Source organism: Actinomadura kijaniata (genome assembly GCF_014138665.1).
Classification (GTDB): Bacteria; Actinomycetota; Actinomycetes; order Streptosporangiales; family Streptosporangiaceae; genus Spirillospora; species Spirillospora kijaniata.
In genome coordinates, this window is the sequence record NZ_JACJIA010000006.1 from 115,121 (window position 1) to 171,782 (window position 56,662).

Here is a 56,662-nt window from a genome sequence, read left to right on the forward strand (position 1 = left end):
TCATGGTGCGGGACACCGCGCAGATGTACCTGACCGGGCCGGAGGTCGTCGAGGCGGTGAGCGGGGTCCGGGTCACCCACGCCGAGCTGGGCGGCGCCGACGTCCACGGCGAGCGCACCGGCGTGGCGTCGTTCGTCTACGACGACGAGGAGACCTGCCTGGAGGAGGTCCGCTACCTGGTCTCCCTGCTGCCGGGCAACAACCTGGAGCCCGCCCCCTCCGCCGGGCGGTGCGGGGCGGCCGACGACGAGCGGCCGGAGCTGGCCGAGATCGTCCCGGTCGAGCCCAACCGCCCCTACGACATGCGGGCGGTGATCGGCGAGCTGGTGGACGACGCGGAGTTCATGGAGGTCCACGAGCACTGGGCGCGCAACGTGATCTGCGCGCTGGCGCGGATCGACGGCGAGACCGTGGGCGTGGTGGCCAGCCAGCCGATGGTGCTGGCCGGGGTGCTGGACGCCGACGCGGCGCAGAAGGCGGCGCGGTTCGTGCGGTTCTGCGACGCGTTCGGCATCCCGCTGGTGACGCTGGTGGACGTCCCGGGTTTCCTGCCGGGCGTCGACCAGGAGCACGCCGGGGTCATCCGGCACGGCGCGAAGCTGCTGTACGCCTACTGCGAGGCGACCGTGCCGCGCGTCCAGGTCATCCTGCGCAAGGCCTACGGCGGCGCGTACATCGTCATGGACTCCCGGTCCATCGGGTGCGACCTGTCGCTGGCCTGGCCGACCAACGAGATCGCCGTCATGGGGGCCGAGGGGGCGGTGAACGTGCTGTTCCGCAAGCGGCTCCTGTCCGCCGCCGACCCGGACGGGCTGCGCGCGGAGCTGGTGGCCGAGTACTCCGAGCAGCTCATGCACCCCTACCACGCCGCCGAGCGGGGACTGGTCGACGACGTGATCGATCCGGTGCGGACCAGGGCCGCCGTCGCGCGGGCGCTGGAGATGCTGCGGAACAAGCGCAGGAGCCCGCCCCAGCGCAAGCACGGCAACACGCCGCTGTAGGGGGCGGGTCAGGCGCGGCCGGGGCGCGCGGGCGGTCCGTCCGCCGAGCCGACCGCGCCCGCGATCTCGTCCAGCCGGAGCCCGGAGGCCGCCACCGACGCGGTGGCGGCCTCCATCGCGTCCCCGGAGCCGACCATGAGCGCGACGAGCTGCGACTCGAAGCAGGTGTGGGCGTCGTAGGGGGCGATGAGGTATCCGCCCAGCTCCAGCGTGATCAGGCCGTGGATCGCGCTCCACAGCCGGTGGGCGACCAGTTCGGGGTCCTCGGCGCGGAACCGGCCGGACGCGACGCAGCGGGCGGCGGACTCGACGACGTTGGCCAGCGTGTAGCGGCCGTGGTGGCGGTCCTCCTCCGACAGCGAGAACCCGCCGAGCGTGGCGCTGCCGAACATGACCGAGTACAGATGCGGGTTGGCCAGGGCGTTGCGCCGGTAGGCCCGCCCCAGCAGCGCGGTGTCCGCGACCGGGTCGTCGGTCGCCCGCACGCGCGTGAGGTGGTCCTGCAGGCGCGCGAAGCCCTCGCGGACCACCTCGCGGACCAGGTCGCCCAGCGAGCCGAAATGGGTGTAGAGGACCATCGTCGAGCTGCCCGCCTCGGCGGCGACCCGGCGCGTGGTCAGGGCCTGCGGCCCCTCGGCCGCGAGCAGCCGGGCGGCGATGTCCACCAACGTGTCGCGGAGATCGGGGTCGAGGCTGCGCGGGCTCACATTGACATTGTTGCATAACACCGATATTTTTTTGGCAAAACACTGTTATTGAAGATCTCCCAGCTTGCGGAGGTGGCGATGCCCTCCACCGTCCCGGACTCCGGCCCACGGACGTCGCTCGCCGCCGCCCCGCCGCGACGGTCGCCCGCCGACGGCCCGTTCGACGTCGTCGGAGCACTCCCTGACGCGCTGGACGGCTGCTACGCGCAGGCGGTGTCCCATCCCAGCGTCCCGGGCTCCCACGGCGACATGCTCGCGGGCCCGCCGCTGCTGGCCGGGGTGCGGATCGCCGGTGGCGAGGCGCGGTGGTTGCGGGGAAGGTTCCCCGTGACGCGCTCCCGTCCCCTGGCGCCGGTCCCGGCGCTGGCCCCCGCGATCTGGCCGAGGCACCCGCGGGACGACGACCCCGACGCGCCCGCCCCCACCGCCTTCGCGCGCCCGGCGCGGGCGGCGGACGCGCCGGTCTGGCACACCGTCGCCACCTGCCCCGGACTCGACCACGCCGAGCACCTGGTCGTCGGCCCGGACGGCACGGTGCTGAGCGCCGAACCGTTCCCGCTCGACGGGTCGCCGCTGGTGCGCATGGTCGCGGCCACCCGCGACCACCTGATCATCTTCGACTCGGGCGCCGCGCACTCCCCGGCCGCCGCGCTCATCGGCGCGCGGGTGGGGGAGACGGCGCGTCCCGGCCGCGCGCCGCGGCTCGGCGTCCTCCGGCACGACCACGCGGGCCGCCACGCGCCACGGTGGATCGACGTCCACCGGCGCACGGTGGTCGAGGTCGTCAACGCCTACGACGACGGCCGCCACATCGTCGTGGACGTCGTGACGCGGGGGCCGTCCCGCGTGACGCGCTGGCGGCTGGACCCCGCGGACGGCCTCCTGGTGGGGGAGCACGCGGTCGGCGCCGCGACGGCCGCGGCGGTCGACCCACGGGTGAGCGGCCGACGGCACCGCCACCTGTTCGCCACGCGGAACGAGGGCGGCGCGACCGTCCGCCGCCACGACCTCGCCGGCGGCGGGGAGCGGGCCGCCGCGCTGGGACCGGGCTGGCGGGTCGGCGCTCCCGTCTTCGCCCCCGACCCGCGCCGCCCCGACGCGGAGGGGGCCGGGTGGATCGTGGCCGTCGCCCGGCATCCCGGCCAGGCCCGGTGGGAGCTGCGCGTGTTCGACGCGCTCGACCCCGCGCGGGACCCGGCGGCGGTGCGGCTGCCCGCCCCGCTGGACGCGGACCTGTCGCGGACCTGGATACCGGCCCGGGACTCCCTGGGCCGCGGCGAGGAGCGAGGCGGCGAGATGACCTTCGACTTCGAGACGTGGTCGCGCCTCGTCTGAACGCGCGGGCCGTCAGCGCGGCCTGGCCCGGAAGGCCCGGCGGTAGGCGCCCGGCGTGGTGCCCAGGGCGTTGCGGAAGCGCCTGCGGAGATTGGTGGCCGAGGAGAGCCCGACGCGGTGGGCGACGGCCTCCAGGGGAAGGTCGGAGGACTCCAGCAGCTCCTGGGCGGCGGCGATCCGCCGGGCGAGGAGCCACCGCCCCGGGCTGGTGCCGAGCTGGTCGGCGAACCGCCGGGCGAGGGTGCGCGTCGAGACGCCTGCCTGTGCGGCCATGCTCTCGACGGTCACCGCTTCACCGAGTCTCCCGGCGACCCATTCCAGCAGCGGCGCGAGCGAGCCGTCGATCTGCGCGGGATGCGGCGGCGCCGAGTACTGCAACTGCCCGCCCTCGCGGTGGGGCGGCATGACCATGGTCCGCGCGACATGGGCGGCGTACCGGGCGCCCTGGTCGCGGCGGACCAGGTGCATGCACAGGTCGAGACCGGCCCCCGCGCCGGCGCTGGTGGCCACGTCACCGTGGTCGACGTACAGCACGTCCAGGTCGACCCGGACGCGCGGGAAGCGCTCGGCGAACTCGTCCACCAGCGCCCAGTGGGTGGTCGCCCGCCGTCCCTCCAGCAGCCCGGCGTGCGCCAGCGCGAAGGCACCGGAGCAGATGCTGACCACCCGCGCTCCCCGGGAGTGCGCGCGGCGCAGCGCCCGGACGACCTCGGGCGAGGGCGGCTCCCCGGCGGGCAGCCAGCCCGGGACGACCACGGTGTCGGCCCCGTCGAGCGCGTCCAGCCCGTCGGTCACGAGCATGTCGTACCCGGCCAGCGTCGCGACCGGACCGGGGCGCTCGGCGCACACGCCGAAGGCGTACCGGGCCGGAAGCCCCGGCCTTTCGACCCCGAACACCTGGGCCGCGCAGGCCAACTCGAAACTCGACTGGGGCGGGCGGATGAGCGCCACCACCCGATGCATGGCAGGAAAGTACCGCATGTTGACTTTCCTGACACACGGGTGAGGCGACGGCCGGCCGCCAAGCTGGTCCCATGACGAGAGAGCGGAACACGCTTGTCTGTGAGTGGTCCACCGTCCGGGACGCCCCGGTCCGGGAACTGTTCCCCGGCATCCGCGCGCGGCCGCTGTGGAGCGGGGCGGGCGGCGCGAAGGCCTACGTGCTGGAGATGGACGCGAACACGTGCTGGGAGGGGGTGGACGTCCACGAACCGGGCCCCGAGGAGGTCTTCGTGGTCTCGGGCGTCTTCAACGACGGCGACCGCGACCACCCGGCCGGCTCGTTCATCCATGCCCCCGCGGGTTCCTCGCATGTCCCGCAGACGAGGACGGGCTGCACGCTGTTCCTCTTCTACCCCGAAGGCTAGGCGCCCGCTGCCCGCGTGACGTCGAGGAGAGAGGCCGGAACGTCCAGGGCCGTCAGTCCCGTCGGCCTGACGGCCCTGTCCGGCCGGTCCGGTCAGTTCGGCGACTCCATGGCGATGCCGGTCAGGGTGTCGACCGCCTCCTGCCGTGGCATGGCGGCGCCCCGGCGATAGGCCCCGGCGTAGCCGTCGCGGCCGAGCCGGTCCGCGAGGGTGGCCGCGAACGCGCCCAGCTCCAGGTCGCCGCGGTCGAAGGCGCCGCGGATGACCTCGCTCATGCCGAGCGCGGTGGCCGCCCCCTCCGCATCGCCCTCCAGCGACCGCAGCCGGGCCAGGAGCTGGGCGGCCAGCGGGAGGTCCATGTTCGCCTGCGCCGCCCGGACGGCGCCGGGCAGCATCCGGCGCGCCCGCGCGGCGTCACCGGCGGTGAGGAGGTTCGCGGTCCTGGCGGGCAGCAGCAGGCTCCGGCTCGTCTCGGCGGGCAGCTCCAGCACGCGGGCGACCCTCTCCAGCCGGTCGAGTTCCCGGTCGGCCCGGTCGATCTCGCCGCGGCGGCGGTACAGCTCCGCCGCGCAGGTGTGGACCTGGATCTCCAGCATGGGCTGACCGCGGTCCCAGGCCGCCCGTTCCGCGGTTCCGAGCTCCCGCCAGGCGCCCTTCGGATCGCCGGCGCGCATGCGCTCCGTGGCGAGCCCGAGCCGGGAGGAGATCTCCTCCTGCCAGGCGAGGCCGGTGCTGATCGAGATGCTGCGCCCGTAGTCGGCGACCGCCTCGTCGTGCCGGCCCTCGACGGCGTGGATCTGCGCCGTGCCGTTCAGCATCATCGCGGTCCAGTACCGGTCGCCCGCCTCCTCGAACGCCCGCAACGCCCGCGCCGCCGCGGTCGCGCCGCCCGCCCAGTCCCCGCGGACACGGCTGCGCAGCGCCTCGACCAGGTGGGTGTGGGCGACGGCCCAGCCGTCCGAGCCGTCCCGAACGCGGGCGATCTCCCGGTCCACCAGGTCGTCCAGCCCGGCCATGGAGGCCGCCGTGAGCGTCATGGTCAGCAGCATCGGGTAGCGCGGCAGCGCGCCGGTCCGCGCGCAGTCCTCGACCGCCGCCCGCAGCCGTTCGGCGTCCCCTCCACCGGCCAGCAGGTGGATCGTGGCGAACGCGGACCTGGCCGCCGGGGGCAGCGCGTCGCCGTACTCCAGCACCCTCGCCACGTAGGCGTCGGCCCGGCCGTCATAACGCAGCGTGTCCCAGTACCAGTACAGCGGGCCGAGGATGCGGGCCGCCGCGTCGGCGTCACCGTCGTCGATGGCGGCCTGGAGGGCGTGCACGAGGTTGTCGTACTCGAACCCGAACAGCCGCAGCGACTCCGCCTGCCGGTGCGAGCGCAGCAGCGGCTCGTGCCGCTCGGCCAGGTCGGCGTAGTGGCGCGTGAGCCTTCGCCGTACGGCGTCGCGTTCCTCGGCGGAGCGGAGTTCGCCGGCCGCGTAGGCCCGGATGGTCTCCAGCATGCGGTAGCCGTCACCGGACCGCTCCACGATGGACTTGTCGACCAGCGAATCCAGCAGGTAGGCGACGTCTCCCACCGAGTCGTCCGAGCACACCGCCTCGATCGGGCCGAGACCGGCCCTGGCCGGGAACACCGACATCCGGCGGGCGAGCGCGCGCTCCTCGGCGGTGAGGAGGTCCCAGCTCCAGTCGATGACCGCCCGCAGCGTCCGCTGCCGCGGCCGGGCCGTCCTGTTGCCGGTGCCGAGCAGCCGGAAGCGGTCGTCCAGCCGCCGGGAGAGCTCGCCGGCGTCCATCGTGCGCAGCCGCGCCGCGGCCAGCTCCAGCGCGAGCGGCAGGCCGTCCAGACGGCGCACGATGTCCACCACCGGGCCCACCGTCGACTCGTCCAGCGCGAAGCCGGGCCGTACGGCGGCCGCCCGGTCGAGGAACAGCCGCACCGCGGTCGCCTCCGCGGCGCGGACGGGGTCCGCGTGCGCCGGGGGAAGGGCGAGCGGGGCCAGCCGGCACAGCGCTTCGCCCATGACCTCCAGCGGTTCCCTGCTGGTGGCCAGGATGGTCAGGTTCGGCAGGCGTTCGAGGAGCCGCCGGGCGAACCCGGCCACCGCTTCGGAGATCTGCTCGCAGTTGTCCAGCAGGAGCACGCCCTCGTCACCGGCGAGCAGGGCGACCGACCGGTCGAGCGGCGTCCCCTGCGGCGGGGCCTCCGCCGCGGTGACCGTGCCCAGCACCGCTCCGGGCAGCCCGTCCGGCGCGTCCACCCCGGCCAGGGGGACGAGCCAGACGCGGCCGCGCCGGTGGGCCCGATGGCGGCTCGCCGCCTCCACGGCCAGGCGGGTCTTGCCCACCCCTCCGGGACCCACGACGGTGACCAGCCGCGAGCCCTCCAGCAGCCCGGCGAGCAGTCTCAGCTCCTCCCGCCGGCCGACGAAGCCGGTCAGCGGGGTCGGCAGCCGCCCCGGTGCCGCCCGGGAGCGCTCCGGCAGCCCGGGTTCGCCGCGCACCACCGTCAGGTGCGCCCTCCGCAGCTCCTCGGAGGGGTCGACGCCCAGCTCCTCGGCGAGCGTCCGGCGCACCCTCTCGAACAGGGCCAGCGCCTCGAACTGGCGGCCGGACGCGTGCAGCGCCCGCATGCCCAGCACGGCCAGCCGTTCGCGCAGCGGATGCGCCGCGGTCGCCGCCTGCAGGTCCGCCAGGATCTCGCCGTGGCCGCCCAGCAGCAGCTTCGCCTCGAACCAGTCCTCGGTGGCCGTGGCGCGCAGCTCCTCCAGGCGGGCGGCGACCGCGCCGGCGAACGGAGCGTCGAGCACGTCGGCCAGCGCGTCGCCCCGCCACAGCGCCAGCGCGTCGCCCAGCAGCGCCGCGGCCTGCGGTCCGGGACCGGCGGCCAGCTCGCCGCGGCCCCGCTCGGCCAGCCTCTCGAAGCGGTGGGCGTCCACGTCGTCGGCGCGTACGTGAAGACGGTACCCACCGGACGCCAGCTCGACCGCTGCGGCCTCGCCCAGCGCCCGCCGCAGCCGGTACACCAGCGCGTGCAGCGCCCTGCCGCTCTCCCGCGGTGGATGATCGCCCCACAGCCCGTCGACGAGCGACTCGACCGGCACCACCTCGCCGGCGGCCAGCGCCAGCCTGGCCAGCAGCGCACGAACCCTGGCCCCGCCGACGTCGATCGGCGCTCCGTCGTCCCCGCAGGCCCGGACCGGCCCCAGCACCTGAATCCGCATGCCCACAAGGCTAGGAGGACCCGCTCACAGGGACCGCGCGGCCTGTCGTAGCGCTGTGAGAGCGCTGTCATCGCCGATCGGCATCGTCGAGAACGTCAACGACGGCTCACCGGAAGGAACGACATGACGGGCAAGGGACACGAGGGGACGCAGCGGGCGCTGGAGCGGGCGGTGGCCGAGTTCGACATCCCCGGCGTCGTCGTCGAGGTCAAGGACGCGGACGGCACCTGGTTCGGCACCGCCGGGGTGGCCGACCTCGCGACCGGGGCCCGGCGCGGGCCGGGGGAGCTCCTGCCCATCGGCAGCGGCGGCAAGGCCTTCACCGCCGCCACGATCCTCACCCTGGAGGCCGAGGGCCGGCTGGGCATCGAGGACCCGGTGCACAAGTGGCTGCCCGGCGCCCTGGCCACCAACGGCTACGACGGCGACAAGATCACCATCAGGCATCTGCTCGGCAACACCGGCGGCCTGTTCGCCACGGGCCTCGCGCCGGAGCTGGTGTCCGGCTACGCCAGCCGGTCCCGGTTCGCCGAGCACCGCTTCGACGTCTGGACCCTCGATGACCTGCTGAGGCTGGCGGTGTCCCAGCCGCCGGTCGGCGAGCCCGGCGAGCGCTTCGTCTACGCCAACGGCGGCTACTACTTCGCCCGCGCGATCATCGAGAAGGTCACCGGCAACAGCCACGCCGACGAGGTCGAACGCGCCGTCATCCGTCCGCTCGGCCTGACCTCCACCTACGCGCGCCCCGACACGGAGACGGGATACCGCGGACCGCACCCGCGCGCGTACTCCACCCAGTTCTACAGGGACGGCGTCGACCCGGCGGACGTCACCTCGGACAACTGGGAGTCGATGATGGAGGACCCGGGCCTCGAACCCCTCGACGTCACCGAGTTCAACACCTCCTGGGAGACCGGCAACCTCATCTCGACCACCGGCGACATGATCCGGTTCATCGAGGCCATGGTCGGCGGCGGCCTGCTGCCGCCCGCGCAGCACCGCAAGATGTGGACCACGGTCCCCACCGAGGGCGCCAACTGGCTGCCGCACACCCGCTACGGCCTCGGCATGTTCGAGCTCGACAGGGCGGTGACGGGCGGGCGCGTCGTGCGCGGTGTGGGCGGCAGCTACTGGGGACACATGTTCTGCGCGCTGGGCGCCCCCGACGACGGGCGCACCGTCGCCTTCCACACCAACAAGGAGGCGACGGGCTGGGACCTCCTCTTCAAGATCGTTGAAATGGAGTTCGGCATCACGATCGACGCGTAGGCACGTAGACACGGGGGCCGGGGCGGCGGGGCACCACGCCCACCCGCCCCGCGGGTCGAAGGCCGGGGACGCCCGGGGGGAGCGGCCCCCTCGGGCGTCCTCCTGCGAAAGGCGGCTCTCAGCGGGGGCCCGGGAAACCGGAGGTGCCACCCGTGATCAGGACGGTCCTTCCCCGGAAGCGGCGCCCCGGCAGGTCGGGCCGGGGCGGCGAACGCCGGTGCCTGCCGACCAGTCCCACGGCCCCTGCGGCCGCTCCTCCGAAAGCCGCCAGCATCGCCCGCCGGTCCGGCGATCGCGGAGCACCGCCCGCGTCATCGATCTCCTGCCACATATCCATGCGGCCAGCGGCGCGGCGGCACGCGCACATGATCTTCCTCCTTCCGGCCGGTTCGCGACGTTCGCCCACCCGGGCCTACGATCGGTCGGCATGGCGTTGCAACTCGTTCAGGTGAACTTCAAAGCCCGGGATGACGCGGCCCTCGGCAGGTTCTGGGCGGACGCGCTCGGCTGGGGTGTCTCCAGCGAGGGGCCCGGTGTGACCAACGTCGAACCCGTGGGCTTCGACTGGCCGGACCCCACCGCCGTCTGCGTCGACGTCGTCACCGTCCCGGACCCCGAAACGGTGAGGTACCGCACGCACCTCGAACTCGCCACCACCTCGGAGGCCCACCAGGTGGAGCTGGTCGCGCGCCTGAAGGATCTCGGTGCGACGCCCGTCGACATGGGTCAGGGCGACGTTCCGTGGACGGTTCTGGCCGACCCGGAGGGCAACGTGTTCCGCGTGCTGGAGCCCCGGCCGATCTACCAGGACACCGGGCCGATCGCCGCGGTGGTGGTCGACTGCGCCGACCCGCGGGCCATGGTCCGGTTCTGGGGCGAGGCGATCGGCTGGACCGTGCACGAGGTGACCGACGATCACGCGCGGCTGCGCTCCGCCAAGGGCGTCGGGCCGTACCTGGAGTTCCGCCGCGCGTCCGGCGAGAACACCGTGTGGCACCGCGCCCATCTGGACGTGCTGCCGTACCCCGGTGACGACCAGGCGGCGGAGGTTGCCCGGCTGCGTGCCCTCGGCGCCACCGACGCCGACGTCGGCCAGGGCGACGTTTCGTGGAAGTGCCTCGCCGACCCGGAGGGCAACGAGTTCTGCGTCCTCGGACGGGGCTGACACGCGGGCGCTTCGTTCCGGCCGGAAAACCGGTTGAGGACTCCTTCCGGGTTCCCGTAGGTTGCCTGCGGCCCGTCGCCGTGAGGACAGAGGACAGAACCGCGTGACCCCGCCTGCTCTCCAGACCTGACACCTTCTTCCGCTCACCTGTAGCCGACCCACCCGTCGGCTCTGCCGGGCTGCCCTCGCGCGCCCGGTCATACAGCGTTTGAGGCCGCGCGTAATCGGCCTCGTGTCAGGTCTAGAGAGCTCATGTCTTCACAACCTCATACCGTGCTGCCCTGGACCGTCCGCCGGACCAGGCTGCCCCTGCTGTCGCTGCGGTGCGCGGACTGCGGCTCGGAGTCGGCCACCACCGGCGAGGGCAGGTTCCGCGTCAACGCCAACGGCAAGCTGCTGCACGTGTGGCTGCTGGTCCGCTGCACCTCCTGCGACAGGACGAGCAAGCTCGCCGTGCACGAGCGAGCGCCGGTCGGTTCCCTGGATCCGGCCGAACTCGACGGCTACCACGCCAACGATCCGGAACTGGTGGCGTCCAGGCTGCTGGATCCGCTGCTCGCCCGGCGCAACCGCTTCGCCCTGGACTGGGCGGGGGCCTGGCGGCTGGACGCCCCGGCGGCCCGGCTCGACGAGGCGTGGCCGGTCCGGGTGGAGGTCACCTTCGAGGATCCGGTGCCGGTGCGTCCGGAACGGCTCATCGCGCGGGGGCTCGGCCTCAGCAGGAACGAGGTGCGGCGCCGGATCAAGTGCGACGTTCCGCTGCGCCGTTCCACGAGCGCCGGGTTCACCTTCGTCGTGATGCCCGAGGACTAGCGGGGCGCGTTCCCGCGGGAATCAGCAAGCAACAACCCACGTCCGGGGGGCGGCTCCGGCACCATGGAGCCGCCCCCCGGGCAACCACGGCGTGCGAGGCGGGCCGCGGTGGACCCGCCCGCTGTGACTCACGCCACATCCCGTTCCTGTCAGCAATCGGGGAGCTGCTCCGCTCAATTCACCGGAAGCAAGCGAACCGACAGGAGCACCCATGAAGCACCGCATCCTCGTCCTCGGCGCCGGCTACGCCGGGGCCTTCACGGCCGGGAACCTGGCCCGCCGGCTGTCCCCGGCGGACACCGAGATCACCGTGGTCAACGCCGAGCCGGACTTCGTCCAGCGGCTGCGGCTGCACCAGTTCGCGGCGGGCCAGGAGATCGAGACCCCGAAGCTCGCCGACGTCTTCGCGGGCACGGGGATACGGCTGCGCCTGGCCCGTGTCACCGCCGTCGACCCCGAACGCCGGGTCGTCGCCGTGGCCGACGCCGACGGCGGCGGCGAGCTGGGCTACGACACGCTCGTCTACGCGCTCGGCAGCCACGTCGACGACCACGGCGTCCCCGGCGTGGCCGAGCACGCCTTCAACGTCGCCGGTCGTTCCTCGGCGCTGCGCCTGCGCGAGCGCCTGGACGGCCTGGACGAACGGAGCGAAGGCGGGAACGTGCTGGTCGTCGGCGACGGACTGACCGGCATCGAGAGCGCCACCGAGATCGCCGAATCCCGGCCCGGCCTGTCGGTGACGTTGGTCGCCCGCGGGGAGCTGGGCGCTCAGCTCTCCGCCGGAGCCCGCGGGTACCTGCGCCAGGCCTGCGACCGGCTGGGCATCACCGTCCTGGAGCACACCAGCGTCGAGGCCGTCGAGGCGGCGCGGGTGCTGTGCGCCGATGGCACCGCCCTGGTATCCGACGCGACCGTGTGGACGGCCGGGTTCGCGGTCAATCCCATCGCCGCCGCCGGCGGGCTGGAGGTCACCGAGAACGGCCGGATCGTCGTCGACCGCATCATGCGGTCGGTCTCGCACCCGGACGTCTACGCCGTCGGCGACAGCGCCTACGCCATCGGCGACAACGGCCGGCCGCTGCCGATGTCCTGCGCCTCGGCCGGCTACACCAGCAAGCAGGCGATCGACGCGATCATGGGACGCCTGACCGGCCACAAGATCCAGCACACCAAGCTGGTCTACCCGGGCAACCACATCAGCCTCGGGCGGCGGGACGGGATCTGGCAGGCGGTCGACGACGAAGGGCGGGCGAAGCCGAGGTACGTGGGCGGCAGGAAGGCCGCGCGGTTCAAGTCGAGCATCATCGCGATGTCGCTGTGGGCCACCTCGCACCCGACCTTCGGCCTGCCCAAGCACAGGCACCGCCTGGCGACGGCGCCGGATGTGTCCGCCGAGAAGGCGTTCGCGTAGCCGTCTAGGGTGATCCGCGTGGACAGCACCGCCGCCGACCGCTTCGACACCGGTCGGTTCGAGGCCAGCCGGAACCGGCTGGCCTCGCTGGCCTACCGTCTGATGGGCTCCGCCGCCGACGCCGAGGACGCCGTGCAGGAGGCGTTCCTGCACTGGCAGGCCGCCGACCGCCAGCGGATCAGGGTGCCGGAAGCGTGGCTGACCAAGGTCGTCACCAACCTGTGCCTCGACCGGCTCCGCTCGGCACAGGCCCGCCGCGAGCGCGCCTTCGGCGCCTGGCTGCCCGAACCGCTCCTGGACGGCGACCCGATGCTCGGCCCGGCCGACACGTTCGAGCAGCGCGAATCGGTCTCCCTGGCCGTGCTGACCCTCATGGAGCGCCTGTCACCCTTCGAGCGGGCCGTCTACGTCCTGCGCGAAGCGTTCTCCTACGGCCACACCGAGATCGCCGAGATCCTCGACATCACCGAGTCCGCGAGCCAGCAGCACCTGCACCGGGCCCGGCGCCGCATCGCCGCCGCGCGCCGCCGCGGCGGCGAGGTCGACCCCGCGTCCGCCCGCAGGGTCGTCGAGGAGTTCCTCACCGCCGCCTCCTCGGGCCGCACCGAACGGCTGGTGGCGCTGCTCACCGACGACGCGATCGCGATCTCCGACGGCGCCGGCCTGACCGAGAGGCTGCTGGAGTACGACACCCCGCAGCGCATCGCCGCCGTCGCACGGGCCGGCTTCAGACCCACGTCCGCGAAACGACGATTCATCGGAGGCACGCCCGCCGTCCACTACGCGCTCGTCAACGGCGCCCCCGCCATCCTCGTCGTGCTCGGCGACCGGGTCGTCGGCGCCGTGGCGTTCGACATCGCCAACGGCAAGGTCGCGGCCGTGCGCGGCATCGCCGCCCCCACCCGCCTCGTCCGCCTCTCCGAAGCCTGGCGGCAGCGCGAACCGGACATGCCGATCATCCCCGAGTGGTGATCGGCACCGCGCTGCCGGTCACCTGCGGCCGACAAGGCTTCCTATGCGACACATGCATTTGCCTAAATCTATTAGGAGAATGCAGAATACTTGTAGGCATAGGGGAGGGGGCATGGCCAGAGCAGGGTTGACTCCGGAGCGTCTGACCCGGGCGGGGGCGGAACCGGCCGACGAGGTCGGGTTCGACCAGGTGACCGTCTCGGTGCTCGCCCGGCGGTTCGACGTCAAGGTCGCGAGCCTGTACCCGCACCTGAGGAACTCCCAGGAACTCAGGACCAGGATCGCCCTGTTCGCGTTGGAGGAGCTCGCCGACCGGGTGACCGACGCCCTGGCCGGGCGCGCGGGCAGGGACGCCCTGGCCGCGTTCGCGGACGCCTACCGCGACTACGCCCGGGAGCACCCCGGCCGGACGCCGCCGCCCGCCTCCGGCTCGACCCCGAGACGGCGGCCGCCAGCGCCGGCGTCCGGCACGCGCAGATGGCGCGGGCGATCCTGCGCGGCTACGACCTCGCGGAACCGGACCAGACGCACGCGGTCCGGATGCTGGGCAGCGTCTTCCACGGCTACGTCAGCCTGGAGACGGCCGGCGGCTTCAGCCACACCGCCGTCGACCCGCAGGAATCCCGGGCCTGGATCCTGGACTCCCTCGACGCCCTGCTGCGGAACCGGGCCACCTCCTGACCGGCGGCCCGCCGCCCGCGTACAGACCGGAAGCATCGATCAACAGGCCGAGGCGATGAACACCGAGCACGACTGGATCACCACACCCGTCACCGCGGGCATCCTGCGCGGTCACATCGACCTGGAGGCGACCGCGCGCGGCCTGCTGCCGCACCGGCTGCCCGCTCGGGCGCGCCGGCAGATCCCCGACGGCCAACTGGCCATCGTCGAGGCGCAGCCCTCGGGCGTGCGGCTGGCCTTCCGCACCCGGGCCACCACGATCGAACTCGACACGCTGCCCACCAAACGGGTCTACCGGGGTTACCCGGCCCCGGCCGACGGCGTGTACGACCTGCTGGTCGACGGCCGTCTCGCCGCCCAGGCCACGGTGGACGGCGGTAACGTGCACACGATCACCGACATGGTCACCCAGTCCTTCGAACCGTCGGAGGGGCCCGTCGGCACCGCCCGCTTCGCCGGCCTGCCCGCGGGGGACAAGGACGTCGAGATCTGGCTTCCGCACAACGAGATCACCGAGCTGGTCGCCCTGCGCACCGACGCCCCCGTCGAACGGGCGCCGGACAGCGGGCGCCGGGTGTGGCTGCACCATGGCAGTTCCATCAGCCACGGCTCGAACGCCGCCCACCCGACCGCCACCTGGCCGGCCCGCGCCGCGGCCCGGGGCGGGGTGGAGCTGGTCAACCTGGGGTTCGGCGGCGGCGCGCTGCTGGACCCGTTCACCGCCCGCACGATGCGGGACGCCCCCGCGGACCTGATCAGCCTCAAGATCGGCATCAACGTCGTCAACACCGACGCGATGCGCCTGCGCGCCTTCACCCCCGCGGTCCACGGTTTCCTCGACACCGTCCGCGAGGGGCATCCGACCACGCCACTGCTGGTGGTGTCCCCGATCCTGTGCCCGGTGCAGGAGGACACCCCCGGCCCGCTCATGCCCGACCTCGCCGGCGGAACCCTGCGGTTCAAGGCCACGGGCGATCCGGCCGAACGCGCCGCCGGGCGCCTGACCCTCAACGTCATCCGCGACGAACTCACCCGGATCGTCAAGCAGTGGACGGCCGACGACCCGAACCTGCACTACCTCGACGGCCGCGACCTCTACGGCGAGGCGGACTACGCCGAGTTCCCCCTGCCCGACGAGGTCCACCCCGACCCCGCGGGCCACCGCCGCATCGCCGAGAACTTCGCGAGACTCGCGTTCGGCGACGACGGCCCCTTCGCCGCCGAGACGAGCTGACCACACCAGCGGTGGAACATGGACCGGCCCGTGCGGCGCCCCGCGCAGGCCGGTCTCCAAGGTTCGACCGTGGTGGCGTCAGGAGGGCTTGATCATCTGATAGAGCTTGCCGATCTTGGTGTCATCGGCGATCAAGGGGAGTGTGTCGAAGGTGAGGCTCCAGTCGGTCACCTTGCCGTGGCGGTACCCGAAGCGTTCGATCAGGCCGAAGGAGGTCGTGCGCTTCTGGCTGTGCACCTTTCCGTGCCACTCCTGGTAGGTGGCGGCGCGGGTGCGCACGGTCTCGCCCGGGGCGAGTTCGGCGTCGGGGGCGGTACTGAGCTTTCCGAAGAGGCGCTGGAGGTAGGCCAGCTTGGCGCCCCGGGTGTGCAGTTTGCGGTCGCCCAGTCCGGTGCCCGACAGCGGTGCCTCGCCCATGGAGTCCACCAGGGCGGCGGCGTCCCGCCGGTTCCAGGCGGCGTTGCGGCCGGGGGCGTTACCGGGGTGCGCGGTGCCCTTGGCGGCCGGGGCGGTGCCGCGGCTCTGGTCCGTCACCCCCTGGAAGAGGTCCTCCAGGCCGCCGTCGAGCGGCTTGAACCACGTGAACCGGTCGTAGTAACGCCGCCCCTGGACCACGTCGCCGTTCTCGTCCACCACGACCCGGTAGATCGCGGGGTACTCGACCTTGCTCCCGTTGAGCGTGGCCTGGTTGTCCGCGCCGTACATGACCACGTTCCGGGCCGTGCCGATGCGGACCGGGTGGAACCTGAGCGACGGGACGAGCTTGAGGGTCGAGCGGATCGAACCCTCGATCTTGGCCCGCCCCGGGATGGGGTCGGAGGCCGCCTCCCAGAGGGTGGCGTTCTCGTGCCACATCTCCGAGTAGACGCCGACCCGCTTCTCCAGGTCCGTGTCGTCGGGGAGGCCGGGGTCGGTGTGGGTCGGCATCCCGCCGAACCTGGTCTGCCGGTCGATGAACGTCTTGGCGGCGGTCGAGACCTTGCCCTCGATCACCGGCTGGCCGTCCGCGTGGGCCGGGCCGGGGACGACCACCGAGACGGTGATCGCCGCCGCGGACAGGGACGCTCCGATATGACGCATTCTCACTGCTGCTCCTTGCGAATGAAGGGGATGGGCGAAGGAAACCGCGGTGCGGACCGCACGCTCGCTCGCCGGGAGCGCGGCCCGTTCTGGGGCCGGACGGTCCGGGAGCCGGGGATTCGCGACTGATGAACTCCAAGACGTCGGCGTTCAGCCGTTCGGTGTGGCTGACGAAGAGGCCGTGGCCCGTCGCGGGGTACTCCTTGCGGACCGCCGGGGACGAGGACGACGGTGCGGCGTCCGCTCACCCGCACGGGAACGGGGAGGTCGGCGTCACCGTGCACCAGGGCGGGCACGGTGATCTTCCGTGGGACGGCGCGGTGATCGGCGTGGAAGGCGGAGTGCCGCATCCGCAACGTCGCCCCAGGGGCCAGCCCCTGCCCGTGGCCCTCGTACGTCAGGCGGGTCCCACCGGGGCCGGTGAAGAACCTATCGCCCCCTCAGGCGGGAAGCTTGTCCAGGAAGCCGTGCACGCGCCCGATACGGCCCTCGCGGGTGAAGACCGCCACGTCGAAGCCGACCACCAGCGGCTCCCCTCCCGCCGGTCCCAGCTCCCAGGTGAAGCGGGCGATGTCGTGGTGGGCGTCCACCGGACCGGCCAGGGTGAAGACCAGGTCGGGGAACTGGCGCTGAACCGCCGCGATGGCCGCGTCGATCGCCTCCAGGCCCCTGGCGACCCCCATCGGATCGGTGTAGACGCCGTCGTGTGTCCAGATCTCCGCCAGGGCGGCGCGGCGCGCCCCCGGGTCGGTCTGGTTCCAGGCGGCCAGGTAGTTCGCCACCAGCTCGTCGAATTTCTGCATGTCCCGAACGTAGAAGTGGCCTGGTGGCCGACGAATCCGTCACGGGTAGGTCATCGACTAGGTAGTTTCCTCATGTGCTTTATGGGCGGGAACGCGAGATTTCAGTCATCGACCACATCCTGGACACGGTCCGCTCGGGCTGCCGGAGCTCACGCTGGAGGGGCTGTCGTCGGCCGCCGCGGCGGCCATGCTCGAAGCCACGCCGCTGACCTCGGCCCAGCGCTACCGCGTCCTGGCCGAAGCACACGGCAACCCGCTGGCGCTGCTGGAACTGCCCACCGCATTGCGCGAGGGAGCGCGCCGGTCCGAGCCGCTGTCGCTGACCGCCCGCCTCCAATCGGCCTTCCTCGACCGGGTCGACCGCCTGCCCGAGGCGACCGGGACGCTGCTGCTGATCGCCGCCGCCTCCGACGGTCTGGACGAGGTCCTGGCCGCCGGCGCCCGGCTCGGCTCCGAGGTCTCCGACCTGGATCCCGCCGAGACCGCCGGGCTCGTGCGGGTGGAGAACCGGACCGTGGTCTTCCGCCATCCCCTGATCCGGGAGGCGGTCTACCAGCGGGCCGCGATCGGCCGCCGCCTGGTCGTCCATCGGGCGCTGGCCGAGACGCTGAACGACGACCGTCGGGTGTGGCACCTGGCCGCCGCCACCGTCGGACCGTCCGAGCAGGTGGCGATGCAGCTGGACCAGACGGCCCGGCGAGCCCGGGCGCACACCGTCGCCGCCACCGCCTACGAGCGCGCCGCCCAGCTCAGCGCCGACCCCGCCGCGCGCGTCGGCAGGCTCACCCTGGCCGCCGAAGCCGCGACCGAGGCCGCGGAGCTGGAACGGGCCGCCGCGCTGGCCCATGAGGCGGAACCACTGGCGTCGGACCCGCTGCTGCGGGCCCGGCTCGCCTACGTACGAGCCACCGCCGCCTTCTGGCGCGGTAAACACCGCGAGGCCCACTGGCTGCTCCTGCTCGCCGCCGACCTCGCCGACGGCGCCGACCCGGCCCTGGCCGCGCGCATGCTGTCCCAGGGCATCCAAATCGCCTGGTACGCGGGGGAGACGGAGCTGGCCGACATCGTGGCGCGGATGCGTGCCCTCCGCATCCCGCCCGGCGAGCCGATCAGCGCCTTCGCCCACCTGGCCGTCGTCACGCTCGGCGGGCTCCTCGACGGTGGAGGGACAGGGGCCTCCTCCGAGGAGGACGTCTTCGAGGCCATGACGGCCCTGCCCGGTAGCACCCGCGAAGCCGTGATGGCCTGCGGGCTGCCGCTCACCATAGGCGCCGACGAGGTGACCCTGGAGGCCGGCGGACGGCTCGCCGCCGACTACCGTTCGCAGGGTCGGATCGGCGCCGTTCCCACGGTGCTGTACTTCCTCGCCCAGGCCGAATTCCTGTATGACGGGCGGCACTACGACGCGCTGACCACGGCCGACGCCGCGCTGCGCATTGCCGAGGACACCGGCCAGCACCATTGGACCGGCGTTCTGAACGGCTTCCTGGCGATGCTGGCCGCCGTCGAAGGCGACGAGGAGCGCTGCCGCCGGCTGGACGCCGCCGCGCAGCGCGTCCCGGTCGCCCACATCCCGGGCGTCGCCTGGCTCGAACGGGCCCGGGCGATGCTGGACCTCGGACACGGCCGCGCGGACGCGGCGATGGCCACGCTCGACGCGCTGACCTCCGGCCCCGGCTGGTATCACGTCTCCGCGATGCGCTCGGTTCCCGACCTGGTCGAGGCGGCCGTGCGTTGCGGCCGACCCGCACGCGCCGAACCGGCCTTCGCGCGGTTCGACGCCTGGGCGCGCCGGTCGAACCGTCCTCACCAACTGGCCCTCGCCGAACGCTGCCGCGCCCTGCTCGGCGACGACACGCGGGCCGAGCACCACTACCTGGCCGCGCTGAAGCTCTCGCGTCAGCCGTTCGACCAAGCCCGCACCGCTCTGCTCTACGGCGAATGGCTGCGCCGCAACCGCCGCCGTACCGCCGCCGCCGGACACCTGCGGCACGCCGTGGACGCCTTCGCCCGGCTGGGGGCGCACCCCTGGGCCGGACGCGCCCGCGCCGAACTGCAGGCCTGCGGCGTCAGCCTCCCGGCCGCGCCCACCAGGGGCCTCGCGGAGGATCTCACCCCCCAGGAGCTGCGGATCGCCCGGCTGGCCGCCCAGGGCCTGTCCAACAAGGACATCGCCGCCCAGCTGTTCCTCAGCCCTCGCACCGTCGGCTACCACCTGTACAAGGCGTATCCCAAGCTCGGCATCGCCTCCCGCGCCGAACTCGCCGCTCTGGACCTGGCCGGGGTCGGGAATGCCCACGGGGACCCGGATTGAGCGGCCGGCCTTCGCGTCCGGTCCCGGTCGGATGGACGCCGGTGTGAGGTGCACCGAGACCGCCTGGCGCGGCGACCGCAGGGGCGACGTTCCGGCGGTTCCGACCTGAACCAGGCGGTTGCCGGATTCGAAAGAGCCTTTCCATGGCCAGGTCGGGGGACGGGCAAGCGAAGGCACCTGACCGATCCCCACGAGATCCGGACGCTGGTCCACCCCGTCCGACAGCGGATCATGCGGGTCTTGTGGTCGCGGCGCAGCGCCACCGCCATCGAGATCGCGGAGGTGGTGGGGGAGAGCACGGCCAACTGCTTCCGGCACCTGCGGCAGCTCGCCGAGCACGGGTTCGTGGAGGAGGAGTTCGACGGCCTGCGCGCCTGGAGCACACGGCGGCGCACCGATCCGCCGCGGTGACAGGACGCGGCAGCCTTCACCCGGGCACTGGCCTGGCTGACCGTCGAGGAACTCGCCGAGGTCACGGCCGGGTTCGTCGAGATCATGACCCGCTGCCGAGACCGCGAGCGCCCGCCCGGCTCCAGGGCGATCCGGATGCTCGCCTGGGCGGTGCCCACCGAGCCGCCGTCATGAGGGTGCTGCTGGCACCGGGACACCCGCCTTCTGCTTGCAGGCCTGGCCGCCAGCGTGGCGGACGTCCCCCCGAAGAGCAGCACCTCCCCACTGACATCCGGCCCCGATGGGCAGGCCTTTGGTCCCTTACGGGCCGCTGTCCTGTGGCCAATGCTGGAGTCGGGGAAGGAGGGCACCGTGTCGGCGTCGTGGATGACCGGGATCGGCGAATCCGTCCGCACCGCACGCGCATTGACCCGGAGCGCCGCGTGTCGAACAGCGAGCGCACCTCCCCGGAGACCTCTGGTGGCAGCGGCCCGCACCGCATCCGGCGTGGCGCCGCACCGGTGGTGCTCGTCCCTCTCAAGGAGAACGCATGAACGAGATCATCGTCGGGATCGACGGCTCCGAACCGGGCATGGCCGCCGTGGACTGGGCGGCCGACGAGGCCCGCCGCCGTGGCGCGTCGCTGCGGGTCCTCCACGCGGTCGCGCCCTGGGTGCTCCAGGACGAGCCGCACCCCAAGGTCGCCGAGATCCGCGAGTGGACGCTGTCGTGCGCGCGAGACGGTCGACCGCGGGCTGGGCCGGGCCCGGGAGCTGGCCCCCGGGCTGGAGACGATGGGCGGGGTGGTGGCCGGTCCGCTCGCGCGGGCGATCGTGGGGGCCGCCCAGGGGGCGCTGATGGCGGTGGTCGGCACCCACGGCGCGTCCGCGCTGGGTGGGCTGCTGGGCTCGGTGGCCTGGCAGGTCGCCGCGCACGCCCCGGCCCCGGTGGTCGCCGTCCGCGGTGAGGGGGCCGTGCGCTACGGGGAGATCGTGGTCGGAGTGGACGGCTCGGCCGGAGGCGCCGCCGCGCTGGACTTGGCGTTCGAGGAGGCCGCCCGCCGCAGGGTACGGCTGCGCGCCGTGCTGGCCTGGGCGATGCCGATGCCCGCCGGGCCCGGCTACATCCAGCCGCCGGTGTACGACCCGGAGATCGTCAGGCGGGATGAGGAGCGCGTCCTCGGGGAGGCTGTGGCGGGCCGCCGCGAACGGCATCCCGCTGTCGAGCTGGTGGCCGAGGTGGTGCACGCCCCCGCCGCCCGTGCCCTGGTCGGCGCGTCGGCCCGGGCGGATCTGGTCGTGGTGGGATCGCGCGGCCGGGGCGGGTTCGCCGGGTTGCTGCTCGGCTCGGTCGGACACGCGCTGCTGCACCGTTCGCACTGCCCGGTCGCGGTGATCCGCCCGCACTGACCTCGGGGCCGTGCCCCGGCGGACTCCGGCGGGCCACCGTCAGCCGAGCAGCGCCCGGTCGATGTCGGGGAGCCAACCGCCGGACGGGACGGCCGGATGCGGGAGCGCGCGCAACAGCCGCGCCAGGCGCGGGTCGCGGTCATGGCGCCGCCAGGCGACCGACCACAGCAGCAGCGGCGTGGGATCGACCAGCGGGATCCGGCGCATCCGCAGGTCGTGCGGAAGGTCCATCCCGGCCTCCCCGATCGCGACGGCATGGGTCTCGGCGCGCATCTGGTCCTCGTAGTGGCGCACGCCGATCGCCGGGTCGGTCCAGCGCAGCGGGACGCCGAACTCGGCGCACAGGCGGGTCAGGTACCCGCGCCACTCGTGCGCCCCGGCCGGATCGGGCATCGCGATGCCCCCGTCGCGCAGGTCGGCCAGGCGCAGTGCGTCGCGTTCGGCGAACCGGTGGCCCCCCAGCACGAAGGCGTGCAGTTGCTCGGCGTGCACCGGCCGGTGCGCGAGTTCGGCGGGCCAGCGGCGGCCGATGTCGTGGACGCGCCCGAACGCCGCGTCCAGCTCCCGGCCCTCCACGCCCGCCAGCGCCATGGGGAAGCCCTGCCGCATGCTCGGCTCGACGCTCAGGCCGGGCTCGGCCCGCACCGCCGCGCGCAGGATCCGCAGGGGAGAGAAGCGTTCGGCGTTGACGTCCACGCGCAGCGGCCCGAGCGGCTCGCGGACGGCGGCGACCGCCGTGTCGTAGGCGGCGAGCGCGTCCTTGGCGGGGCCGAGGAACCGGTGCCCGGCGTCGGTCAGCTCGACCCGGCGGGTGGTGCGCTCGAACAGGGCGACGCCCAGCGCGTCCTCCAGCCGCCGGATCCGTTTCGAGAACGCCTGCTGCGTCAGGAACAGCCGTGCGGCGGCCCGGCCGAAGTGCAGCTCCTCGGCGGCCACGACGAAGGCGCGCATCCCTGACAGGTCCGGTTCCACGCGCACAGGGTCGACTATCAACCGGGGGTTGTCAAAGCGGCCGAGGAAGTTGTTGGACACCCCTGTGACCTGCGGGTTTGCTGTGGTCATGACGTTCTCATCGCACCCCTCGCACGCCCGCGTCGCCGAAGCCCCCGTCCCCGCGCCGTTCGAGCCGGTCTTCCAGCGGCTGCTGCGCCAGCGGATCATCGTTCTCGGCCAGCAGGTCGACGACGAGATCGCCAACCGGATCTGCGCCGAGATCCTGCTGCTGTCGGCCGAGGACCGGAACCGCGACATCCACCTGTACATCAACTCGCCGGGCGGCTCGGTCACGGCGGGCATGGCGATCTACGACGTGATGCAGTTCGTGCCCAACGACATCGCCACCCTGTCGATGGGGTTCAGCGCCTCGATGGGCCAGTTCCTGCTGTGCGCGGGCACGCCCGGCAAGCGGTACGCGCTGCCGCACTCCAGCATCCTGATGCACCAGCCGTCCGGCGGCATCGGCGGCACCGCCTCCGACATCCGCATCCAGGCCGAGCACATGCGCTCCACCAAGCGGCTGATGTTCGAGCGGATCTCCTTCCACACCGGCCAGCCCGTCGAGCGCATCGAGGCCGACGCCGACCGGGACCGGTACTACACCGCCGAGGAGGCCCGCGAGTACGGATTCGTCGACCACGTGGTGCGCTCGGCCGAAGACATCCTGCCCCGCTGACCGCGCTGACCGCCGTCCGCGAACGCCGGGCCTGCCAAAGGTCCGGACGCGGCTCGCAGACTCACGCGGCCAGGGCCACATCCAGTGGCTCGTGGAACACGGGCCTCCTTCCCGAGGTGGATCCGTCGGCGCGTTCGGTTCCGGAACGGATGAGGGCGGCGAGGGCCCGCGTGTGGCCGCGACGGCATCGGTCGTCGCGGCCACACGCGGATCACCGGTGCGGTGAGTCGTCCTGCCCGGCGAACGGCCGGAGCTCAAGGCGTCCGAGCCGGGCCACCGGGTGGGAGCGCGCCGGGGCCTACCGAGGGGCGTAGCGGGCGAGGATGAGCTGGCCGGATCCCAGCGGACGGGTCTCCAGGAGGTGGAGCGCGACGGAAGGGCCGCCGTCGAGGACGCGAACGCCATCGCCGAGCAGGGCAGGGCCGATCATCAGGTGGAGCTCGTCGACCAGGCCCGCGCGGAGCAGGTCGTTCCACAGCGTCCGGCTGCCGAACACCACGATGTCGCGGCCCGGCCCGCGCTTGAGCTCGGCGACGCGGTCACGGGCCGCGGACCGCTTGACGATCTCGGTGTTGGTCCAGGGGGCCGTCTGGCCGGGCGTCAGGCTGTCGGAGACGACCACCTTGTCGATGGCGTCGTTGAGGCGTGAGATCTCCCGTTCGACGGGCGGTGCCCCGGGGGTGTCGGCGACGGGCGGCCAGTAGGCCTTGAACTCCTCGAACGAGGTCCGGCCGAGCAGCAGGGTGTCGGCGGCGCGGAGCCGCTCGGCGTTGTACTCGTCGAAGCCCGGCTGGAACGGGAGGGCCATGACGTCGCCGCCGGGCCCCGAGTGATACCCGTCCGGCGTGATGATGTTGGTGACGATGAGCCTGCGCATTGTTGTCTCCCTTCGGAAGCCTTCACCCGGGTAGAGACGGCGCGCCCGCCGGATTCATCGCTCCGGCGGAAACTCCTCCGGCAGACCGGAGCGGGCGAGGACGGCGGGGTCGATGAAACCGCTGATCTCGCTGACCAGCCCGGCGCGGACGCCCAGAGCGTTGATCGCGGAGAGCCGGAGGCGGCCGTCCCGCTCCTGGTAGCAGGCGAATCCCAGCTGCCCGTTGACCTGGATCGGCACCAGCCGCCACGCGGTGGCGAAGACCCGCTCGGCGAAGAAGCGGCGCACGGCCGCCACGCCGTCGAACCAGGCGGGAAGGGGCGGCATCGTGAAACGCGCGTCGTCGGCCAGCAGGGACACCAGGGCGTCCACGTCGGCCCGTTCCCAGGCGGAGACGAACGCCTCGACCAGCGCGCGGCGGCCGTCCTCGCCCAGGGCGTCGAGCTCGGCCCGCTGGGTGGTCGCGGGCATCCGCTCCCCGACGGCCTTCCGCGCCCGTTGCAGCGCCGAGTTCACCGACGCCGCCGTGGTGTCGAGGATCTCCGCCGCCTCCGCGGCCGAATAGCCGAGCACCTCGCGGAGGATCAGCACGGCGCGCTGCGTTCCGGGAAGGTGCTGGAGGGCGGCGAGGAAGGCGAGCTCGACCCCTTCGCGCCGCAGGTAGCGTTCGGCCGGATCCTGGTCCGGCCAGGGCTCCAGCCAGATCGGCTCGGTGACCGGCTCGCCGAGGTCGGAAGGATCGGCCAACGGCGGCCCGTGGTCGGTCGACAGGATGCGCGGCCCGCGCCCGGAGGCCGACCGGATGCAGACGTTGGTGCTGATCCGGTAGAGCCAGGTGCGCAGCGAACTGCGCCCTTCGAAGCCCCGCAGGCCCTTCCAGGCGTTCAGGAGTGTCTCCTGCAGGGCGTCCTCGGCGTCCTCCAGCGAGCCGAGCATGCGGTAGCAGTGCGCGAACAGCTCCCTGCGATGCGCCGCGACGAGGTCGTCGAAGGCCGCGGCGTCACCCTGCCCGGCGCGTGTCAGGAGGGCGTCGGCCTGCGCGGTCGGCTCGTGCGGCATGTCCACCTCACCGAGCGTAGATCAGCGAGCGGCCACGTCTGGCCGATCTCGCGACGCCGGGGCCACCTGCCGCGTTCCGGCGCGCTCACCACGTTCTCCGGAGGTGCCGTCCGGCGGTGACGCCAGGAACGCGCGGCAGGGCGCCCGGTCACCTGCCTCCCTGGTGGGGCTGATCGCGGCCAGGGCGGCGACCAGGTCGAGCAGGTTCCGTCGTCGACGACCTGTAGGGGGCGGTGCCTGGATCAGTCGGCCTGCTGCCACAGGTCGGGGCCGAAGACCTCGTAGTGGACGCGCTCCTCGCCGCCCCCTCCCCGAGCAGGCCGCGGCGGACGTCGCGCATGAACGAGATCGGCCCGCACAGATGGACCTGCGCCTTCGCGGGCAGGGGGGACCGGCAGCGCGCCGATGTCGGCACGGCCCGGAAGCACGTGCGCGTCGGACTCCTCGCCAGGGTTCTCGTACCAGGTGAACGCGCGCAGTTTCGGCAGCCGCCGGGCGGCGGCCGTCCGGGCGTGCAGCGCGTGGGTGCCGGGGGAGCGGTCGGCGTGCAGGAAGGGGACCTGGCGGTCGGGCTGGGCGGTGGCCAGGTGGTCCAGCATCGCGGCGGCGGGGGTGATGCCAATGCCGGCGGTGACCAGGACCAGCCGTCGGGGCTGCCGTCCTGGCCGCGCACCCGCCGCACCGTGATCTGGAGGCCGCGGCCGCCCACCGCGCGCGACAGCGTGTACTGGCGCGGCTGCCGGAGCCCGCCGGGCAGCTTCACCGCGACCGAGACGTGCTGGCCGGGCAGGAACGCCGGGACGCCGCCGGGTTCGAGGACGAACGCCACCACGTCATCGGCCTCGTCCCGCCGCCCGGTCACGCGCCAGGGCCGGTACAGCCCGGCCGGGTCGAGGTGGGCCCGCTGGTGGAGCCGGGCCTCCTCGGCGACCAGCAGCGTCGCGAACAGCCAGTACACCTTCGACCAGGCGGCGTGGATCTCGGGGGTGACCGCCTCGCCGAGCACGTCGGCGACCGCCTCCAGCAGGTGCCGTCCGACGATCGTGTACTGCTCGGGGCGGACGCTGAAGGAGGCGTGCTTGTGCGCGATCCGGGACAGCGTCCGCTGCTGGGAGACCGGGATGTCGAGCCCGCACAGTTGCGCGGCGAACGCGGCGACCGAGCCCGCCAGGGCCCGCCGTTGCTCCCCGTTGGCCTGGTTGCCCTGGTTGAACAGGTCCCGCAGCTCGGGATGGGCGGCGAACATCGAAGGGTAGAACCGGCCGGTGATCTCCGTGCCGTGAGCGGCGACGGCGGGCAGGGGCGCCCGGACGATCTCGGCGTGGTCGGGAGAGCACGGAGGTGGCCTCTTTCGTGGCGGTGCGTGGTCCTCGCGGTGATGAGGGTGTGGTCCAGGGGGCGGTGGTCTCAAGGACCTCGGAGGCCGGGGACCGTAGCCGATGCGGACGATCGCCTGGACGTGCCGTCGCCCGTCGCGGTCGGCGAGCGGGTCGGGATGGTCCAGGTCCCGCGCGTCCAGTGGCTGGGTGAGCAGGGTCGTGGCGATGCCCGGGTCGGTGGCGGTGAGCAACGTCCGTTGCAGGGCCTGCCCGGCGCGCAGCCATTCGTGCGGACCGTTGTCGACGGTGGTCAGCACGACCAGTTGGGGGTGCCGCTCGAACGTCACCGTCCCGGGGGCGGTCCCACCGGCGGAGAAGTCCCGCAACGGGAGCCCGCCGCGCCCCGGCGGGGGACCGAACGCGTACCGGGGGACGCCGTCCAGCCGCTGCCGGTGACCATCTCACAGCGCACGCGGATGTAATGGTCCCGGTCGCCGGGCGCCCACGGCCACAGCGGCGGCGCGCGCAGCCGCGCCAGATCGGGGGAGGCGGGCGGGACACGTTCGGTGCGCCCGACGACCACCACCGACCAGCCGGTCCGGAACGCGGGATCGAAGTCGTCGATCTCGAACGCCACGACCGCGCCGTGCGCGGCCGTGGCCAGCCGGGACGACTCTGTGGTGCGGATGATGACGTGGTCGTCGACCAAGGCGTAGTTGACCGACTGCACGGCGGGCAGCGCCCGGTCGGTGAACACGATCCGGCCGATGAGGCCGGAGGCCAGGAGCGCGCGGCATTCCGCGGCGTCCAGAACCTCCATTCCGCTCCGGTCCACACTCATGTGGCCCATGCCGGCCGAACACCGGACCGGCCGGTTAGGGACTAAAGTCCCGCACCCGACCTGATCCGGATCCCGGGCCGGTCGGCCTTGAGAAGGTGCGCGGGCGAGGCGCTGTCCGGCACCGTCGGTGACGGCCGGGCGCTCCTTCCGTGGTCGATCAGGACTGCTCCTGGCTGATGTTGACCATCCAGGTGATGCCGAACTGGTCCACGAGCGAGCCGGCCTCATCACCCCACAACTGCTTCTCCAAGGGCAACGTCACGATGCCGCCGACCGACAGCCTCTCGAAGTAGCCGCGGAGTTCGGCGCCGTCGCCGCCCAGGAAGACCGCAACGTTGTTGCCCGGGGCGTGGGGCATCTCTTCCCGGAGGTCCCACCCCATCAGCGTGTAGCCGTCCCGGGTGCGGAGCGTGGCATGCATGATCTTGTCGGCGGATGCGTCCGGCGAGCCGAACTCGGCGTACGTGCCCATCTCCAGCTGGCCGCCCAGGACGTCGTGGTAGAACTTCATCGCCTGCCGCGCGTTCCCGTTGAAAGCCAGGCACGGGTTGAGTTGAGACCCCATCTGATGCTCCTTGGTGTGAGTGAATTGCGAACGGCCAGGACCGCAGCAGCGGGCACCGACGGCTATCCGAACCTGGCCGTGCTGGACCGTCCGAGGTTCGGGTCCCGCGGGAACTGCTCGCGCGCCTCGACCCGGTATGAGTGACCGCTCAGGGCGTCTGAGGGATCACTCCGTTAAGCCTCCCAACAAATCACGACATCCTGTGTCGTGTATCCCGGCGGAATCTTCGTATGCGCGCCCGACCGGTCGGGGCGCTGGTCCTGTGCTGCCGCAGCCCGGTCGGCTGTCCGCAGCCAGAGCCCCGGTCTACGCCGCGCCGCCGACACCGCCGGATCGGCGCGCGCAATGCGCACCAGGATGACGCCACCCGCATCACCGCCGATCAGCAATGACGCTTGACACCTGATCGATCCGCGCCAGCCAACGCCGCTGACTAGCAACTATCTCGGCCCGTAGCCCGTTTCTGCCGTATTCCGGTGGCACCCCTACCTGGACCTGCTGGAAGACCCGACGATCCCCCGCAAGAAACAGCAACCCCCTGCCCTTCTCCGGCGCATCTGGCGAGCGCGGCAGGACGCACCAGATGCATCCACGCTCAGGATCTTGGATAGGTCAGCGGTTGTGACCAGCGAGAACACGCGCACTGAACCCGAGCGGCGCTTGGCCGATCGACTGCGCGAGTGGGCGGCGGTCGGCGCGGCCGAACGCGCGGGCCGCCGGTACGTCCCGCTGCCGGAACCGGTGCTGGACCTGGAGCAGTGGCATCGCCCTGCGCCGTTCCCGCGCGAGCTGTGGCGGAGGCGCGGCCGTCGCCCGCATGGCTGCTATGTCCACGCCGCCCGTCTGGCGGGCGGCGTGGACGGACTGCGCTACGTCGAAGGGTTCGCCGATCCCGGCCTGTCGGACGGCAACGCCTTCGAACACGTCTGGTGCGTCACAGCCGACGGCACAGTGGCGGACCCGACCTGGACCGACGACCCAGCCCAGGTCGCCTAGTTGACTGTTCGGCTGCTGCTCACGGGCCGTCGCAGCGTCAGCGCCGGGTACTTCTCAGGGTTCTCCTTCAACAGCAGGCCGGCGGCCGAGACGACGCCCAGCATCACACCCGAACCTCCTTCGCCACGGCGATACCCCTTCGCGACATGACATTGGAGACCAACGTGCGGGGCCTCCAGCATTCGACGGTGAACGGGCCGACGGAGAGGGGGAGCGAAGAGTCGGGCCACGTCTCGTGGTGGGGGAGTGCGGGACGGATCCGCGTCTGCGGCCCCTCACCTCCATGAAATCGTTAACACACTCGGACAGGTGGCGCGCAAGCGCTCGCCGGGACGAGACTCCCGAGCGCCTCTCAGCCGGGGACCGGGACCGCTGTTGGTTTTCTCTACCTTACTGCGTAAAGGCTGTGGACTATAAAATTTCTCAAAATGAATAAAAACAAAAAAACAACAGCGAAGGACAGAGCGAACTCCAGTCAGCGTCTCAGTCTCGGCGCAGACCTTTGGAATGATCGGCCTTGAGCTGGGCTGCGAGGGCGGCGGCCTGGGTGCGGCGGTTCATCCGGCCGGGTGGCGGCACGCTGCTGCTGTTGCCGCGCCGCCCGGCCGTGGTCGAGCACGGTCCGCTCGACGGGTTCCAGGTCGATCGCGCGCAGGAAATCGGCGACCTCGCCAGGCATGTTCAAGACGACTGGCAGCTCGGGGGCAGGGGCGTTGGGGCCGCTGGTGGCGGTGTGGGCGGGCGGCAGATCGGCGACAGCGGTGCGGCTGATGCCGTGCTGACGGGCCAGATCGCCGCGCCGCGCCTGGGACCGGGGCGGCCCCGCACGCGCCCTGTTCACCTGGTGGCCGACAAGGACTACAGCAGGGACTTACAGCCGGGCGATCCCCCAAAGCGCCGACCAGGCCCGCAACCGGACCCGCCCCGGCTCTGCGGGCGGACGCCCGCCGGTCTTCGACGCTGAGCGCTACAAGCGCCGCAACGTGATGGAGCGCTGCTTCAACCAGCTCAAACACCGGCGCGGCATCGCCACCCTCTACGACAAGACCATCCCCCCAGCGGCACCGAAACTCAAGCTGTACCGGACCGAGTAACGCCCACCCGCCCGGGACAAGACCAAGGTCGTGGACGACCCAGGCGACCAGCCGGAACCAGCCGCCGCACCCGCCGACAGCGGCAGCCGCGACCCACAGACCGACGACGCCCCAGCGCCCTGGGGCGGTACTACACCCACGACCGGACCCCACCTCCGCCCGAGCGCCTTCGGGGGAAGCCGTGCCGGACGGTGCTCCGCCGGACGGGCGCGCGCCGCTTCCCGTACCGATCATGCTGACCAAGGAACACAAACGGTTCGTCGAGTTCGCCGACGCCACGCGTAAATCCCGGTTCGTGGCTCTGCTACGGCGCCCCAGGGATAGGCAAGACCCGCTCGGCCCGCGACTACTCCAACTGGGACCAACTCGCCCCGCAGCTGATGGGCTCGCGGCCCTCCGATACCACCGACAGCGACAGTGACACCGCCGAGGTGCTGGCCTCCCGCGCCATCATGTACACCCCCGAGGTCCATACCACCCCGCAGAACATCGAAAGAGGATCGGCCATCTGCACGATCGGCTCGGCTGGACCGTCGCGCTGATGCTCCACCACGGCCGCACCGGCGTCGGTCTCATCCTCATCGGGATGCCTGGCATCGGGAAACGCCTGGCCCGCTACCCCCAGCTCTACAGCCGCGTCGGATTCGTTCACCACTACAAGCCGATGTCGGTCGAGGAACAGGCGTTCGTGCTGGCCAAGTACTGGCCGCACCTGAACCTGGACGACCCCGACGACTTCACCACCAAGGAAGCGGTGGAGGCCGCCCGCCAAGGCGTGGTCATCGGAATCATGTGAGGCGCCAGCGCCATCCTGACACCGGCAGAGCACCACCACCCTCCCGCCCGCCGTACGTCCAGACACCGGCCGCACGGCGGGCGTTCGACTTCTCCGAACACCCACGCGATCGGACCAACCGGACACGACAAATACCGTGTCCGGAAACACGACGCTCAGCGAGTCACGTCACCCCCTGGTCCGCCGGTTCCCCGTCCTGAAGTGATCCGTCGATGGTGGGAGGCGCTTCCCGCGCGGGGGAGCGCCTCTTTCGCATTGTCGTCACCGGCTGGCCGAGGCCGTGGGTTCGTCGGGGTCGGTCGGCAGGTCGCGTCCCCTGCGGATCGGCAACGGGACGTTTTCGGGCATAACAAAGACACCTTTCTGCGGGAAGCTAAAGGAATTACGCCTTTTCGAGCCGGCTGGTGAGCGGAAGCAGCGCCAGCGGGATCACGACGGCCGCCGTGAGCGCGGCCAGCAACGGCACGCGTTCGCCGGGCGTGAGGTGATGCAGCAGCTGGATGTGGATCGCTAGGTGCGGCGCGGCGAACACCAGGTACACGGCGAGCGCCGTACGCGCCATGCTCCGCCGTACGACGAAAAAGCTCACGCCCAGCACCACCGACGTGGCCAGGCTCATCGCGCCGTAGTCCATCATCAGATGCGAGTTGTACGGCATGCGCATCCCCACCCAGGGGATGTCGAAGAACGAGCGGGGGAACAACAGGGCCCAAACCCCCACGACGAACTGCGCCACGGAGAGGAAGGCCAGGCCCGCACGCAGCCAGGTGCGGGCACTCATGCGGCGAGGAACTGCTCGAAGGTGATCCGTCCGTCGGCGTGCTCAGGGGTCAGATGTCCTCCTTCGCGGTAGCCGCGGATGCCCGCCCCGGGCATCGGCACCGACACCACCGGCCGGCGGCTGGAGCGCGAGCGAGCGTAGGCGCGGGCCAGATCGGCGGCGGGGCGCACCTCGGGCCCGCCCATGTCCGGAGCCCGGCCGGCCGGCGGCGCACCGGCCAGCGCGGCCAGGCGGGCGGCCACCTCGCCGGCGTCGACGGGCTGGAAGCTGACCCCGCTGGGCATCACGATCATCGGCAGCCACCGCTGGCTCGCGCACATCCAGACGATGAGCTCGTGGAACTGGGTCGTGCGCTGGATCGTCCACGGCAGGCCGGAGCGTTCCACGAGCTGCTCACAGGCCGACTTCGCTCGATAGTAAGACATGTCCACCCGGCCGACGCCGACGATGGACACGTACAGCAGATGCGGGCTCCCGGCTCGCGCCGCCACCTGGATGAGGTTGCGCGTACCAGCGATGTCCGAACGGCCGTTCCCGGTCGCGCAGTGGACGATCACACCGGCGCCGTCGACCGCCTCCTCCAGGCCCTCACCGGTGAGCAGGTCACCGCGCCACGTCTGCTCATCCGATGGCGGCCTGCGGCTCAGCACGCGGACGGCATGTCCGTCCGACAAGAGCTGTGGCACGAGCGCGCGGCCGAGCCGGCCGGTACCGCCCGTCACCAGGATCAGGTTCGTCACGGGTGGGAATCCTCCGCGGAGAGCGCGATGCCGGTGTTCCGGCCTCGCGCGGCTGTCTGGTCACCGCCCACGCCGGGTCCGGCGTGGGCGGTCACCCGTTAAGAACCGGATAGGACTCTGGAATGTGACAACCGGAGCTTGTCGGGGTTGGCGATGATGCGAATCCCGCTGATCCGGCCCTCCGAGGTCTCCGGCACCAGTACGCCGACCAGCTCCTCGCCGGCCCGAGCCAGCAGCCCCGGTGCGCCGTTCACCTCCGCAGCCGACAGTCTCACCCCCTCACCGGCGATGCTCAACGAGCCCACCAGGTAGCGCGCCACCTGGGAGAGGCCGGAGATGGGCCGCCGGGCAGCGCCGACCCCGCCGCCACCGTCCACCCACACGGTCACATCCTCGGCCAGCACCTTCTCCAGCTCCGGCAGGTCCCCCTGCTGCGCGGCTGCCAGGAAGCTCTCCACCAGGTCGCGGCGGTGGGCCTGGTCCGTTCGGCGATCGGAGCGCCCACGCGCCTCGGTCAGGTGCCGGCGGGCTCGGGTGTACAGCTGCCGGGAGTTCGCCTCGGAGGAGTTGATGACCTCGGCCACCTCCCGATGGCTGTAGTCGAAGGCTTCGCGCAGGACGAACACCGCGCGTTCCACCGGGTTCAGTCTTTCCAGCAGCACCAGGAAGGCCAGCGAGACGAACTCGCGCTGCTCGGCGCTGTCCAGCGGGCCCAAGGCGCCGTCCGCGGTCAGCACCGGCTCCGGCAGCCAGGAGCCGACATAGCTCTCCCGGCGCGCACGCGCGGACGTCAACCGGTTCACGCACAGGTTGGTGGCGACCTTGGCCAGCCACGCCCATGGCGACTCGACGGCGCTCGCCTGATGCCAGCGCAGGAAGGTGTCCTGGACGACGTCCTCGGCCTCCTCCGCCGACCCCAGCATCCGATAGGCCAACCCGAACAGCTTCGAGCGGTGCCGCTCGAAGTCCTCAACCGCATCAACTGTCACGCCCACCAGAATCTCAGCCCCCTTACGGGCCCGGTCGCCTGGAGGCCATGACCGGTGCCACTTGACCGGTGCCACTCGCCCCTTGCCGCGGCGATCGGGGACGCGCGGAGCGAGTCATGCGGTCCATCGGGATGAAGCTCGTCCCAGACGCGAGACAGCGGGGCGAACACCTCGCCGGACCAGGGTCACCTCGACATGCTTATCCGCGATAGCGATGGGAGGGGGCGACCGTGGGCGGGCTTCACCGGCTGGAGCGCGGCGGATCACCTCCGCTGCCCGCCGCAGTGGCCGCCTACCGCTCCACCCTGCGCGCCCTGGTCGCAGAGCTCGACGCCCAAGAGACCGCCGACAGGCTCACCGCATCGTTCGCCCACCCGTGGAGTGGCCGAGCCGCCGCAACCTTCAACCGGCACCTGAACGCGCTCCACTCCGCGGTGGCCTTCTGGACGGACCAGGGCTGGCTGACCGCCGATCCGACCCGGCGGCTCGGACCCGCGCGCTGGCGGTCGCGCCATCAAGGCGCTGTTCGACCTGCAGGCGCCGCTCTACCGTGCCGATGGGACGGGCAGCAGGTGGGCCAGTGCGGTGCGATGCACGCCGACCTCACGTCCTCAAGTGCGGGGGGCCGACCGCGGTAACGGACACCTCCCACCCCGTCCCTCCCAGACGGCATGCCCGTACCGGTGACCGTGGCGATGGCGCCTGACCGTCAGCGGTCCGGCGGATGACAGGACCGCTGATCTCAAGGAGGCCGTCAGGGCCTCCACGAACCGGGTGACGGCCATAGGCTCCTGCCGTGACCGACATGGAAACCACTGACGAGACCCCGGCGGCGAGGGCCGCCCGCTTCCGCGCGGAGGCCGCCGCACGGGGGATCCCGGCCGCCGAGGTGGAGGCGTACATACGCACCGCGCGCCCGGCCGTCTACCTCGCACCGGACGGCCCCGGCCCGGTCGTGGCGCTGACCGGCGGGAACCCGCCCCTGCCGGAGGACGCCCCCGCGCCGTCGGCGGCGTTCGTGGCGGCCGTCGACTGCGCGGCCCTGCCGCCCGGAGCAACGGACCTACCGCTTCCCACCCAGGGCCGGCTGCTGTTCTTCGCCGACCCCGATCCGGGCAGCGGGGCGGTGGTCGCCGACGCCGTGCGGTACATGCCGGCCGGGACGCCGTTGGCAGAGCGGCCGGTCGACCCGGACGACGGTCCGGGCACCTACCGCCGGGCGCGGCTGGACTTCTGCTTCCACCAGTGGTCGTGGCCGTGGCGCGATGAGGACGACGACGAGGAGTCGCAGCGGGCGGCCGAGCTGGAGTCCGCCTGGTCGCAGGTGGTCGGCTGGCGCCCTCACTGGCGCTTGCAGCTTGGCGGCGAGCCGGTCCTGTTCAACTGGGACCCGGTCGAGGTGGCCCGGGACGAAGTGCCGCTGCCCGTCGCGGACGGTGACGAGTGGACGCTGCTGGCCACCTGGCGGGGTGGAGACGACTGCCAGGAACTGGAGGCGGGCCTGTTCCACTGGGTGATCCGCCGCGCCGACCTGGCCGCTCTCCGCTTCGACCGGGTGTACGTGTACGTCGACGCCTTCTGACGGCTGAGGCACCCGGCCCCTGCGAGGCCCTTCGCTCGGGTCGGGACGATCAGATGCAAGGTAGCGGGGCGTGACCGTCTGGTTGGCATGCTGGATGATCCCGACTGTCGCGCAGGCCTCGCCCCCAGCCGATCCGGTCGGCGCTGACCTGCGCGCTTTCTGGTTCTCCGACCTCGGATGTCGACCTTTTGGTGCCGGGGTGAGGTGTCGCTGAGGCTCCCTGCCGCGTGCCGTGGGGGCTGCTTGCCGGTGTGTTCTGAACGGCCAGGTAGTGGCGGGCCGGTTCGGTTTTGGCTTCGGGGGCGGGCGGTCGCGGGTGGGGTTCGGCCAGGGGGCAGCGTGACCGGCTGGGCGGTCGGCTTTCCTGTCGTGCGCGTGGGGATCAGCTGGAATCGGGGTTCGACAGGGTCGCGGCCCGGTCGAGGCGGTCGCGGACCTCGCGCAGCACCGGGATCAGCTCCGGCGGGTCCAGCACCTCGAAGTCGAACCCCTTCACCGCCACGTGCACCGCCAGTTCGCGCAGCGAGTTCGAGCCGGCGGTGAACAGGCAGGTGCGCGCGTCCACGGCCTCCAGCCGTCCGGCGCCGGGCGAGGTGCGGGGCGCCACCGTCTCCAGCGGGGCGTGGAAGAGGATGCGGGCCTGGTAGGTGTACGGCGCCGAGGTGATGGCGTGCGAGACATAGGCGGCGGTGTCCCGCTCGGGCGGCGTGCGCGGTGTGAAGCGTGCCCCCGGTGATCCGAGCGGTTCCTGGATCCGGTCGGCCCGGAAGGTGCGCCAGTCGGCCTTGGCCACGTCCCATGCCACCAGGTACCACCGTCGCGGGGTGTGCACCAGCTGGTGCGGCTCGACCTCGCGCGTGGTGAGGCCGTCGCGTCCCCGGTAGCGCAGCCGGATCCGGCGCCGGTCGCGGCACGCGGCGGCGACCGCGGCCAGCAGATCGGCGCTGACCTGCGGATCGGCCGCCCCGGGCAGTGCCACGGTCGCCGTGCGCAACGCCTCCACCCGGTGCCGCAGCCGGGCGGGCAGGAGCTGCTGGAGCTTGGCCAGCGCCCGTACCGCGCCCTCCTCCAGGCCGGCGACGCTGCCCGTCGCGGCGGTGCGCAGGCTGATCGCCACCGCCACGGCCTCCTCGTCGTCGAGCAGCAGCGGCGGCAGGGCGGCGCCCGCCCCGAGCCGGTACCCGCCGGCCACGCCCGGCGTGGCGTTCACCGGGTAGCCCAGCTCGCGCAGCCGTTCGACGTCGCGCCGCACGGTGCGCAGGCCGACCTGCAGCCGGTCGGCGAGTTCGGTGCCGGTCCAGTCCGTGCGCGCCTGCAGCAGCGACAGCAGGCGCAGCAGTCGCGCGGAAGTCTCCAACATGGGCACCATTGTCGCCGCAATCGGTGCCTGAAACTGTCACCAATTATCAATATCGTGACGGACATGACGAACGAGATCCAGCCCTACCGCGTCCAGATCCCGCAGGCCGACCTGGACGACCTGCACGAGCGGCTGCGCCGTACCCGCTGGGTCCCCGAGCCGCCCGGCACCGGGTGGGAGCGCGGTGTGCCGACCGGCTACCTGCGGGAGCTGGCCACCTACTGGGCCGACGGCTTCGACTGGCGCGCCCAGGAGGCGGCGCTCAACGCCTATCCGCAGTTCACCACCGTCGTGGACGGCGCGCAGGTGCACTTTTTGCATGTGCGTTCCGCCGAGCCCGGCGCCACTCCGCTCCTGCTGCTGCACGGCTGGCCCGGTTCGATCGTGGAGTTCCTCGACCTCATCGGCCCGCTCACCGATCCCGTGGCCCACGGCGGCGAGGCCGCCGACGCCTTCCACCTGGTGATCCCGTCGCTGCCGGGGTACGGCTTCTCCGGCCCGCTGCCCGGTCCCGGCTGGACCGACGGCCGCACCGCCGCGGCGCTGGCGGAACTGATGTCCAGGCTCGGCTACGACCGGTACGGCGTGCAGGGCGGCGACGTCAGCGGGTTCATCGCCCCGCTGGTGGGGAGCGCCGCACCGGACGGTGTCATCGGTGTGCACGTCAACGGCCTGCTCACGTTCCCGAACGGCGACCCGGCGGTCATGGGCTCGCTGAGCGAGGCCGAGCGGGAGCGGCTGGCCGGGATGAAGGAGTGGCAGGAGAAGCTGGGCGCCTACATGCAGCTCCAGGGCACGCGCCCGCAGACGATCGCGGCCGCGCTGCACGACTCTCCCGCCGGTCAGCTCGCCTGGATCGTGGAGAAGTTCAAGGACTGGACCGCCCCGGCCGCCAAGCTCCCCGAGGACGCGGTGGACCGGGACCGGATCCTCACCGACGTGAGCATCTACTGGTTCACCGGCACCGCGGGCTCGGCGGCGCACACCTACTACGAGCGGTTCAACGACTTCACCATGTGGGCGCCCAAGGAACGCGGAACGGTGCCGACCGCGGTCGCGGTGTTCCCCACCGACTTCTCGGTCCGCCCGCTGGCCGACCAGACGCACAACGTGGTGCGCTGGACGGAGTTCGAGCGGGGCGGCCACTTCGCGGCCCTGGAGGCCCCCGACCTGATGATCACCGACCTCCGGGCGTTCTTCCGGAGCCTGGGCTAACCCTCCAACCGGGCCGCACAGGGCACGGGACCGGCAGGCCGATGGCGCGCAGCCATCGGCCTGCCGGCCGGGCACGGTCGAGGGCGCGGTGGGCTCGGTCGCAGAAGCAGTAGTGGACGCCCCGGCCGTCGATGCCGGCGACGCGGGAAGCTCCCACGGGGGAAAGCGAACGCCTCATGGGGCAGGTGCCGGCACACCGATCCGCCTGGCTTGTCGCGAATATCGAGGGGGAGCGCGCCGCGGTGCTCAAGGCCGACGTGCGGCCCTGGCCCGGCGGGGAGGAGGCGTTCCTGCGGATCGTCCCCACCCGGATCACCGGGCGGCGCATCCGGCACCACGACGCCTGACCCCACCGGGCGACCACCCCTGACCGACCGGATGCGATCATGGAAGCGACGGCGAGGACGCCGACGAAGGGGGACCGGTGCGGATCATCTCCGAGTCACAACTGGCCGCGGTGCTGGCGCGGCTGCCCGGCAGCCCGCGGGTGGTGGCCGGCGGCAACTTCGCCACCCCCGGGCGGGCCCTGGAGATCCTGGACGAGGCGGTCGCCGAGTACCGGCTGTTCATGCTGAACGCCCAGGGGGACCTGCCCGACCGCGCCGGGGTCGTGCTGGAGACCCCCTTCGTGGGCGCGGGCATGCGCGGCCGCCGGGGACTGCGGTACCTGCCCTCGCGCCTGTCGCTGGTCCCGCTCCTGCTGAAAGGGGAGCTGCCACCGGACGTGGTGATCGTGCAGACGTCCCCACCGGCCGGCGGCACCGTGTCGCTGGGCATCGAGGTCAACATCCTGCCGGCGGCGATCGAGGCGGTGCGGGCGCGCGGCGGTCTGGTCATCGCCCAGTGCAACCGCCGCATGCCCTACACCCACGGGGACGCCGTCCTCGCCGAGCAGGAGGTCGACTACGCGATCGAGGTCGACGAGCCGCTCCCGTCGCCGACCCCCAGGCCGCCCGGCGAGGTCTCCCGCACCATCGCCGAACGGGTCGCCGCCCTGGTCCCGCAGAACGCCACGCTGCAACTGGGGATCGGAGCGGTCCCCGACGCGGTCCTGGAGTCGCTGCGCGACCGCCGCGGCCTGGCGGTGTGGTCGGAGATGTTCAGCGACGGCGTGCTCGCCCTGGAGAAGGCCGGAGCGCTGGACACCCAAGCGCCCATCACCGCCTCGTTCGCCTTCGGCGGCCAGGAACTGTACGACTGGGTCGACCGCAACGACCGGGTGCGGATGCTGCGCACCGAGAAGACCAACGACCCGGGCCTGATCGCGCGGCAGCCGCGCCTGGTGTCGGTGAACTCCGCGCTGGAGGTCGACCTGTTCGCCCAGGCCAACGCCAGCCGCGTGAACGGGGCGATCTACTCCGGCTTCGGCGGCCAGAGCGACTTCGTGGTCGGCGCGCTGCACTCGCCCGGCGGCCGGGCGATCATCGCACTGCCCTCCTGGCACCCCAAGGCCGGGGTGTCGACGGTGGTGCCGCGCCTGACCGGCCCGGCGACCTCCTTCCAGCACAGCTTCGTCGTCAGCGAGCAGGGCACCGCCACGATCTGGGGCCGCGACGCCGCCGAACAGGCCCGGCAGCTGATCGACCACGTCGCGCACCCCGACGCCCGCGACGGCCTGCGCGAGGCCGGCCGCGCCCTGGGGTTCGCGTCCCTTTGACCGGCCCCGCCGAAGTGTCGGAGCCGCGTGGGATACTCACCCTCCCCGGCGGGAGGTGGTGCCGTGAGCGGTCTGTCCCAGTGGGCGAGGGAACTCGACCCCCTCACCGTGACGGCGTTGTCGCTGGCGTTCAACTTCGCGTTGACCGGGGCGTGTGTCATGGCCGGTGGACGGCTGGCACGCCGATCCACGCTCCCCACCCTCTCCCCGCCGGTCACCCGGTTGGAGGTGGCGCTGGCGGTGATGACGACCGTGCTCAACGCCGGGGTGGCCGTGGCGGGATGGTGGCTGTGGCGTCACGGGATCCTGCGGCTGGAGGGGTTCACCGGCCTCGGAGTGCTGGTCGACCTGGTGGGGTTCACCCTGGTGATGGACGCGGCGATGTACGCCGGGCACGCCGCGGCCCACCACCGGACGGTCTACGCCCTGGTCCACCGGTTGCACCACCGTTTCGACGACCCGCGTCCGCTGACGCTGTTCGCGCTGCACCCGCTTGAGGTGCTGGGGTTCGGCGGCATGTGGCTGGCGGTGCTGTCGCTGTGGACGATCTCGGGCTGGGCGCTGGCCGGCTACGTCGTCCTGAACGCCGCGTTCGGGACGCTGGGGCACCTGGGCGTGGAGCCGCTGCCCGCCCGGCTGCGGGGCGGCCGGCTGTTCCGGTGGGTGGCCACCCCTTCCTTCCACGCCGGTCACCACGCCGACGGCCGCGTCAACCTGGGCTTCTACACCACCATCTGGGACCGGCTGTTCGGCACCATCGACCCCGCCTACGACAAGACCCGCCGCGCCCCCGCCCCTGCGGTGGTCACGGCCCGGCCGTGAAGGGGTCGCCGCCGTAGCCCCCCGGAAACACCGAACGGATAGGCCGCGCAGACATCCGAACCGGGATCTTCGGACTCCGGCGGGAGGTGGCGTTCGCTGATCCGGGCAGGAGCCTGCGGAGCGGCTGACGTCGTGGTGGCTGGGGTGCGCGCCGCCGACAGCCCTCGCGCGGCTGCCCGGTCAGAAACGGGCGCTGAGCCCCGCCCCGTCCCCGCCTCATCGGAACGCCGCCGCTTCTCACCTACGAGGCCAGTGCCCGATCCTTTCCCGGGACGCATCCCCCGCGAGAGCTACCGGGGCTGTCCATGTGCGGGTGATTCGCGGACGGCGCCGGATTCCTAGCGTAGTTGCAGGTCGCAGCCCGTGCGACCACTACAGGGGAGGCCACGATGAATACACCGTCCACCGAACGGCACGCCGAAAGCCCCGGCCCGGACACGGGCCCCGGCGGTCCCCACGCTCGCGGCGGTCGTCTCAACCGGATCGTCCGCTCTCCGCTCGGCTGGATGCTGACGGGCATGGTCGGCATCGGCCTGGTCTCGGGCCTGACCGCCACGGGTCCGGGTCCGGTTCCGGCGCTGGGCGCGGTGGCCGCGGTGGCCGTGTACTGGCTGGTCATGCGCCGTGTCGCGCGACGCGCGACGCCGGAGATCGCCCGGCGGGGAGCCGGCCGGGAGGCGCTGCTGGGCGGCGCGCTCGGCCTGGGCTTCGTTCTGGTGTCCGTCTTGCTGATCACGGCGTTCGGGGGCTACTCGTTCTCCTGGGCCGACGATGGCTTCATGGCGGTCGTCTGGTCCGCGGTCATGGTGCAGATCGGCGCCGCGGTCACCGAGGAGTTGGTGTTCCGCGGTCTCGCGCTGCAGGCCCTGGAGCAGCTGTGGGGCAGCCGGGCCGCCATCGTGATCACCGGGCTGTTCTTCGGCGTCGCCCATCTGGGCGCTCCGGACGCCAATGCGTGGAGCGCGCTGGCGATCGCTCTGGAGGCCGGCGTGATGCTCGGCGCCGCGTTCCTGTGGCGGCGTAGCATCTGGTTCGTCGTGGGTCTGCACTTCGCCTGGAACACCACCGAGCAGCTGCTCGGCATCCCGGTCTCCGGGCACGCCTCCGAGGGTCTGTTCACCGTCGACGTGCATGGCCCGGCCGTGCTGACCGGCGGTGGCTTCGGCCTGGAGGCGGCGCTGGTGTCCGTCGTCATCGGTGTGCTGCTCGCCGCCGCAATGTTCGTCCTCGCCCGCCGCGGCGGGCGTCTGCCGCCCCGTCGATCCGCACGACACACCCAGACCGGCTGACCGGAGGAAACGGTAGTGATGTCCCCTCAGGCGCCCTGGAGCCGTCCGCTGCTCCGGGCGCCGCTCGACTGGTGGGAGGGGCGGGACGCCTTCCTCAAGGACGGCGTCCTGGCCCTGGTGCTGGCCCTGTCGGCCTTCGTGCCCACCCTGTCCAACATCGGAGCCCAGATCGGGGATCTGCCCGAGCGGCCGGCGAGCGCGCTGAGCGTCGGGCTGATCCTGGCCCAGACCCTGCCGCTGGCGGCCCGCCGGCGGTGGCCCGCGGGCTGTCTGGCCGTCATCGCGGGCGCGTTCGCCGCGCACCAGGCGCTGGGCTTCGCCACGACGTTCGGGAGTCTGGGGCTGTATCTGGCCCTGTACTCGGCCGGGGCCCACCAGGTCCGCTTCCGCCGTGGTCTGGCGGGCGCGGTGAGTGCGGGCTATGTCGTGCTGGCCCTGGTCCTGGACCGCTTCGGCTCACCGCAGGGCATCGCGGACTATCTCGCGTTCTATCTGACTTTGGCCGCGTTCTGGCTGGTGGGGAGCACTGTGCGCACACGACGGGCGGAAGAGGCGGAGCGGCGGCGGCTGGCCGCCGAAGTGGCCACGGCCGCAGAACGGGCACGGATCGCCAGCGAGCTGCACGACGTGGTCACCCACCATGTGACGGCCATGGTGGTCCAGGCGGACGCGGCGCAGTTCCTGCTCACCTCCGCACCGGACAAGGTCGGCGAGGGGCTCTCGGCCGTCAGCGACACCGGCCGCCGGGCGCTGACAGAGCTGCGATACCTGCTCGGCGTGCTGGAGGCGACCGGCGAGTCAGCGTCCGCGGACCCGGCGCGCGCGGACCAGGCACCCGCTCTGGGACGGCTCGGGGACCTGGTCGAACAGGCCCGCAGGTCGGGGCAGCCGATCGAGTTCAGCGAACAGGGCGAGCGGCGAGCGCAGTCCGTGGCCGTGGAGCTGGCCGCGTACCGGGTGGTGCAGGAGGCGCTCACCAACGCGATGAAGTACGCCGCCGGGCAGGCGACACGGGTCCTGGTCCGGCACGGCGAGGAGCGCATCGAGATCAAGGTGACCACCGACGGGCCCACCGCCTCCCCGGCGGCCGCACCTGCCGTGCTGAAGCCGCACTCCGCGGGCGGGCGTGGACTGGCGGGGCTGCGCGCACGGGCGCGGATGGTCGATGGTGAACTGGAGGCCGGACCCCGGCCCGAAGGCGGGTTCGAGGTCCACGCCACGATTCCGTCCAAGCCCGCATCGGAGTGACCCCGTGAGCGACGCACCGCCACCGATCCGTGTACTCGTCTGCGACGACCAGGCACTGGTGCGCACCGGCTACGTCACCATCTTCTCCGCCCAGCCCGACATGGAGGTCGTCGGAGAGGCCGAGAACGGGCACGAGGCGATCCAGGCCGCAGAGCGCCTGCGTCCCGACGTGGTGGTGATGGACATCCGGATGCCCCTGCTCGGCGGCATCCAGGCGACCCGGCAACTGGCCGGTCCCGACGCCGAGGCACCACCCAAGGTGCTGGTCGTCACCACCTTCAACGTCGACGCCTACGTCTACGACGCGCTGCGTGCCGGGGCCAGCGGCTTCCTCCTCAAGGACGCGCCCCCGGCGGAGCTGGTCAACGGCATTCGGACGGTCGCCAGGGGCGAGGCCCTGCTGTCCCCCGCCGTCACCCGCCACCTCATCGGCCACTTCGCCGAACACCTGCGCCCGGCCGATACCGCCCGGCCGGCCAGGGAGGACGTGATACGGGTACTGACCCCGCGCGAGCTGGAGGTGCTCCGGCAGATCGCTGAGGGGCTGTCGAACGCGGAGATCGCCGCGAAGCTCTTCATCACCCCCGAGACGGTCAAGACCTACGTGTCGAGGATCCTGGCCAAACTCGGCCTGCGCGACCGCGTCCAGGCCGTCGTCCTCGCCTACCGGGTCGGGCTGGTGTCCTCCACCGGCTGAACCCACGCGCTCATCGGCCCGGACACCGAGGTGGGCACGACGCCCGCCGACGGGTCGGGCCCTTACCGAACCCGGATACGTTCTCAGGACCCGTTCTCACGCAAAAGAAGGGAGAAGCCCCTTCTGGGACTTGCGTTGTGTGAAGGTCCGGGCCCACGACAGACCCTCAGCAGCTTCCCAACCGACCGTTCGGCCGACGGCGGGGCCGATGCCGGTGACCACGCCCGCGACCTCCATGCCCGGCACCCGCACCGCGTCCGCCTCAATGGGACGCCAGGTGGCCCGGCAAGTCGCCGCCGTGATCGGTGACGGCGCTGCTGTGGGCGGCCGCGAGGATTCCATGGGCGGCGAACAGCTCTGGATCCTGACGGGTCTTGGCCTGCTTCACGCCCAGGACGGCGCTCGACGCCCCGGTGGGTGATACGTGCCGTGATCCCGCGACGGCGCAGACGGGGCGGTCCTCATCGCCGTGCAGCGACTCCAAGCCGTGACCGTCGTGGGCGCCGGCCGCTTGGCCCAGACCGGGCCTGGAACCCTTCGGTGAAGCGGCGATTGCCGGCGGACGGAAAAAGAACGGGGCCCGCCACTATGCGGGCCCTCTGCCTTCCCTCAGTCCTCGCCGCGCCAGGCGCGCAGCTCACGGCGCGCTTGGTGACGGCTGCGGCGGCGGTCCTGGCGCCGAAGGAGATACCCCTCCCGGCCCCCGCCGACGCCACCGCAGTCGAACACGTAGTAGGCGGTGGCGCGCCAGTGGCAGCCACTGGTGCGCTGGTTCAGGGACGCGCTGTCGGCGGTGATCTCGTCCGGCAGCGTGCACGGCCCGAACCGATGGTCATGCACGGGCACACAGGTCACCATCGGCGCGTCGGCCATCCGCACCCACCAGGGCCGCGTCTTGTCGGTCTTACTCATACGGTCACCTTTCGGCTCCGCGACGCCCCGGGCTGGGGCTGTCGTAAGACCGGGTGCACCGTGATCACCTCCGACCTCCGCGCATGACATAGGGGCATCGACAGCGACGGTAGCGCGAACCGCAGGGGCGTGCGAGTGACAAGACCGCCTCGTCGACCGATCACCGCGTTCGCCATCGTTGTCGTGCGCTCGCCGATGAGCCCGCCGGGCCTTTCCCGTTGGGGATCGCGCATCGTTCCTTCGACCGGTCCGATCCGCGCGACGCCACACGAGCCACGATTCCCTTGCAAGGCCAGGAATCCGACGCTCAGGCCGCCGCGACTGCTTCGATCTCCAGCAGCCAGGCCTCGTCGTAGATGCCGGTGATGATGATGGTCAGGGCGGGACTGTGGTCACCGAGGACTTCGTGGCGGATTCGGGCGTTGGCTTCCCGGTAGCGCCGGTCGGACAGGAAGACGGTGACCTTCACCAGATTGCGCACGGTCATGTCCGCGGCTTCCAGCACGGACAGTACGTTGCGCCAGGCCAGCCGGCACTGGCTGTCGAAGTCCTCCGGGACGTGACCGGTCTCGTCCTCCGGGACCTGGCCACTCACGAACACCAGCCTCGTGGCGTCGGTGACCACAGCGCCCTGACCGTAGGACCGTGGCCGAGGATCCAGCGTGGTGATCTGCACAGCAGGCACGATAGGTGATCCGGTCCTACGGGGTGAACGGGTTTCCAAGCTGCCGCTGCTACGAAACGGAACGCCCGATGCTCAACGGCGATTCACGAAACGAGCAGGACCGGCGACCCGGTGAACCTTTCCGGTCACAGCACTGCCGGAGCAGCTCGACAAGGACATCCGGCAGGCGATCGACGCCGCCGTCTGCGCGCCCTCGGTGCACAACACCCAGCCGTGGCGGTTCTCGGTACGCGGGTCCCGCATCAGCCTGCGCGCCGACGCCGACCGGCGACTGGAGGCCGCCGACCCCACCGGCCGCGAGATGATGATCAGCTGCGGAGCGGCGCTGCACACGCTGTGCCTGGCGCTACGGGCCCTGGAGCACCGGCCCGAGGCCGTGGTGCTACCCGACCCCGACAAGCCGCACCTGGTCGCCGACATCCACCTGGGCAGGCCGACGACCCTCGGCGACGACGGCGCCGCGCGGCGCCTGTTCACGCAGGTCCAGAAGCGGCGCACCCATCGCGGCGGGTTCCGCGACGAGCCGGTCGGCGCGCCGGTGGAGGTCCGCCGCGCGGCGGCGTGCTCCATGAATGATCACCTACGCGCGCCGCCCCGGAGAGAATGGGGAAAGGTCCTGTCGTCACAATCGTTGAGTGTCCGCGCCGGTGCCACGGCGGTCCGAGTCGCGGCGAAAGGAGCGCACCGGTCGCCTGCCCGGCCTTTCCCGCCACCCCACCGGCCGACGACACCGCTCCCGCTCACCCAGGTAAGGAACCACGTCTTGACCACTCCGCACGCCTTTCCCCTGGAACCCACCCCCATCCACGTGCCCGACGAGGTCCTCGATGACCTGCGCGCCCGTCTCGCGTTGACCCGTCCGCCGCTGGACGAGGGGAACGGGGACTGGTCCTACGGCGTTCCGGACAGCTACCTCCGTGAACTGGTCTCCTACTGGCGGGACGGCTACGACTGGCGCAAGGCCGAGACCGCCATCAACGCCTACGAGCACTACCAGGTGAGCGTCGCCGGCGTCCCGGTGCACTTCATGCGCAAGCCCGGCCGCGGCCCCCGCCCGATCCCGCTGATCCTCACCCACGGCTGGCCGTGGACGTTCTGGCACTGGTCCAAGGTGATCGACCCGCTCGCCGACCCGGCCGCGTTCGGCGGGGACCCCGCCGACGCGTTCGACGTCATCGTGCCGTCCCTGCCCGGCTTCGGGTTCCCCGGCCCGCTCACCGGCTTCCCGGACGTCAACTTCTGGAAGGTCGCCGACCTCTGGCACACCCTGATGACCGAGACCCTGGGGTACGAGAAGTACGCCGCCGGGGGCTGCGACATCGGCGGAATCGTCTCCAGCCAGCTCGGCCACAAGTACGCCGACGAGCTGTACGGCATCCACATCGGCTCCGGGCTGCCGCTCGACTTCTTCAACGGCCCCCGCGCCTGGGACTTCGCCCACAACCGGCCCCTCACCGACGACCAGCCCGCCGACGTCCGCGCCCGCATCATCGAACTGGACCACCGCTGGGCGTCCCACCTCGCCGTGCACATGCTCGACGGCGCCACCCTGGCCCACGGGCTGAGCGACTCGCCCGCCGGACTGCTCGCCTGGCTGCTCAAGCGCTGGAACACCTGGAGCGACAACGGCGGCGACCTCGAGTCCGTCTTCACCAAGGACGACCTGCTCACCCATACCACGATCTACTGGGTGAACAACTCCATCGCCACGTCGATGCGTTACTACGCCAACGCCAACCGCTACCCCTGGACCCCCGCCCACGACCGCACCCCGGTCGTGCAGACTCCGGTCGGCCTCACCTTCGTCACCTACGAGAACCCGCCCGGCATCCACACCGCCGACGAGCGCGTCCAGGCGTTCAAGACCGGCCCGCAGGCCGACTGGTTCAACCACGTCAACGTCAACGCCCATGACCACGGTGGCCACTTCATCCCCTGGGAGAACCCCGACGCCTGGGTGAACGACCTGCGCCGCACCTTCCACGGCCGCAGACCCTGAACGATCCGCAACCGGCCGCGGCGCCACCCCACCAAGGGCGGCGCGAACCACCTGCACCCGACGACCCGGCCCGGCCCCCGATGGCTACGGCGAGCCGCACAGGGAGGACGGCGTCGCAGCTCATGGGCGTTCCACACCGTCCGGCTACCCGCCGCGTCCCGGCCCGGACGCGGCGGGGCGGGACGCGGCGCTGGTCCGCCTCATCGATGGTCGGGTTCAGGAAACCCGTACAGGTCATGGGGCCAGTTCCGAGCCGACTCCGGGTTCACCGTGTCGGGGGCCAAGGCGAGCGCCGTCGTGATGCGGCCGATCATGGTGTAGACCCCGGTGACGATCAGCAGCTCCACGATCTGGCGCGGCGAGAGGTGCCGGCGTAACCGCGCCAAGGTCGAGTCCGACGGCCTGCCGCGGTGCAGCACCTCCGCGGTGAAGACCGGCGTCGCTGTCGGAGTCGCAGGCCGCCGCGACGGCCCCGGCCAGCGAGGTCAGGCCGGGGGAGGAGGGGGCGCGCGGCGGGTGGAACCGCTCGCGTCCGACGGGTCCGGGCGGACAGAGCGACGCGGCCAGCTCCGCGTGGTGGGCGACGCGGTCGGCCGCGTGCTCGAAGTCGGCCCGGGAGACCTTGCCGTCGTGGTCGGTGTCGAGGAGACGGAACAGGTTATCGAGCTTTCTGGTACGCAGGTCGGGCACTGGTTCGTCCTTCGGTGGGGGCGGGAAGGCGGGTGATGGAGGCGGGGGTCAGGCCGGTGACCCGCGCCGCCACGGTGCCGTCGGCGGACACCGACATCAGGACGTCCCCGTCCTCGACCAGGAGGGGTCCCGCGGGGGCCGGGTCGAAGAGCTCGACCCGGGTCGCGGCCCAGCGGCGGGTTCTGTGCCGTGAGCGACCGCTACCGTGCCCGCAGCGCCACGTCCAGGTGGGCCGGCACCGGAGTCGTGGTCACGTCGCTGGAAAAGGATTGGACGGGGTGATGCTCGCGCTTGTAGCTTGCGGGCGTCCGTGACACCGCCCAAGGAGGTGAGACCCATGAACGCTGTATCGATGTGGGTGCTCCCCCTTCCGGTCACGGTCGGGCGATCGACGTAGGTGTCGCCGGGAGCGCCTCACCCACAAGGCACTCCCGAAAGGCAACACCCATGCACCCTCCTCAACCCACCGCCGAGCCGTCGTCGAACGACACGGTCGAGCGCGACCTCACCACGGGCGACGCGCCCGCGGTTCTCGGGTCACCGGCCTCCGGCGCCGATCGCGCGCCCCGCACGTTCGATGTGGTCATCGCCGGGTGCGGGCCGACCGGCGCGATGCTGGCCGCCGAACTCCGGCTGCACGACGTGCGGGTACTCGTTCTGGAAAAGGAAACCGGGCCCAAGTCGTTCGTCCGCATCGTCGGCCTGCACATGCGCAGTCTCGAACTGCTGGCCATGCGCGGGCTGCTGGACCGCGTTCTCGAACACGGGAGACGGCGCCCGGCCGCCGGGTTCTTCGCCGCCATCAACAAACCCGCGCCCCAGGGCCTGGACTCCGCGCACGCCTATCTGCTGGGCATCCCGCAGCCGATCATCGAGCGCCTGCTCGAAGAACACGCGGTCGAACTGGGCGCGCAGGTCCGCCGCGGACGCGCGGTGGCCGGTCTCGAACAGGACGACGAGGGGGTGACCGTCGAGCTGGCCGACGGGGAACGGCTGCGTGCGCGCTACCTCGTCGGCTGTGACGGCTCGCGCAGCACGGTGCGCAAGCTGCTCGGCGTCGGCTTCCCCGGCGAGCCCTCGCGGAACGACACGCTGATGGGCGAGATGGAGGTGGGCGTGCCGCAGGAGGAGATCGCCGCCAAGCTGGCCGAAGTCGGCGGGACCCACCAGCGACTCTCGCTCAGGCCCTTCGGCAGAGGAAGCTACAGCGTCATCGTCCCCGCCGCGGGAGTCAGCGACCGTACGGAACCGCCCACCCTCGAGGATTTCCAACGACAGCTGCGCGCCATCGCCAACACCGATTTCGGTGTGCACTCCCCGCGCTGGCTGTCCCGCTTCGGAGATGCCACCCGGCTGGCCGAACGCTACCGGGTCGGGCGGGTGCTACTGGCCGGGGACGCGGCGCACATCCATCCTCCCATCGGCGGGCAGGGCCTCAACCTGGGCGTCCAGGACGCGTTCAACCTCGGATGGAAACTGGCCGCGCAGATCCGCGGCTGGGCGCCGCGAACACTGCTGGACACCTACCACGCCGAACGCCACCCGGTCGCCGAGGACGTGCTGGACAACACCCGCGCCCAGATGGAACTGCTGTCCACCGAACCGGGCCCGCGGGCCGTGCGCAGGCTGCTCACCGAACTGATGGACTTCAACGAGGTGAACCGCCATCTGATCGAGAAGATCACCGCGATCGGCATCCGCTACGACTTCGGCGAAGGACCCGACCTGCTCGGCCGCCGCATGCGCGACATCGACGTGAAACAGGGCCGCCTCTACGACCTGCTGCGCCACGGCCGCGGCCTGCTGCTGGACCGCACCGAACGCCTGACCGTCGGCGGCTGGTCAGACCGGGTCGACCACCTCGCGGACCCCACCGCGGCACTGGATGTTCCGTGCGTCCTGCTACGCCCCGACGGCCACATCGCCTGGATCGGCGACGATCAGCAGGACCTGGACGACCACCTCTCCCGCTGGTTCGGCGAGCCCGCCCACTGATCTCGCCCGACATGACCCGTGAGGTTCCGAACGGCCAGTAGCGACTGACCGTCGGAAGGCCGGAGGCGACATCACCGTGGTGCTCCGGCGCCAGCGTCGACCTCCGAGCGACGACCGAAAGACGGCGGATCGGCGCGGGTGGCCGTGTGCTCATCGAACAACCGTGAGACGAACACACGGCCGCCCGCGCCCCAGCTCACCGACCGGACATCCAGCAGCGTCCGCCCGTTGCGGACATTCACCACCGAGAGCTCCGCCAGCGCCGGTCCCCACCACAACGCGAGCGTGTCGCAGAGCAGCGCCAGTATCGACGGCCTGGGGGTGGAGGCGCTGTCGTTCCTGCGGATCGCGATCGCGACCGTGGCGCTGCTGCTGGCGGCGCCGCTGGCGAAGGTCCGCCTGCCCCGGCACCGTGATCTCCCCATGATCGCCTTGTGCGGGGCCACCGGCGTCACCGCCTACCAGATCCTGCTCAACTGGGGCGAGGGAGAGGTGGCGGCCGGGGACGGCGAGCCTGCTGAACGCGGAGAAGCCTGGGCGGCGGCCAGGCCTCTCGGGTGGGGGACGGCGCCACTGGGCTGGCGGGCCCCTCGGTGCTCCTGCTCGTCCGTACCACCAGATCGAAGCGAGGAGTCCGCAGGTGTGAAGGTTTGCGAACACACCTGCGCCATTGATGACACGTCCGTTGACGGCACCCGAACCAGCACGCCCTCGCGACCGCCCGCCCTGACCGCGCCAGCGCCGCGATCGGGGCCGACATGGTCTTCTACCCGCTCGGTTCCGCGCTGGGAGCGGCCGCGACGACGGCGCTGTTCGACGCCACCGTGCTCGGGGCCGCTCTCGCGCTGGTCACCTGGGCGTTCTTCTCAGCGGGCGGCGGGCGCCGGAGCCGATGCGGGGGTGCCGGGGAGGGGCTCGGTGGCCGGGTCGGTCAGGTGGGGGAGGCGGCGGTCGAGCCAGCGGGGGAGCCACCAGTTGGCTTTGCCCAGCAGGGCCATGGTCGCGGGCACGAGGAGCATCCGGACGACCGTGGCGTCGAGCAGGATCGCCGTGGACAGGCCCAGGCCGAGCATCTTCACCAGCGGTGACGGGTGGGCGACGAAGCCGAGGAAGACCACCGTCATGATCAGGGCGGCGGAGGTGATCACCCGGCCGGTGCCCGCCAAGCCGCGCGCGACCGACTCGGTGCTGTCGCCGGTGGCGTCGTAGCTCTCGCGGATGCGGGAGAGCAGGAACACCTCGTAGTCCATGGACAGGCCGAACAGGACCGCGAAGAAGATCGTGGGCAGCGGTGAGGCGATCACGTACGTTCCGTCCAGGCCGAACAGGTCCGCGCACCACCCCCACTGGAACACCGCGACCACGACGCCGTAGGCGGCGCCGATCGACAGCAGGTTCATGACGGCGGCCTTCAGCGGCACGACGACAGCGCGGAACAGCACCATCAGCAGCAGGAACGACACGGCCAGGACCGCGGCGATGAAGATCGGGAGGGTCTTGTCGAGCTGCCGGGTGAGGTCGTCGGTCATGGCCGTCATGCCGGAGACGGCGACGTTGGCGGGGGCCAGGTCGCGAACGCGTTCCAGCGTCCGGGAGGTCTCGGCGTCCGCGGGGGCGCTGGTGGGGATCGCGGGCACGACGACCGCGTCCCCCTGGGGCGAGGTCCGCGGCGAGCCCACCGCGGCGATGCCGGGGTCGGCGGCGAGACGTTCGGTGAGGTCGGGGATGGTCTGGGCGGTCACACCCGGGCGGCGCAGGTCGGCGACGAGCAGCAGCGGGGCGTTGTGGCCGGGGCCGAAGCCCTCCGCCAGCAGGTCGTACGCGCGGCGGTGGGTCGTGCTCGTCCTGTCGTCACCGGCGTCGGGGAAGCCGGTCTGCATCCACAGCGCCGGGGCGGCGAGCGTGAGCAGCAGCGCCGATGCACCGAGCAGATACGGCCAGGGGCGGCCCGAGACATGATGCGCCAGACGCCACCATGCCCCGTCCTCGGTGCGCTTGGCGGGGGAGCGGCGGCGGCGGACGACGCGTCCGGCGTCGATGCGGTCGCCCAGCAGGGACAGCAGTGCGGGCAGCAGGGTGAGGGCGGTGGCCACGGCGAAGAGCACGACCAGCGCGGCGCCGAGCCCGATCGAGGCCAGCAGGCCCAAGCCGGTCAGCAGCAGCGCCGACATCGCGACGACGACGGCGCCTCCGGCGAACAGGACCGCCGAGCCCGCCGACGCCATGGCGTTCGACAGTGCGGTGCGGTTGTCCTGGTCGGCCGTTCGGTTCTGGCGGTAGCGGGCCACGATGAACAGGGCGTAGTCGATGCCGACGCCCAGACCGATCAGCATTCCGATGCTCGTCGCGGCGCTCGTGACGTCCATGGCGTGGGCCAGCAGCGCGATGCCGGACAGCCCGGTGGCCACCGTGACCATCGCGATCGCGATCGGCACCAGGGCGGCGACGACCGTTCCGAAGACGACGAGCAACACGACCAGGGCGGCCAGCAGACCGGCCACCTCGGTGCCCGAGGTCTCGGTCTCGGCGTTGACGAACGCGGCGTCGCCGCCGACCTCCGCGACGGCGCCGGCGGCCCGTACCGGCTCCAGCGCGCCGGTGATCGCCTTCACCGGCTCGGGGCCGAGCCCGGCCGAGGGCCGGTCGAAGGTGACCTCGGCGTAGCCGATGCGCCCATCGCGCGACACCGTGCCGGTGGCGAACGGGTCGGCCACGGCGGCCACGTCCTCGGCGTCGGCGATCCGGGCGAGGGCCGCCTGGATGGCGGGTCGGTAGCGGTCGAGCCGTTCACCCTCCGGAGCGGCGAAGACCGCCTTGGCGCTGCCACCGGCCGCCTGCGGGAAGCGCTCCTCCAGAAGCTCCATCGCCTGTTCGCTCTGGCTGCCCGGAGCGACGAAGTCGTCGGCGAACCTGCCGCCCGCGGTGCCCGCCAGCCCGATGAACAGGACGGCCAGAAGGGTCCAGAGCCCGATCGTTAGCCATGGTCGGCGGGCGCTGGCGTCGCCGATGCGACGGATGACGCGATGCATGACGGTGCTCCTTCGGGGGGGATGCGGCGGCGAGTGCGCCGGGGTGAGCTGTCGCACCAACCGTCCTCGCCGGGGCCGCCGCGGTCGCCCGTCCACCGGCGGAACCGATCCCCGTCGCGCAGCGGAGGCCCGCTCCGCCTCGCGGCGGATGACCGGTGTGTCCGTTCCCGCGTACGGTGGCCCCGCGCCCGCCGACAAGCCGCGGAGGGCACCGCATCTCGCACCGTGGAGCGCTGGTGAACCGCACAACGCCGCCTTCCCGCCCGCCCGCCGGGGCCGCGGCGGGCCGCCCCGGAAGGCTCCGGGGGCCCTTCGCCCGCTGGCCGCGCGCCATGGACGCCGCCCTCGCCGGGCTGGTCCTCCTCGTGCTGGTGCTCGTGCACGACATGCCCGGAGACGCCCTGGCCTTCCGTCCCCTTCGCGACCTCAACCTCGCCGCCCTGCCGGTCTTCGCCGCGACCGGTACGGCGTTGTACTGGCGACGCCGGGCACCCGTGGCCGTGCTGGGCGTCACCTTGATCGCCTGGGCCCTGTTGCTGCCGACCACGCGCAACCTCATCGGCGTCCCGGTGCTCATCGCCCTGTACAGCGCCGGGCGGTACTCGCCGGACTCATGGCGGGGGCCCTCGGGCGTCATGGCGGCCGTCGCCCTGGTCACCGTTGACCTGCGCACGGAATCCGCGCCGTGGAGTGAGGTCGTCTTCGGGGTCATCGTCATGGTCGGCCTGTGGTACGTGGGGCGCGGTCTGCGGCTGCGCGATCGCCACGCCGCCCGGCTCGTCGCCGAACAGGCCGCCGAGGCCGTCCGCATCGTGGCCGAGGAGCGGACGCGCATCGCCCGCGAGCTGCACGACGTGGTGGCCCATCGGGTGAGCGTCATGACCGTTCAGGCGGGCGCGGCCAAGGCGATGGCCGCGCACGCCGCCGACGGCCCGATCCCGGAGCAGGCACTGCGGGCGATGGGGGCGGTCGAGGAGGAGGGACGGCAGGCGCTGGCCGAGCTGCGCCACCTGCTCGGCGTCCTGCGTCCTGAGAACGATGACGGCGGCCCCGAGCCCCAGCCCGGTCTGGCCGACGTTCCCCGCCTCGCCGACCAGATCCGCGCGACGGGCGTCGCGGTGACCCTGTCGCTCGCCACGCTCCCGACCGGACTGCCCGCTCGCGTGGACCTGTTCGCCTACCGCATCGTTCAGGAGGCGCTCACCAACGTGCTCAAGCACGCCGGGCCCGGCGCCCACGCCGACGTCCGGCTCGAGGCCGCCGGAGGCGAGATCGTCATCGAGGTGCGCGACGACGGCGGCGGCACCGCCGCCCTGCCGGGAGACGCCCAGGACGGGACGCGCGGCCACGGCATCGTGGGGATGCGGGAGCGGGCGCTACTGTTGGGCGGCACACTCGACGCCGGGCCTCGCCCGGACGGCGGGTTCGACGTCACCGCCCACCTGCCCACCGGAGGCGAGCCCGCGTGAGCATCCGTGTCGTGATCGTCGACGACCAGGCCCTGGTCCGCGGCGGCTTCGCCATGATCCTGCAGATCCATGACGACATCGAGGTCGTCGCCGAGGCCGGGACCGGCACCGAGGCGATCGAGGCGGCGCGCCGGCACCGGCCCGACGTGATCCTCATGGACATCCGGATGCCGGACATGGACGGCCTGGAGGCCACCGAGCGGATCCTGGCCGCATCCGACTGGAACGTCAGGGTGCTCATCCTGACCACGTTCGACCCGGACGAGTACGTCTACCGGGCGATGCACGCCGGTGCCAGCGGCTTCGTCCTCAAGGACATCCCACCCGACCAGCTCGCCACCGCCGTGCGCACCGTCGCCGACGGCGGCGCTCTGCTGGCCCCCTCGATCACCCGCCGGCTGATCGGCCGGTTCGCCCGGCGGCTGAGCGTCAACACCGCCGTGGCCGAACGCCTGGAACGCCTCACCGACCGCGAGCGCGAAGTGATGGCCGCCGTGGCCCGCGGATCGAGCAACTCCGAGATCGCCAAAGAGCTCTTCATCGGACCCGCGACCGTCAAGACGCACGTCTCCGGCATCCTCACCAAGCTGGGCCTACGCGACCGCGCCCAGATCGTCATCTTCGCCTACGAGAGCGGCCTGGTCGAGGCAGGCGACCGCAACATCGGCCACTGACCGGCGGTGGCGGGCCTCCACCGGCCTTCGAGCCGCTGGGCGGTCGGGGGCGGGCTCGTACAGCGTCCGGTCGCTCCAGCCGTCCTCGATCAGCAGCGCGCCCAGATCCTCACGCGGCCCGGTCAGCTCGGCGGCCGTGGCCAGGGCTTGGCGGTGCCCGTCCTACGGCCCGCCGACCAGCTCCACAAGCTCGCGCTCTTGGCCGTCATTCTCACCCGCATCGTCGCTCACGGCGTCCATCCTCCCGGTGAGGTGTCGCGTGGTGGGAATGTCAGGCCGGGGCCGGACGGATCACGTTGCCGCCAGGGTCGCCGGGACGGTCAGCCGTGGTCGAGCCAGTGCATGGCTTGTTCGATGTCGGGGCGCACATACAGGACCTGGTCCAGGCCGGTGATCTGCATCGCCCGGGTGGCGCGGCCGGTGGCCCCGCACAGCACCAGGGGCACCCCCTGGCGGGTCAGGGCGAGATGCCAGCGCACCAACACCCTCAGGCCGCCGGCGTCCAGGAACTCCACCGCCGCCAGGTCCACCAGCACCGCCGCGCGCGCCAGCTCGGCCGCCTGCCCCAGCTGCTCCTCCAGCACCGGACCGGTGGTCATCTCCAACGATCCGGCCGCGGTCACCACCGCAACACCGTCCCGGGCGGCGACCTGGACCCGCAACCGGGACACCACAGCGGTTCCAGCGGCGGGTTCGACAGCGGTTCCAGCGGCGGGTCCGGCGGGCAGGTGGGAAATGGTGTTGGGCATGGGCTCAAGCCCTTCGCGCTCAGGCGCCCGCGCACCACCATCGGTTACCGCATGGCCCACGCCAGGCACGTGGATGTGCTCGCCGTTCGCGGCGATCGATCACTGCGCAGGGCCAGGCGTTCAACCAGGGGCGGGAAAAGCCGCCGGGCTTCTCGGGACACCGCGCGACCACACGGCCACGCGACCACAGCACCCCCCACGCTACCCGCCCCCAAGCCAACGCGGGCCAGGGCAGCCGCCCAACGCGCGGCCCTATCCAGCAAACGCACCCTTCGATGACCGCGCCCCGGCGAAAACAGGAGGACGCCGGAGAGGAACGCCGTCGACGCTGGCACCAGTGAGGTCCTGGTCGCACACGGCCACCGTTGCCCTCGGAGGAGCGGCCGAACGCGGGTGTCGGCGACGAGTCCCCCTGCACCCCGCAGCGGGATGACCCGCCTTGTAGAGGGGGAGCAGGGCCCGTGACCGGCCTGCGGGGCAGGAGCACCGGTCACGGGCCCTGCCCGCCGCCCCCGTCCTTGCTGCGTTCCGCCGCCAGAACGCCGACCCCGGTCGCGGCGCCACCGTCGCGGCCATCGCCGCCCTCTACCGCGCCGAGTTCGGCCGTCCGCCCGCCGACACCCTGCGCACCTGCGACGCACCGGTCCACGGCACGCAGCCTCCATCCTCTTCCGGCCCACAGCGCCGCTGCTTGACATCCAATCCTCCTGGGATGTCCCTGACAGAACAGCCCCGAGCCCGGGGGCCACACATGGGTTTGTGAGTCTTCCGGCCGGACTGGGCTGGTCAGAGGTGCGCGCGGGCCAGGGCGGACCAGTGGGGGGCGTTCCAGCGGTCGGCGATGGCGGCGGCCTGGGCGAAGTGGGCGGCCGCCTCGTCGTCGCGGCCGAGCAGCAGTGCCAGCTCGCCGAGCGTGTGGGCGACCGGGCGCACGGCCAGCGCCAGGTTGGTGGCACCGGCCGGAGGACCGTCGCGATGGGGGAGCAGGGCCGCGTAGCACTCCTCGGCGGCACCGGTGTCGTCCAGCGCGATGACGGCCATGGCGCGCAGGGTGGTCAGGAAGGTGAAGAAGAAGTCGGGCCGGATCGGGACCGGTGACATGCGGGCCCGCCGCGCCTCGTCGTCGCGGCCGGCGGCGTGGAGGGCGAGGGCGAGCAGGTCCGCGACCGTCGGGCCGAACGTCTCGTGGAGGGCGCGCACCTCGTCCAGGTGGTCGCCGAGCGTGCCGTCGTTCAGCCAGATCGCGGCCAGCGCGAAGCGGAGAAAGCCCGTGGCGTGGCCGGATCCGGCGCGTCCCATGCGTTCGGTGGCCTCGGTGTAGAGGCGTTCGGCCTCGGCGAACCGGCCCTCGATGAGCACCAGGGTCGCCAGCGCGATCTCCGCGACGCCGACCGCCTCGGGCATCCGGTAGGTGCGCGCGAGGCCGAGGGCCTCCTCGACCGCCCCGCGCAGGGTCGCCGGATCGTTGGCCACGGCGGCGCCGGTGGCCTGGCTGAGCAGCCCGGTCACGCGGTAGACGGGCAGGTCGTGCTCGATGCCGATCTTCAGCAGTTCGCGCCAGGCCTCGTCCTGCCCGGGCCTGTCGCCGGAGGCGCGCGCCAGCGCCTGGAGCGCCGCGGCCCGGAGGCGGGGGTCGGCGGTGAGGTCGAGTGCCTCCCGCGCCGCCTCCATCACCGTCGGATCATCCTC

The 56,662-nt window shown here is 72.3% G+C and carries 53 protein-coding genes and 2 pseudogenes (2 of these 55 cut by a window edge); 32 read left to right on the forward strand and 23 right to left on the reverse strand.

Annotated elements, in window-relative coordinates:
- Nucleotides 1-1,001, forward strand: partial view of an acyl-CoA carboxylase subunit beta gene (locus HNR61_RS23200; protein WP_312898046.1) — the 3' portion only. It extends 664 nt beyond the left edge of the window; only the last 1,001 of its 1,665 coding nucleotides appear in the window; its start codon lies beyond the left edge, outside the window; it ends in the stop codon at nt 999-1,001.
- An 8-nt stretch (nt 1,002-1,009) separates the two neighbouring features.
- Here the strand turns inward: HNR61_RS23200 and HNR61_RS23205 are convergent, their stop codons facing one another.
- Complete coding sequence (locus HNR61_RS23205; RefSeq protein ID WP_182845312.1) at nt 1,010-1,708, reverse strand: TetR/AcrR family transcriptional regulator; 699 nt, start codon at nt 1,706-1,708, stop codon at nt 1,010-1,012.
- Between the two features lie 78 nt (nt 1,709-1,786).
- On the opposite strand from HNR61_RS23205, the gene HNR61_RS23210 reads away from it, so the two are divergent.
- Nucleotides 1,787-3,043: a carotenoid oxygenase family protein gene (locus HNR61_RS23210; protein WP_182845313.1), complete on the forward strand. Its 1,257-nt coding sequence runs from the start codon at nt 1,787-1,789 to the stop codon at nt 3,041-3,043.
- A gap of 12 nt (nt 3,044-3,055) precedes the next feature.
- Here the strand turns inward: HNR61_RS23210 and HNR61_RS23215 are convergent, their stop codons facing one another.
- Complete coding sequence (locus tag HNR61_RS23215) at nt 3,056-4,006, reverse strand: helix-turn-helix domain-containing protein (RefSeq protein WP_182845314.1); 951 nt, start codon at nt 4,004-4,006, stop codon at nt 3,056-3,058.
- A 71-nt stretch (nt 4,007-4,077) separates the two neighbouring features.
- Here HNR61_RS23215 and HNR61_RS23220 point away from each other — a divergent pair, with 71 nt between their 5' ends.
- Nucleotides 4,078-4,410 carry a cupin domain-containing protein gene (locus tag HNR61_RS23220; RefSeq protein WP_182845315.1) on the forward strand — a complete coding sequence of 111 codons (333 nt, stop codon included), beginning with the start codon at nt 4,078-4,080 and terminating at the stop codon, nt 4,408-4,410.
- A gap of 92 nt (nt 4,411-4,502) precedes the next feature.
- On the opposite strand, the gene HNR61_RS23225 is transcribed toward HNR61_RS23220, so the two are convergent.
- Entirely contained in the window at nt 4,503-7,631 is a 3,129-nt protein-coding gene (locus HNR61_RS23225) for an AfsR/SARP family transcriptional regulator (RefSeq protein WP_182845316.1), read from the reverse strand.
- A gap of 123 nt (nt 7,632-7,754) precedes the next feature.
- Here HNR61_RS23225 and HNR61_RS23230 point away from each other — a divergent pair, with 123 nt between their 5' ends.
- The 7 genes and pseudogenes from HNR61_RS23230 to HNR61_RS23260 all read left to right on the forward strand — a co-directional run bounded on the left by HNR61_RS23230 (nt 7,755) and on the right by HNR61_RS23260 (nt 15,176).
- The gene (locus tag HNR61_RS23230) at nt 7,755-8,900 is read left to right on the forward strand and encodes a serine hydrolase domain-containing protein (RefSeq protein WP_182845317.1); all 1,146 of its coding nucleotides are present in this window, start codon (nt 7,755-7,757) and stop codon (nt 8,898-8,900) included.
- 427 nt (nt 8,901-9,327) lie between these two features.
- Nucleotides 9,328-10,065, forward strand: coding sequence for a VOC family protein (locus tag HNR61_RS23235; protein WP_182845318.1), 738 nt, complete (start codon nt 9,328-9,330; stop codon nt 10,063-10,065).
- Between the two features lie 273 nt (nt 10,066-10,338).
- A complete protein-coding gene (locus tag HNR61_RS23240) occupies nt 10,339-10,878 on the forward strand; it encodes a DUF1062 domain-containing protein (protein ID WP_312898047.1) in 540 nt (179 codons plus the stop codon).
- A 211-nt stretch (nt 10,879-11,089) separates the two neighbouring features.
- Nucleotides 11,090-12,289 carry an NAD(P)/FAD-dependent oxidoreductase gene (locus HNR61_RS23245; protein WP_182845320.1) on the forward strand — a complete coding sequence of 400 codons (1,200 nt, stop codon included), beginning with the start codon at nt 11,090-11,092 and terminating at the stop codon, nt 12,287-12,289.
- A gap of 18 nt (nt 12,290-12,307) precedes the next feature.
- Complete coding sequence (locus tag HNR61_RS23250) at nt 12,308-13,261, forward strand: sigma-70 family RNA polymerase sigma factor (RefSeq protein ID WP_182845321.1); 954 nt, start codon at nt 12,308-12,310, stop codon at nt 13,259-13,261.
- A 112-nt stretch (nt 13,262-13,373) separates the two neighbouring features.
- Nucleotides 13,374-13,942, forward strand: a pseudogene (locus HNR61_RS23255) (TetR/AcrR family transcriptional regulator).
- Nucleotides 13,943-13,997: 55 nt separating this feature from the next.
- Entirely contained in the window at nt 13,998-15,176 is a 1,179-nt protein-coding gene (locus tag HNR61_RS23260; RefSeq protein WP_182845322.1) for a GDSL-type esterase/lipase family protein, read from the forward strand.
- Between the two features lie 78 nt (nt 15,177-15,254).
- On the opposite strand, the gene HNR61_RS23265 is transcribed toward HNR61_RS23260, so the two are convergent.
- Together HNR61_RS23265 and HNR61_RS23270 are read right to left on the reverse strand one after the other, a co-directional pair.
- Nucleotides 15,255-16,262: a hypothetical protein gene (locus HNR61_RS23265; RefSeq protein ID WP_182845323.1), complete on the reverse strand. Its 1,008-nt coding sequence runs from the start codon at nt 16,260-16,262 to the stop codon at nt 15,255-15,257.
- A 434-nt stretch (nt 16,263-16,696) separates the two neighbouring features.
- Nucleotides 16,697-17,059: a nuclear transport factor 2 family protein gene (locus tag HNR61_RS23270; RefSeq protein WP_182845324.1), complete on the reverse strand. Its 363-nt coding sequence runs from the start codon at nt 17,057-17,059 to the stop codon at nt 16,697-16,699.
- Nucleotides 17,060-17,246: 187 nt separating this feature from the next.
- Here HNR61_RS23270 and HNR61_RS23275 point away from each other — a divergent pair, with 187 nt between their 5' ends.
- The 4 genes and pseudogenes from HNR61_RS23275 to HNR61_RS49360 all read left to right on the forward strand — a co-directional run bounded on the left by HNR61_RS23275 (nt 17,247) and on the right by HNR61_RS49360 (nt 21,172).
- Nucleotides 17,247-19,373 carry a helix-turn-helix domain-containing protein gene (locus HNR61_RS23275; protein WP_182845325.1) on the forward strand — a complete coding sequence of 709 codons (2,127 nt, stop codon included), beginning with the start codon at nt 17,247-17,249 and terminating at the stop codon, nt 19,371-19,373.
- 48 nt (nt 19,374-19,421) lie between these two features.
- Nucleotides 19,422-19,784: a winged helix-turn-helix domain-containing protein gene (locus tag HNR61_RS50055; RefSeq protein ID WP_312898048.1), complete on the forward strand. Its 363-nt coding sequence runs from the start codon at nt 19,422-19,424 to the stop codon at nt 19,782-19,784.
- Nucleotides 19,785-20,355: 571 nt separating this feature from the next.
- Nucleotides 20,356-20,442 (forward strand): annotated as a pseudogene (locus tag HNR61_RS49355) (universal stress protein); the annotation flags it as partial.
- Nucleotides 20,443-20,569: 127 nt separating this feature from the next.
- Nucleotides 20,570-21,172: a universal stress protein gene (locus HNR61_RS49360; protein ID WP_312898049.1), complete on the forward strand. Its 603-nt coding sequence runs from the start codon at nt 20,570-20,572 to the stop codon at nt 21,170-21,172.
- Nucleotides 21,173-21,211: 39 nt separating this feature from the next.
- Here the strand turns inward: HNR61_RS49360 and HNR61_RS23290 are convergent, their stop codons facing one another.
- The gene (locus HNR61_RS23290) at nt 21,212-22,234 is read right to left on the reverse strand and encodes a LysR family transcriptional regulator (protein ID WP_220509700.1); all 1,023 of its coding nucleotides are present in this window, start codon (nt 22,232-22,234) and stop codon (nt 21,212-21,214) included.
- Between HNR61_RS23290 and HNR61_RS23295 the strand changes: the two genes are divergently transcribed.
- Nucleotides 22,233-22,844, forward strand: coding sequence for an ATP-dependent Clp protease proteolytic subunit (locus HNR61_RS23295; RefSeq protein ID WP_182845327.1), 612 nt, complete (start codon nt 22,233-22,235; stop codon nt 22,842-22,844). The two genes, HNR61_RS23290 and HNR61_RS23295, sit on opposite strands and share 2 nt — an antisense overlap.
- 298 nt (nt 22,845-23,142) lie before the next feature.
- Here the strand turns inward: HNR61_RS23295 and HNR61_RS23300 are convergent, their stop codons facing one another.
- From HNR61_RS23300 to HNR61_RS23320, 5 genes are all read right to left on the reverse strand, one after another.
- Nucleotides 23,143-23,721, reverse strand: a complete 579-nt coding sequence (locus tag HNR61_RS23300) for a dihydrofolate reductase family protein (protein ID WP_182845328.1) — start codon at nt 23,719-23,721, stop codon at nt 23,143-23,145.
- Nucleotides 23,722-23,775: 54 nt separating this feature from the next.
- Nucleotides 23,776-24,780 carry a sigma-70 family RNA polymerase sigma factor gene (locus tag HNR61_RS23305; protein WP_182845620.1) on the reverse strand — a complete coding sequence of 335 codons (1,005 nt, stop codon included), beginning with the start codon at nt 24,778-24,780 and terminating at the stop codon, nt 23,776-23,778.
- Between the two features lie 148 nt (nt 24,781-24,928).
- Nucleotides 24,929-26,446: a globin domain-containing protein gene (locus HNR61_RS23310; protein WP_312898050.1), complete on the reverse strand. Its 1,518-nt coding sequence runs from the start codon at nt 26,444-26,446 to the stop codon at nt 24,929-24,931.
- Nucleotides 26,443-26,919: a pyridoxamine 5'-phosphate oxidase family protein gene (locus HNR61_RS23315; RefSeq protein ID WP_312898051.1), complete on the reverse strand. Its 477-nt coding sequence runs from the start codon at nt 26,917-26,919 to the stop codon at nt 26,443-26,445. The genes HNR61_RS23310 and HNR61_RS23315 overlap by 4 nt, the downstream gene beginning before the upstream one ends.
- 178 nt (nt 26,920-27,097) lie before the next feature.
- Nucleotides 27,098-27,505, reverse strand: coding sequence for a VOC family protein (locus HNR61_RS23320; RefSeq protein WP_182845330.1), 408 nt, complete (start codon nt 27,503-27,505; stop codon nt 27,098-27,100).
- A 15-nt stretch (nt 27,506-27,520) separates the two neighbouring features.
- Here HNR61_RS23320 and HNR61_RS49365 point away from each other — a divergent pair, with 15 nt between their 5' ends.
- The 4 genes from HNR61_RS49365 (at nt 27,521) to HNR61_RS23335 (ending at nt 30,391) form a co-directional block, all read left to right on the forward strand.
- Nucleotides 27,521-27,649 (forward strand): hypothetical protein, encoded by a 129-nt coding sequence (locus HNR61_RS49365; RefSeq protein ID WP_281400556.1) that lies wholly within the window; start codon nt 27,521-27,523, stop codon nt 27,647-27,649.
- A gap of 516 nt (nt 27,650-28,165) precedes the next feature.
- A complete protein-coding gene (locus HNR61_RS23325; protein WP_182845331.1) occupies nt 28,166-28,501 on the forward strand; it encodes a hypothetical protein in 336 nt (111 codons plus the stop codon).
- 547 nt (nt 28,502-29,048) lie between these two features.
- Nucleotides 29,049-29,465 carry a hypothetical protein gene (locus HNR61_RS46900; protein ID WP_220509701.1) on the forward strand — a complete coding sequence of 139 codons (417 nt, stop codon included), beginning with the start codon at nt 29,049-29,051 and terminating at the stop codon, nt 29,463-29,465.
- A 716-nt stretch (nt 29,466-30,181) separates the two neighbouring features.
- Complete coding sequence (locus HNR61_RS23335; RefSeq protein ID WP_182845332.1) at nt 30,182-30,391, forward strand: hypothetical protein; 210 nt, start codon at nt 30,182-30,184, stop codon at nt 30,389-30,391.
- 382 nt (nt 30,392-30,773) lie between these two features.
- Here HNR61_RS23335 and HNR61_RS23340 read toward each other — a convergent pair whose 3' ends face one another.
- From HNR61_RS23340 to HNR61_RS23350, 3 genes are all read right to left on the reverse strand, one after another.
- Entirely contained in the window at nt 30,774-31,172 is a 399-nt protein-coding gene (locus HNR61_RS23340) for a hypothetical protein (protein WP_182845333.1), read from the reverse strand.
- Nucleotides 31,169-31,912, reverse strand: a complete 744-nt coding sequence (locus tag HNR61_RS23345; RefSeq protein WP_182845334.1) for an SDR family oxidoreductase — start codon at nt 31,910-31,912, stop codon at nt 31,169-31,171. Before HNR61_RS23345 ends, HNR61_RS23340 begins: the two co-directional genes overlap by 4 nt.
- 98 nt (nt 31,913-32,010) lie before the next feature.
- Nucleotides 32,011-32,901, reverse strand: coding sequence for an RNA polymerase sigma-70 factor (locus HNR61_RS23350; RefSeq protein WP_182845335.1), 891 nt, complete (start codon nt 32,899-32,901; stop codon nt 32,011-32,013).
- A gap of 805 nt (nt 32,902-33,706) precedes the next feature.
- Here HNR61_RS23350 and HNR61_RS23355 point away from each other — a divergent pair.
- Complete coding sequence (locus HNR61_RS23355; RefSeq protein ID WP_182845622.1) at nt 33,707-34,483, forward strand: DUF1963 domain-containing protein; 777 nt, start codon at nt 33,707-33,709, stop codon at nt 34,481-34,483.
- A gap of 382 nt (nt 34,484-34,865) precedes the next feature.
- Here the strand turns inward: HNR61_RS23355 and HNR61_RS23360 are convergent, their stop codons facing one another.
- A complete protein-coding gene (locus HNR61_RS23360; protein WP_182845336.1) occupies nt 34,866-35,843 on the reverse strand; it encodes a helix-turn-helix transcriptional regulator in 978 nt (325 codons plus the stop codon).
- Nucleotides 35,844-35,906: 63 nt separating this feature from the next.
- Here HNR61_RS23360 and HNR61_RS23365 point away from each other — a divergent pair, with 63 nt between their 5' ends.
- The 7 genes from HNR61_RS23365 (at nt 35,907) to HNR61_RS23395 (ending at nt 42,771) form a co-directional block, all read left to right on the forward strand.
- The gene (locus tag HNR61_RS23365) at nt 35,907-37,058 is read left to right on the forward strand and encodes an epoxide hydrolase family protein (protein ID WP_182845337.1); all 1,152 of its coding nucleotides are present in this window, start codon (nt 35,907-35,909) and stop codon (nt 37,056-37,058) included.
- 185 nt (nt 37,059-37,243) lie between these two features.
- Nucleotides 37,244-37,405 (forward strand): hypothetical protein, encoded by a 162-nt coding sequence (locus HNR61_RS23370; protein ID WP_182845338.1) that lies wholly within the window; start codon nt 37,244-37,246, stop codon nt 37,403-37,405.
- Nucleotides 37,406-37,482: 77 nt separating this feature from the next.
- Nucleotides 37,483-38,715: an acetyl-CoA hydrolase/transferase family protein gene (locus HNR61_RS23375; RefSeq protein WP_182845339.1), complete on the forward strand. Its 1,233-nt coding sequence runs from the start codon at nt 37,483-37,485 to the stop codon at nt 38,713-38,715.
- A gap of 63 nt (nt 38,716-38,778) precedes the next feature.
- Nucleotides 38,779-39,537, forward strand: a complete 759-nt coding sequence (locus HNR61_RS23380) for a sterol desaturase family protein (RefSeq protein WP_182845340.1) — start codon at nt 38,779-38,781, stop codon at nt 39,535-39,537.
- A 506-nt stretch (nt 39,538-40,043) separates the two neighbouring features.
- Complete coding sequence (locus HNR61_RS23385; RefSeq protein ID WP_220509703.1) at nt 40,044-40,826, forward strand: CPBP family intramembrane glutamic endopeptidase; 783 nt, start codon at nt 40,044-40,046, stop codon at nt 40,824-40,826.
- Between the two features lie 18 nt (nt 40,827-40,844).
- Nucleotides 40,845-42,074, forward strand: coding sequence for a sensor histidine kinase (locus tag HNR61_RS23390; RefSeq protein ID WP_182845341.1), 1,230 nt, complete (start codon nt 40,845-40,847; stop codon nt 42,072-42,074).
- Nucleotides 42,075-42,078: 4 nt separating this feature from the next.
- Nucleotides 42,079-42,771 (forward strand): response regulator, encoded by a 693-nt coding sequence (locus HNR61_RS23395; RefSeq protein WP_182845342.1) that lies wholly within the window; start codon nt 42,079-42,081, stop codon nt 42,769-42,771.
- Between the two features lie 262 nt (nt 42,772-43,033).
- Here HNR61_RS23395 and HNR61_RS23400 read toward each other — a convergent pair whose 3' ends face one another.
- The 3 genes from HNR61_RS23400 to HNR61_RS23410 all read right to left on the reverse strand — a co-directional run bounded on the left by HNR61_RS23400 (nt 43,034) and on the right by HNR61_RS23410 (nt 44,359).
- Nucleotides 43,034-43,255 (reverse strand): hypothetical protein, encoded by a 222-nt coding sequence (locus HNR61_RS23400; protein WP_182845343.1) that lies wholly within the window; start codon nt 43,253-43,255, stop codon nt 43,034-43,036.
- 125 nt (nt 43,256-43,380) lie between these two features.
- The gene (locus tag HNR61_RS23405; protein ID WP_067814968.1) at nt 43,381-43,683 is read right to left on the reverse strand and encodes a hypothetical protein; all 303 of its coding nucleotides are present in this window, start codon (nt 43,681-43,683) and stop codon (nt 43,381-43,383) included.
- Between the two features lie 307 nt (nt 43,684-43,990).
- The gene (locus HNR61_RS23410) at nt 43,991-44,359 is read right to left on the reverse strand and encodes a RidA family protein (protein ID WP_312898052.1); all 369 of its coding nucleotides are present in this window, start codon (nt 44,357-44,359) and stop codon (nt 43,991-43,993) included.
- Between the two features lie 205 nt (nt 44,360-44,564).
- Between HNR61_RS23410 and HNR61_RS23415 the strand changes: the two genes are divergently transcribed.
- Entirely contained in the window at nt 44,565-46,367 is a 1,803-nt protein-coding gene (locus HNR61_RS23415) for an epoxide hydrolase family protein (protein ID WP_312898053.1), read from the forward strand.
- A 200-nt stretch (nt 46,368-46,567) separates the two neighbouring features.
- Here HNR61_RS23415 and HNR61_RS23420 read toward each other — a convergent pair whose 3' ends face one another.
- Entirely contained in the window at nt 46,568-46,714 is a 147-nt protein-coding gene (locus HNR61_RS23420) for a hypothetical protein (RefSeq protein WP_182845344.1), read from the reverse strand.
- A gap of 169 nt (nt 46,715-46,883) precedes the next feature.
- Between HNR61_RS23420 and HNR61_RS23425 the strand changes: the two genes are divergently transcribed.
- Nucleotides 46,884-47,093, forward strand: a complete 210-nt coding sequence (locus tag HNR61_RS23425; protein ID WP_182845345.1) for a hypothetical protein — start codon at nt 46,884-46,886, stop codon at nt 47,091-47,093.
- Nucleotides 47,094-47,504: 411 nt separating this feature from the next.
- On the forward strand, nt 47,505-49,052 hold the full coding sequence (rox, locus tag HNR61_RS23430) for a rifampin monooxygenase (RefSeq protein WP_182845346.1): 1,548 nt from the start codon (nt 47,505-47,507) through the stop codon (nt 49,050-49,052).
- Nucleotides 49,053-49,123: 71 nt separating this feature from the next.
- On the opposite strand, the gene HNR61_RS23435 is transcribed toward rox, so the two are convergent.
- Together HNR61_RS23435 and HNR61_RS23440 are read right to left on the reverse strand one after the other, a co-directional pair.
- Nucleotides 49,124-49,498, reverse strand: a complete 375-nt coding sequence (locus HNR61_RS23435) for a hypothetical protein (RefSeq protein WP_182845347.1) — start codon at nt 49,496-49,498, stop codon at nt 49,124-49,126.
- A 420-nt stretch (nt 49,499-49,918) separates the two neighbouring features.
- Nucleotides 49,919-52,081: an MMPL family transporter gene (locus HNR61_RS23440; RefSeq protein ID WP_182845348.1), complete on the reverse strand. Its 2,163-nt coding sequence runs from the start codon at nt 52,079-52,081 to the stop codon at nt 49,919-49,921.
- A 236-nt stretch (nt 52,082-52,317) separates the two neighbouring features.
- Between HNR61_RS23440 and HNR61_RS50060 the strand changes: the two genes are divergently transcribed.
- The gene (locus tag HNR61_RS50060) at nt 52,318-53,550 is read left to right on the forward strand and encodes a sensor histidine kinase (protein WP_220509705.1); all 1,233 of its coding nucleotides are present in this window, start codon (nt 52,318-52,320) and stop codon (nt 53,548-53,550) included.
- Nucleotides 53,547-54,224, forward strand: coding sequence for a response regulator transcription factor (locus HNR61_RS23450; protein WP_182845349.1), 678 nt, complete (start codon nt 53,547-53,549; stop codon nt 54,222-54,224). Before HNR61_RS50060 ends, HNR61_RS23450 begins: the two co-directional genes overlap by 4 nt.
- Nucleotides 54,225-54,544: 320 nt before the next feature.
- Here HNR61_RS23450 and HNR61_RS23455 read toward each other — a convergent pair whose 3' ends face one another.
- Both HNR61_RS23455 and HNR61_RS23460 read right to left on the reverse strand, forming a co-directional pair.
- Nucleotides 54,545-54,973 carry an STAS domain-containing protein gene (locus HNR61_RS23455; RefSeq protein ID WP_246443591.1) on the reverse strand — a complete coding sequence of 143 codons (429 nt, stop codon included), beginning with the start codon at nt 54,971-54,973 and terminating at the stop codon, nt 54,545-54,547.
- Nucleotides 54,974-55,759: 786 nt separating this feature from the next.
- Nucleotides 55,760-56,662 carry the end of an ATP-binding protein gene (locus HNR61_RS23460; protein WP_182845351.1) on the reverse strand. It continues 2,376 nt past the right edge of the window, so only the last 903 of its 3,279 coding nucleotides appear in the window; its start codon lies off the right edge, out of view; its stop codon occupies nt 55,760-55,762.

What these genes read in the sequence shown, in the direction of transcription:
- HNR61_RS23210 (WP_182845313.1), top strand. Translation starts at nt 1,787, where the DNA reads ATGCCCTCCACCGTCCCGGACTCCGGCCCACGGACGTCGCTCGCCGCC.
- HNR61_RS23215 (WP_182845314.1), bottom strand. Translation starts at nt 4,006, where the DNA reads ATGCATCGGGTGGTGGCGCTCATCCGCCCGCCCCAGTCGAGTTTCGAG.
- HNR61_RS23220 (WP_182845315.1), top strand. Translation starts at nt 4,078, where the DNA reads ATGACGAGAGAGCGGAACACGCTTGTCTGTGAGTGGTCCACCGTCCGG.
- HNR61_RS23225 (WP_182845316.1), bottom strand. Translation starts at nt 7,631, where the DNA reads ATGCGGATTCAGGTGCTGGGGCCGGTCCGGGCCTGCGGGGACGACGGA.
- HNR61_RS23230 (WP_182845317.1), top strand. Translation starts at nt 7,755, where the DNA reads ATGACGGGCAAGGGACACGAGGGGACGCAGCGGGCGCTGGAGCGGGCG.
- HNR61_RS23235 (WP_182845318.1), top strand. Translation starts at nt 9,328, where the DNA reads ATGGCGTTGCAACTCGTTCAGGTGAACTTCAAAGCCCGGGATGACGCG.
- HNR61_RS23245 (WP_182845320.1), top strand. Translation starts at nt 11,090, where the DNA reads ATGAAGCACCGCATCCTCGTCCTCGGCGCCGGCTACGCCGGGGCCTTC.
- HNR61_RS23260 (WP_182845322.1), top strand. Translation starts at nt 13,998, where the DNA reads ATGAACACCGAGCACGACTGGATCACCACACCCGTCACCGCGGGCATC.
- HNR61_RS23270 (WP_182845324.1), bottom strand. Translation starts at nt 17,059, where the DNA reads ATGCAGAAATTCGACGAGCTGGTGGCGAACTACCTGGCCGCCTGGAAC.
- HNR61_RS23275 (WP_182845325.1), top strand. Translation starts at nt 17,247, where the DNA reads ATGCTCGAAGCCACGCCGCTGACCTCGGCCCAGCGCTACCGCGTCCTG.
- HNR61_RS23295 (WP_182845327.1), top strand. Translation starts at nt 22,233, where the DNA reads ATGACGTTCTCATCGCACCCCTCGCACGCCCGCGTCGCCGAAGCCCCC.
- HNR61_RS23290 (WP_220509700.1), bottom strand. Translation starts at nt 22,234, where the DNA reads ATGACCACAGCAAACCCGCAGGTCACAGGGGTGTCCAACAACTTCCTC.
- HNR61_RS23300 (WP_182845328.1), bottom strand. Translation starts at nt 23,721, where the DNA reads ATGCGCAGGCTCATCGTCACCAACATCATCACGCCGGACGGGTATCAC.
- HNR61_RS23305 (WP_182845620.1), bottom strand. Translation starts at nt 24,780, where the DNA reads ATGCCGCACGAGCCGACCGCGCAGGCCGACGCCCTCCTGACACGCGCC.
- HNR61_RS23315 (WP_312898051.1), bottom strand. Translation starts at nt 26,919, where the DNA reads ATGGAGGTTCTGGACGCCGCGGAATGCCGCGCGCTCCTGGCCTCCGGC.
- HNR61_RS23320 (WP_182845330.1), bottom strand. Translation starts at nt 27,505, where the DNA reads ATGGGGTCTCAACTCAACCCGTGCCTGGCTTTCAACGGGAACGCGCGG.
- HNR61_RS23335 (WP_182845332.1), top strand. Translation starts at nt 30,182, where the DNA reads ATGCCTGGCATCGGGAAACGCCTGGCCCGCTACCCCCAGCTCTACAGC.
- HNR61_RS23340 (WP_182845333.1), bottom strand. Translation starts at nt 31,172, where the DNA reads ATGAGTGCCCGCACCTGGCTGCGTGCGGGCCTGGCCTTCCTCTCCGTG.
- HNR61_RS23355 (WP_182845622.1), top strand. Translation starts at nt 33,707, where the DNA reads ATGGAAACCACTGACGAGACCCCGGCGGCGAGGGCCGCCCGCTTCCGC.
- HNR61_RS23360 (WP_182845336.1), bottom strand. Translation starts at nt 35,843, where the DNA reads ATGTTGGAGACTTCCGCGCGACTGCTGCGCCTGCTGTCGCTGCTGCAG.
- HNR61_RS23365 (WP_182845337.1), top strand. Translation starts at nt 35,907, where the DNA reads ATGACGAACGAGATCCAGCCCTACCGCGTCCAGATCCCGCAGGCCGAC.
- HNR61_RS23385 (WP_220509703.1), top strand. Translation starts at nt 40,044, where the DNA reads ATGCTGACGGGCATGGTCGGCATCGGCCTGGTCTCGGGCCTGACCGCC.
- HNR61_RS23390 (WP_182845341.1), top strand. Translation starts at nt 40,845, where the DNA reads ATGTCCCCTCAGGCGCCCTGGAGCCGTCCGCTGCTCCGGGCGCCGCTC.
- HNR61_RS23405 (WP_067814968.1), bottom strand. Translation starts at nt 43,683, where the DNA reads ATGAGTAAGACCGACAAGACGCGGCCCTGGTGGGTGCGGATGGCCGAC.
- rox (WP_182845346.1), top strand. Translation starts at nt 47,505, where the DNA reads ATGCACCCTCCTCAACCCACCGCCGAGCCGTCGTCGAACGACACGGTC.
- HNR61_RS23440 (WP_182845348.1), bottom strand. Translation starts at nt 52,081, where the DNA reads ATGCATCGCGTCATCCGTCGCATCGGCGACGCCAGCGCCCGCCGACCA.
- HNR61_RS23455 (WP_246443591.1), bottom strand. Translation starts at nt 54,973, where the DNA reads ATGCCCAACACCATTTCCCACCTGCCCGCCGGACCCGCCGCTGGAACC.